The sequence below is a fragment of the Candidatus Enterococcus willemsii genome, assembly GCF_009933335.1.
Classification (GTDB): domain Bacteria; phylum Bacillota; class Bacilli; order Lactobacillales; family Enterococcaceae; genus Enterococcus_F; species Enterococcus_F willemsii.
This window is the reverse complement of record NZ_MAEL01000057.1, coordinates 57672-115342: the sequence shown is the minus strand read 5'-3', so window position 1 is coordinate 115342 and position 57671 is coordinate 57672. Positions and strand designations below refer to the sequence as shown.

At 37.8% G+C, this 57671-nt stretch carries 55 protein-coding genes and 1 other RNA gene (2 of these 56 cut by a window edge); 7 read left to right on the top strand and 49 right to left on the bottom strand.

Features of this window, described 5'->3' with window-relative positions:
- The 3 genes in view from BAU17_RS13285 to menB are tightly spaced (each overlapping or abutting the next) and all read right to left on the bottom strand, a layout consistent with a single transcriptional unit that may run on beyond the window.
- A protein-coding gene (locus BAU17_RS13285; RefSeq protein ID WP_237579126.1) for an isochorismate synthase crosses the window boundary here: on the bottom strand, positions 1-718 show its 5' portion. The gene continues 605 nt to the left of window position 1, outside the view; the window shows 718 of its 1323 coding nt (coding positions 1-718); the start codon lies at positions 716-718; its stop codon lies beyond the left edge, outside the window.
- Entirely contained in the window at positions 690-2117 is a 1428-nt protein-coding gene (gene menE, locus BAU17_RS13280; protein ID WP_161903309.1) for an o-succinylbenzoate--CoA ligase, read from the bottom strand. Before menE ends, BAU17_RS13285 begins: the two co-directional genes overlap by 29 nt.
- On the bottom strand, positions 2117-2932 hold the full coding sequence (gene menB / locus BAU17_RS13275) for a 1,4-dihydroxy-2-naphthoyl-CoA synthase (RefSeq protein ID WP_161903308.1): 816 nt from the start codon (positions 2930-2932) through the stop codon (positions 2117-2119). The genes menE and menB overlap by 1 nt, the downstream gene beginning before the upstream one ends.
- A 142-nt stretch (positions 2933-3074) precedes the next feature.
- Here menB and BAU17_RS13270 point away from each other — a divergent pair, with 142 nt between their 5' ends.
- The gene (locus tag BAU17_RS13270) at positions 3075-3452 is read left to right on the top strand and encodes a PaaI family thioesterase (RefSeq protein ID WP_161903321.1); all 378 of its coding nucleotides are present in this window, start codon (positions 3075-3077) and stop codon (positions 3450-3452) included.
- A gap of 23 nt (positions 3453-3475) precedes the next feature.
- On the opposite strand, the gene BAU17_RS13265 is transcribed toward BAU17_RS13270, so the two are convergent.
- The 15 genes from BAU17_RS13265 to BAU17_RS13195 all read right to left on the bottom strand — a co-directional run bounded on the left by BAU17_RS13265 (position 3476) and on the right by BAU17_RS13195 (position 18306).
- Positions 3476-4054 carry a histidine phosphatase family protein gene (locus tag BAU17_RS13265; RefSeq protein WP_161903307.1) on the bottom strand — a complete coding sequence of 193 codons (579 nt, stop codon included), beginning with the start codon at positions 4052-4054 and terminating at the stop codon, positions 3476-3478.
- Between the two features lie 62 nt (positions 4055-4116).
- The gene (locus tag BAU17_RS13260) at positions 4117-4965 is read right to left on the bottom strand and encodes a DegV family protein (RefSeq protein WP_161903306.1); all 849 of its coding nucleotides are present in this window, start codon (positions 4963-4965) and stop codon (positions 4117-4119) included.
- A gap of 81 nt (positions 4966-5046) precedes the next feature.
- Positions 5047-6198, bottom strand: coding sequence for an LCP family protein (locus BAU17_RS13255; RefSeq protein ID WP_161903305.1), 1152 nt, complete (start codon positions 6196-6198; stop codon positions 5047-5049).
- 136 nt (positions 6199-6334) lie between these two features.
- Positions 6335-7156, bottom strand: coding sequence for a prephenate dehydratase (pheA, locus tag BAU17_RS13250; protein WP_161903304.1), 822 nt, complete (start codon positions 7154-7156; stop codon positions 6335-6337).
- The gene (locus BAU17_RS13245; RefSeq protein ID WP_161903303.1) at positions 7157-7663 is read right to left on the bottom strand and encodes a shikimate kinase; all 507 of its coding nucleotides are present in this window, start codon (positions 7661-7663) and stop codon (positions 7157-7159) included.
- Positions 7660-8946 (bottom strand): 3-phosphoshikimate 1-carboxyvinyltransferase, encoded by a 1287-nt coding sequence (gene aroA, locus BAU17_RS13240; protein WP_161903302.1) that lies wholly within the window; start codon positions 8944-8946, stop codon positions 7660-7662. Before aroA ends, BAU17_RS13245 begins: the two co-directional genes overlap by 4 nt.
- Positions 8947-8955: 9 nt before the next feature.
- Positions 8956-10053, bottom strand: a complete 1098-nt coding sequence (locus tag BAU17_RS13235) for a prephenate dehydrogenase (protein ID WP_161903301.1) — start codon at positions 10051-10053, stop codon at positions 8956-8958.
- 24 nt (positions 10054-10077) lie between these two features.
- A complete protein-coding gene (gene aroC, locus BAU17_RS13230) occupies positions 10078-11244 on the bottom strand; it encodes a chorismate synthase (RefSeq protein WP_161903300.1) in 1167 nt (388 codons plus the stop codon).
- Between the two features lie 12 nt (positions 11245-11256).
- Positions 11257-12315 carry a 3-dehydroquinate synthase gene (gene aroB, locus BAU17_RS13225; protein WP_161903299.1) on the bottom strand — a complete coding sequence of 353 codons (1059 nt, stop codon included), beginning with the start codon at positions 12313-12315 and terminating at the stop codon, positions 11257-11259.
- Positions 12316-12334: 19 nt separating this feature from the next.
- Positions 12335-13360 carry a 3-deoxy-7-phosphoheptulonate synthase gene (gene aroF / locus BAU17_RS13220; protein WP_161903298.1) on the bottom strand — a complete coding sequence of 342 codons (1026 nt, stop codon included), beginning with the start codon at positions 13358-13360 and terminating at the stop codon, positions 12335-12337.
- A 31-nt stretch (positions 13361-13391) separates the two neighbouring features.
- Positions 13392-14255: a shikimate dehydrogenase gene (gene aroE, locus BAU17_RS13215; RefSeq protein ID WP_161903297.1), complete on the bottom strand. Its 864-nt coding sequence runs from the start codon at positions 14253-14255 to the stop codon at positions 13392-13394.
- Positions 14256-14704: 449 nt separating this feature from the next.
- Entirely contained in the window at positions 14705-15469 is a 765-nt protein-coding gene (locus BAU17_RS13210) for an ABC transporter ATP-binding protein (protein ID WP_161903296.1), read from the bottom strand.
- Positions 15469-16353 carry an ABC transporter permease gene (locus tag BAU17_RS13205; RefSeq protein WP_161903295.1) on the bottom strand — a complete coding sequence of 295 codons (885 nt, stop codon included), beginning with the start codon at positions 16351-16353 and terminating at the stop codon, positions 15469-15471. The genes BAU17_RS13210 and BAU17_RS13205 overlap by 1 nt, the downstream gene beginning before the upstream one ends.
- Entirely contained in the window at positions 16350-17372 is a 1023-nt protein-coding gene (gene trpX / locus BAU17_RS13200; protein ID WP_161903294.1) for a tryptophan ABC transporter substrate-binding protein, read from the bottom strand. Before trpX ends, BAU17_RS13205 begins: the two co-directional genes overlap by 4 nt.
- Before the next feature lie 352 nt (positions 17373-17724).
- Complete coding sequence (locus BAU17_RS13195; RefSeq protein WP_161903293.1) at positions 17725-18306, bottom strand: hypothetical protein; 582 nt, start codon at positions 18304-18306, stop codon at positions 17725-17727.
- Positions 18307-18523: 217 nt separating this feature from the next.
- Between BAU17_RS13195 and efbA the strand changes: the two genes are divergently transcribed.
- Positions 18524-20218, top strand: coding sequence for a fibronectin-binding protein EfbA (gene efbA, locus BAU17_RS13190; protein ID WP_161903292.1), 1695 nt, complete (start codon positions 18524-18526; stop codon positions 20216-20218).
- 45 nt (positions 20219-20263) lie between these two features.
- Here efbA and BAU17_RS13185 read toward each other — a convergent pair whose 3' ends face one another.
- The 18 genes from BAU17_RS13185 to BAU17_RS13100 all read right to left on the bottom strand — a co-directional run bounded on the left by BAU17_RS13185 (position 20264) and on the right by BAU17_RS13100 (position 39773).
- Positions 20264-20941, bottom strand: a complete 678-nt coding sequence (locus BAU17_RS13185; protein WP_202622336.1) for a carbonic anhydrase family protein — start codon at positions 20939-20941, stop codon at positions 20264-20266.
- Positions 20942-21034: 93 nt separating this feature from the next.
- Positions 21035-22573: a histidine kinase N-terminal 7TM domain-containing diguanylate cyclase gene (locus BAU17_RS13180; RefSeq protein WP_161903290.1), complete on the bottom strand. Its 1539-nt coding sequence runs from the start codon at positions 22571-22573 to the stop codon at positions 21035-21037.
- A 98-nt stretch (positions 22574-22671) separates the two neighbouring features.
- The gene (gene pyrE, locus BAU17_RS13175; protein WP_161903289.1) at positions 22672-23301 is read right to left on the bottom strand and encodes an orotate phosphoribosyltransferase; all 630 of its coding nucleotides are present in this window, start codon (positions 23299-23301) and stop codon (positions 22672-22674) included.
- Positions 23302-24018 carry an orotidine-5'-phosphate decarboxylase gene (gene pyrF / locus BAU17_RS13170; protein ID WP_161903288.1) on the bottom strand — a complete coding sequence of 239 codons (717 nt, stop codon included), beginning with the start codon at positions 24016-24018 and terminating at the stop codon, positions 23302-23304. It lies immediately after the preceding gene.
- Entirely contained in the window at positions 24015-24950 is a 936-nt protein-coding gene (locus tag BAU17_RS13165) for a dihydroorotate dehydrogenase (protein ID WP_161903287.1), read from the bottom strand. The genes pyrF and BAU17_RS13165 overlap by 4 nt, the downstream gene beginning before the upstream one ends.
- The gene (locus BAU17_RS13160; protein WP_337248047.1) at positions 24950-25738 is read right to left on the bottom strand and encodes a dihydroorotate dehydrogenase electron transfer subunit; all 789 of its coding nucleotides are present in this window, start codon (positions 25736-25738) and stop codon (positions 24950-24952) included. The genes BAU17_RS13165 and BAU17_RS13160 overlap by 1 nt, the downstream gene beginning before the upstream one ends.
- A gap of 9 nt (positions 25739-25747) precedes the next feature.
- Positions 25748-28930 carry a carbamoyl-phosphate synthase large subunit gene (gene carB / locus BAU17_RS13155; RefSeq protein WP_161903285.1) on the bottom strand — a complete coding sequence of 1061 codons (3183 nt, stop codon included), beginning with the start codon at positions 28928-28930 and terminating at the stop codon, positions 25748-25750.
- Position 28931: 1 nt separating this feature from the next.
- Positions 28932-30011: a carbamoyl phosphate synthase small subunit gene (locus BAU17_RS13150; RefSeq protein ID WP_161903284.1), complete on the bottom strand. Its 1080-nt coding sequence runs from the start codon at positions 30009-30011 to the stop codon at positions 28932-28934.
- Between the two features lies 1 nt (position 30012).
- Positions 30013-31296 carry a dihydroorotase gene (locus tag BAU17_RS13145; protein ID WP_161903283.1) on the bottom strand — a complete coding sequence of 428 codons (1284 nt, stop codon included), beginning with the start codon at positions 31294-31296 and terminating at the stop codon, positions 30013-30015.
- A 12-nt stretch (positions 31297-31308) separates the two neighbouring features.
- Complete coding sequence (locus BAU17_RS13140) at positions 31309-32235, bottom strand: aspartate carbamoyltransferase catalytic subunit (protein WP_161903282.1); 927 nt, start codon at positions 32233-32235, stop codon at positions 31309-31311.
- Positions 32236-32238: 3 nt separating this feature from the next.
- Positions 32239-33534 (bottom strand): solute carrier family 23 protein, encoded by a 1296-nt coding sequence (locus BAU17_RS13135; RefSeq protein ID WP_161903281.1) that lies wholly within the window; start codon positions 33532-33534, stop codon positions 32239-32241.
- A gap of 2 nt (positions 33535-33536) precedes the next feature.
- The gene (gene pyrR / locus BAU17_RS13130; RefSeq protein WP_161903280.1) at positions 33537-34076 is read right to left on the bottom strand and encodes a bifunctional pyr operon transcriptional regulator/uracil phosphoribosyltransferase PyrR; all 540 of its coding nucleotides are present in this window, start codon (positions 34074-34076) and stop codon (positions 33537-33539) included.
- Between the two features lie 242 nt (positions 34077-34318).
- Positions 34319-35224: an RluA family pseudouridine synthase gene (locus BAU17_RS13125; protein ID WP_161903279.1), complete on the bottom strand. Its 906-nt coding sequence runs from the start codon at positions 35222-35224 to the stop codon at positions 34319-34321.
- A 1-nt stretch (position 35225) separates the two neighbouring features.
- Positions 35226-35684: a signal peptidase II gene (gene lspA / locus BAU17_RS13120; protein ID WP_161903278.1), complete on the bottom strand. Its 459-nt coding sequence runs from the start codon at positions 35682-35684 to the stop codon at positions 35226-35228.
- Between the two features lie 18 nt (positions 35685-35702).
- Positions 35703-36392, bottom strand: a complete 690-nt coding sequence (locus tag BAU17_RS13115) for a CBS domain-containing protein (RefSeq protein WP_161903277.1) — start codon at positions 36390-36392, stop codon at positions 35703-35705.
- Entirely contained in the window at positions 36385-36771 is a 387-nt protein-coding gene (locus tag BAU17_RS13110; RefSeq protein ID WP_161903276.1) for a hypothetical protein, read from the bottom strand. The genes BAU17_RS13115 and BAU17_RS13110 overlap by 8 nt, the downstream gene beginning before the upstream one ends.
- Before the next feature lie 798 nt (positions 36772-37569).
- Entirely contained in the window at positions 37570-39234 is a 1665-nt protein-coding gene (locus tag BAU17_RS13105; RefSeq protein ID WP_161903275.1) for a formate--tetrahydrofolate ligase, read from the bottom strand.
- A gap of 131 nt (positions 39235-39365) precedes the next feature.
- Positions 39366-39773, bottom strand: coding sequence for an EbsA family protein (locus BAU17_RS13100; RefSeq protein WP_161903274.1), 408 nt, complete (start codon positions 39771-39773; stop codon positions 39366-39368).
- A gap of 78 nt (positions 39774-39851) precedes the next feature.
- On the opposite strand from BAU17_RS13100, the gene BAU17_RS13095 reads away from it, so the two are divergent.
- The gene (locus tag BAU17_RS13095) at positions 39852-40265 is read left to right on the top strand and encodes a ribonuclease HI family protein (protein WP_161903273.1); all 414 of its coding nucleotides are present in this window, start codon (positions 39852-39854) and stop codon (positions 40263-40265) included.
- On the opposite strand, the gene cls is transcribed toward BAU17_RS13095, so the two are convergent.
- From cls to BAU17_RS13075, 4 genes are all read right to left on the bottom strand, one after another.
- The gene (cls, locus tag BAU17_RS13090) at positions 40251-41717 is read right to left on the bottom strand and encodes a cardiolipin synthase (protein ID WP_161903272.1); all 1467 of its coding nucleotides are present in this window, start codon (positions 41715-41717) and stop codon (positions 40251-40253) included. The two genes, BAU17_RS13095 and cls, sit on opposite strands and share 15 nt — an antisense overlap.
- 10 nt (positions 41718-41727) lie before the next feature.
- A complete protein-coding gene (locus BAU17_RS13085) occupies positions 41728-42876 on the bottom strand; it encodes a cation diffusion facilitator family transporter (RefSeq protein WP_161903271.1) in 1149 nt (382 codons plus the stop codon).
- A gap of 133 nt (positions 42877-43009) precedes the next feature.
- Positions 43010-45652 carry an alanine--tRNA ligase gene (gene alaS / locus BAU17_RS13080; RefSeq protein WP_161903270.1) on the bottom strand — a complete coding sequence of 881 codons (2643 nt, stop codon included), beginning with the start codon at positions 45650-45652 and terminating at the stop codon, positions 43010-43012.
- Between the two features lie 302 nt (positions 45653-45954).
- Entirely contained in the window at positions 45955-46995 is a 1041-nt protein-coding gene (locus BAU17_RS13075; RefSeq protein ID WP_161903269.1) for a DUF7278 family profilin-like fold-containing protein, read from the bottom strand.
- 86 nt (positions 46996-47081) lie between these two features.
- Between BAU17_RS13075 and BAU17_RS14305 the strand changes: the two genes are divergently transcribed.
- The gene (locus BAU17_RS14305; RefSeq protein WP_337248046.1) at positions 47082-47996 is read left to right on the top strand and encodes a DNA-deoxyinosine glycosylase; all 915 of its coding nucleotides are present in this window, start codon (positions 47082-47084) and stop codon (positions 47994-47996) included.
- 37 nt (positions 47997-48033) lie between these two features.
- Here the strand turns inward: BAU17_RS14305 and BAU17_RS13065 are convergent, their stop codons facing one another.
- Together BAU17_RS13065 and BAU17_RS13060 are read right to left on the bottom strand one after the other, a co-directional pair.
- Entirely contained in the window at positions 48034-49380 is a 1347-nt protein-coding gene (locus BAU17_RS13065; RefSeq protein ID WP_161903268.1) for a DEAD/DEAH box helicase, read from the bottom strand.
- 59 nt (positions 49381-49439) lie between these two features.
- Complete coding sequence (locus BAU17_RS13060; RefSeq protein WP_161903267.1) at positions 49440-50588, bottom strand: VanZ family protein; 1149 nt, start codon at positions 50586-50588, stop codon at positions 49440-49442.
- Positions 50589-50666: 78 nt separating this feature from the next.
- Between BAU17_RS13060 and BAU17_RS13055 the strand changes: the two genes are divergently transcribed.
- The gene (locus tag BAU17_RS13055; protein WP_161903266.1) at positions 50667-50993 is read left to right on the top strand and encodes a hypothetical protein; all 327 of its coding nucleotides are present in this window, start codon (positions 50667-50669) and stop codon (positions 50991-50993) included.
- A gap of 53 nt (positions 50994-51046) precedes the next feature.
- Here the strand turns inward: BAU17_RS13055 and BAU17_RS13050 are convergent, their stop codons facing one another.
- From BAU17_RS13050 to BAU17_RS13020, 7 genes are all read right to left on the bottom strand, one after another.
- A complete protein-coding gene (locus BAU17_RS13050; RefSeq protein ID WP_161903265.1) occupies positions 51047-51406 on the bottom strand; it encodes a hypothetical protein in 360 nt (119 codons plus the stop codon).
- Positions 51407-51486: 80 nt separating this feature from the next.
- Positions 51487-52128, bottom strand: a complete 642-nt coding sequence (locus BAU17_RS13045) for an HD domain-containing protein (RefSeq protein ID WP_161903264.1) — start codon at positions 52126-52128, stop codon at positions 51487-51489.
- Positions 52129-52184: 56 nt separating this feature from the next.
- Positions 52185-53684, bottom strand: coding sequence for a carboxypeptidase M32 (locus tag BAU17_RS13040; protein ID WP_161903263.1), 1500 nt, complete (start codon positions 53682-53684; stop codon positions 52185-52187).
- Positions 53685-53697: 13 nt separating this feature from the next.
- Positions 53698-54861, bottom strand: a complete 1164-nt coding sequence (locus BAU17_RS13035; protein ID WP_161903262.1) for a THUMP domain-containing class I SAM-dependent RNA methyltransferase — start codon at positions 54859-54861, stop codon at positions 53698-53700.
- Positions 54862-54957: 96 nt separating this feature from the next.
- Positions 54958-55327: RNase P RNA component class B (gene rnpB / locus BAU17_RS13030), an RNA gene on the bottom strand.
- 18 nt (positions 55328-55345) lie between these two features.
- Positions 55346-55759, bottom strand: a complete 414-nt coding sequence (gpsB, locus tag BAU17_RS13025) for a cell division regulator GpsB (protein WP_161903261.1) — start codon at positions 55757-55759, stop codon at positions 55346-55348.
- Positions 55760-55833: 74 nt separating this feature from the next.
- Positions 55834-56388 (bottom strand): SLOG family protein, encoded by a 555-nt coding sequence (locus BAU17_RS13020; RefSeq protein ID WP_202622332.1) that lies wholly within the window; start codon positions 56386-56388, stop codon positions 55834-55836.
- A 61-nt stretch (positions 56389-56449) separates the two neighbouring features.
- Between BAU17_RS13020 and recU the strand changes: the two genes are divergently transcribed.
- Together recU and BAU17_RS13010 are read left to right on the top strand one after the other, a co-directional pair.
- Complete coding sequence (gene recU, locus BAU17_RS13015; RefSeq protein WP_161903260.1) at positions 56450-57091, top strand: Holliday junction resolvase RecU; 642 nt, start codon at positions 56450-56452, stop codon at positions 57089-57091.
- Positions 57072-57671, top strand: the start of a protein-coding gene (locus BAU17_RS13010; RefSeq protein WP_161903259.1) for a PBP1A family penicillin-binding protein. It continues 1713 nt past the right edge of the window; the window shows 600 of its 2313 coding nt (coding positions 1-600); it begins with the start codon at positions 57072-57074; the stop codon falls past the right edge of the window. The genes recU and BAU17_RS13010 overlap by 20 nt, the downstream gene beginning before the upstream one ends.

Below are 57671 nucleotides of genomic sequence, written 5' to 3'. Positions count from 1 at the left end.
CCGGTGTTGCGCCAATAAAGGTACGAGTAGGTCCTTCAAGCACAAATAAATAAGTATTAGGTTGTTGTTCCGATAAATTACATAAGATCGTCGAAGCAATAAATGCTTCTTCTGTCGTTAGTTTCATTTGCCGAGCAAGTACAACTTTTTTTAACTTTCCTTGTTGAATTTCGGCCACACTCTTTTCAACCAAGGTTCGCCAGTTAGCGACATCAATCTCAGTTTCTTCAATAACTGGGCAAACAATCGGTTGAACAGCAGCCGAAAGGATATTTGTGACGTCCTGTTGGATAGAACTGATTTGTTCTTGCTCTTTCTGCGGAACAGTAATCGTGACTACCATCTTGCTTGCTTGTTGACTAAATAACATTCTTGGTAATAGAAAATAACCTTGTTCCAATTCTTGCCAAAACGGTTCTTCATTTTGAGCGAATTGATCAAATGGAAAGCCTCCAAATAAAATTGGTTCTTGCTCGATTGTACTCGGAAGCAGTTTACAACGCGCCATAAAATGTTGTTGAAAGGATTGGATTTCTTCAAATGTTGCGCCTTGTATTTTTTCAACGATACCTAAGCCTAAAAAAGTTGTTTGTTTATCAGCAGATTGCCAAAAAAAGCGTTCACCTTGGTAAGAATTACTTTGACTAAAAACATCCACTAATGATACTGGATCGATTTCATAAGAATAGCTAACGTATGTCGTTAAGTTGGTACTCAATAAAATTCACTCTTTCTTCAGTTAAAAATTTGCGCTTTAAGGGTTTTCCACTCGCTGTTTTTGGAATAGTTTTGACCACAAAAAAAGCTTTCGGACGTTTGTATTTCGCTAATACTTGCAATGATTGTGTCACTTCTGACAATGTGAGCGATTGGTTGATTTTTAGGTAAGCGACTGGTACTTGTCCCCAAGTCACATCTTCTTGTCCGACCACAACAGCTTCTTGAATAGCTGGATGTTGGAGCAAGACTTTCTCTACTTCCGCCGGATAAATATTTTCTCCGCCAGAAATAATCAATTCACTCATCCGACTCAATACATACAAATAGCCGTCCTCATCTATTTTTCCTAAATCACCGGTGTGAAACCAGCCCTCATTGTCCCAAGCATTCTCTCCGCGATGATTCAAATAATTAGTGACAATACTCGGCCCTTTTAATAGAATTTCGCCTCTTTCAAGTTTTAACGAGACCTCTTTCAACGGAATACCAGTGGAGCCTAGTTTTTCTTGGGCTTTTTCTGGTGGCATCGCAATCACTTGTGAACAGGTTTCTGTCATGCCGAATGATTGAATCACTCGTAACCCTTTCGCCTCACATTGTTGCAAAATTGCTTCTGAAATCGGGCCGCCTCCAAGTAAGAAGTAACGAAAAGAAGCGGTAGCCTCGAGTAACGGCAAGCAATCCGTCAGCATTTTGCTGACAACAGAAGCAATGGTGCCTTGTCCTGATAAAATATCATGCACAAGTTGTTCTGGAACAAACTTTTCGTATAAATGCAGACTCATTCCTAAGCGCAACATCCGTAAGACAATTGACAGTCCACTAATATGATACAGAGCAGTTGGACATAACCAACAATCAGCTGATGTAATCTGCATGTTTTCTTGTGTGGCCTCTGCACTCGCTCGATGATTACCAAATGTCTGCGGGACGCCTTTAGGTTGTCCTGTCGTTCCTGAAGTATACATGATTGAAGCGATTTGATCCTCTTGATAGCCATCATCAACATAATCTGTAGGTGAAATTATCTGCAACTCACTTGTCAACGGAAAAGAAATAGTCGATACTTGTCCGACTTGTTTTTCACTAATAACAATGATTGTTTGAGCATCTGTTAGCTGAAAGAGGAGCTCTTCGGTTGTCAAACGCGTATTTAAAAATTGGATTTCGATACCTAACTCCCATAAAGCTAAAATAGAGAACAACATCCTATCTGTATTTTCACTAAAAAGAGCGACGCGTTGAATCGATTTAGGAAGTTTTTGTTGATAGTATGCTGCGTACGCTTGAACGTGCTGGTTCAAAGCGGAAAAAGACCAGCTTTTATCTTTCCAATAAAATGCTGGTCTTTCCGGTTGCAATTTCGCTTGATATTGCAACCAACTATTTGGCCACATTATGGGAACTTAGGAAATTGGTCAAAATCAGGGTCTCGTTTTTCTTTAAATGCGTCGCGCCCTTCTTTCGCTTCATCCATCGTATAGTATAACAAGGTAGCATCGCCGGCTAATTGTTGAATACCTGCTAATCCATCTGTATCAGCGTTCAATGAGGCTTTAATCATGCGCAATGCCAAAGGACTTTTCTTCAACATCGTTTCTGCCCATTCCATTGTTACATCTTCAACTTCTTCTAACGGTACAATTGTATTAATCCAATTCATCGCTAATGCTTCTTCAGCTGTGTATTGTTTGGTCATAAACCAGACTTCTTTGGCTTTTTTATGACCTACGACACGTGCTAAATAACCTGAACCGTAGCCGCCATCAAAGCTACCAACGTTTGGACCTGTTTGGCCAAATTTAGCGTTGTCTGCAGCAATTGTAATGTCACAAACTAATTGCAAGACATTCCCGCCGCCAATTGACCAACCTTTAACCATGGCAATAACTGGTTTAGGAATCACGCGAATCAAACGTTGTAAGTCCAATACATTCAAACGAGGAACATCGTCTTCGCCAACATAGCCACCATGTCCACGGACTTTTTGGTCGCCGCCTGAACAAAAGGCTAAGTCTCCAGCCCCTGTTAAAATAATAACACCGATATCTTGTTTATCTCGGCTAATATTAAATGCATCAATCATTTCAGAGACTGTTTTTGGGGTAAATGCGTTATGTCTCTCTGGACGATTAATTGTTATTTTAGCTACTTTTCCATGTTGCTCAAAAAGTATTTCTTCATAAGTTTTAATTGTTTGCCATTCTCTCATAGAATTGCCTCCTTTGTGTAATCACCTATCTATTATACAAAAAGAAGTAGAAAATAGGTAATGTTTGATTTATAAAATGAAGAAGAATTCGCGTTTTTTTATTGTATCCGCTATACTAATAATCAAAGGAAGTGACATGACGATGAATTTATTAACCTATTTAGGAATTCAGACGCAAGAAATAACACCAGAAAAAGTTTCTTTAACGTTGACTATTTCTGATACTCATCACCAACCTTTTGGCTATTTGCATGGAGGAATTAGTGGTGTTTTAATCGAAACAGCTTGTAGCATCGGTGCCAACCACCATGTAGATGATCAGTCATTTGCAGTTGGTGTGGATTTACACGTTAGTCATTTATCCGCGATTCAATATGGGGAATTACTTGTCGAAGCGACTCCTGAAAAAATCGGTGGACGAATGCACTTTTGGCAAGCAGTTATTTGGTGTGGTAAACAAAAAATCGCTACCGGTACATGCACGTTAATGATTAATAAAAAAACGCTCCGAAATAGCTAAGATTTCGGAGCGTTTTTAATTTTTTATAAACGTTGGAATGTGCCAAAGTGTGTCCCTTCTAAACAAATCGGTTGGCAATTAGGGATGTTTAACGTGAGTGTTTCTTCAGAATCTAAATTCATCAGATACATCATCATCGTACGAATGGATCCTTGATGGGCAAAAACGAGCAAATCTTGTTTTGGTTGTTCGTTAAAAAAAGCACTGGTCCGCTCAAGAACCTCTTGATAATTTTCTCCACCAGGTGCCTTTGCCGTGAAGCTATGGGCGAAATCTTTCGGAAGCGCAGCACAAATGTCGCCAATATCTGCCAAAGAATGTCCTTCTAACTCACCTAATGAGCGTTCAATTAAACGTGCATCAAGTGTGAGTTCCGCATGATTTGTTGCTAGTTTGGCAGTTTCCACGGCACGTGACAAAGGAGAAGAATAAATGGCTTCTATTTGCTTGATGTCTTGGACGTTCCGTAACAAGCGTGCTTGTTGCCGCCCTTTTTCTGTTAAAGGTGTATCAAAAGCACCAGTAAACAATCGCTTTTCAGGATTTTCACGGTTAAACTTATTATAGACAGACTCCCCATGTCTTACTAATACAATTTTCAATTTCTGCCTCCTCAATAATCAGCATACACAAAAACTCGCGAGTCACCCGCGAGTTTTTCTTGTTAAATAGCTGTAATAGCGAACCCAATTGCTTTTTCGCCTAAATGTGTGCCAATAACTGGTCCAAAATGACCGATTTCAATGGGAACATCTGGGTATTTTTCTTGTAATTTTTGTTTTTCTTCAAGTGCAACTTCTAAATTATTTGCATGAATGATATACATTTTTACTGGACGATTGTATTCTTGTTTACGTTGGCCAATAATTTCTTCTGCACGGTTGAAAGCTTTTTTACTAGAGCGTATCTTTTCAAAGAGAACAATTTTTCCATCTTCAAAGGTTAACACTGGTTTAATCTTCAATAAACCAGCAACTAAAGCGGCCCCATTTGTTAATCGTCCACCACGTACTAAGTTGTTCAAATCATCGACAATCATATACGCATTCGTATGATCACGAATCATATCAAGATGTGCCAAGATATCTTCTAAAGATTTTCCTTGATCAGCTAAATTCAACGCTGCTTCAACCATGTATCCCATTGGCATACTAGTAATTTTGGAATCATAAGGAATAATTGTCACTCCGTCAATCGCATCTGCAATTGTATGGAGATTACGAACAAATCCAGAAATTCCTAACGACAAATGGATACTAATGATTGTGTCATATCCTTGTGCTGCTAAAGATTGATACAACTCTAACGCCTCTCCCAAAGCTGGTTGAGAAGTTGTGGGGAATTCTTTACTGTTTTTCAGTAAATCATAATATTCATCGGCTTCAATATCAATACCTTCATTAAAAATCTTCCCGTCTAGAATTACTGGAATAGGAATAATCGATAAGTCAGGATGCTTGCGAGTACCTTCTGATAAAAATGCGGTACTATCTGTAACAATTGCTAATTTCATTTTCTATCCTCGTTTCAAACAATTTTCAAACGTTAGTACTAATATAGCATAAAATCAGCAACTTTTGAAAGTCCTGTACCTCTATTTTGCAAGAAAGTCTTTAATCGCTTGTCGGTTCATTTGATCATCGGCAATTAAAACGCTTCCGGCTTCATAGGTCTCGCCATAGTACCACGAATCATCTACCGGTACACTCAAACGGTCAACCCCGCCAGCACCTTTAGCTATTGATAACGTATTTTTTATTAGAAAGCCTGGTGATAAATCGGTTGAAGCATACCCCATCACTTTCCCAGTCGCATAAGGTAATTTTAATAAGGTCAACGGATTTTTCATTTGATGAAAAATAGCGTTCATTACTTGTTGCTGACGACGAATGCGTCCAAAATCACCCTCCTCATCCATTCGGAAGCGGGCATATTGTAATAATGTTAATCCATCCATTGATTGGGGTCCTTTTTTAATCGGAACTTCTAAGTTTTTGCTCATATCTTTTTCCGCATCAATTTTAACACCATTTGAAAATAGTGTATCAATGACTTTTTCAAATGTTTTGAAATCGACTGTTGTGTAGTATTGTGTATCAATACCAAAATTTTGTGACAATGTTGTTCGAACTAATTCAGCACCGCCATACGCATAAGCGGCATTTAATTTATTTTCGCCAACACCAGGAATTGTCACATAAGTGTCACGCATAAAGGAAATTAGTTTGGGCTTTTTCGATGGACCATCTAGTTGTAAGATCATAATCGTATCAGCACGTGCTGATTCACCATCACGACTATCATTTCCAATTAACAAAATATTGTGGCTTCCATCTGCACTAGCAAAACCATTAAATTCTTCTGTTTCAGCCTTGGTAGAACTATCCCATTTTGCCACTTGTTGTCCTGCAAAGAAAGAGATGCCTGAATACGCCAATAATAAAATAAGTAATTTCACTAAACAGCGCAAAAAACGATGCTTACGTCGCTTTTTCTTTGGTTTCTTTAACGGTGGCTCTTCATAGTAATTTTCAGGTTCATTTGATTGAAAGGGCCGTGAAAATCTGATTTTTTTCTTTGATTTTTTGGGAGGCTCATAATCACCTAGTATCGGCGCTTCGACAGGCTCTTCTTCTCGATATTTGTCTTCCCAATTCTCGGTGGGGTGTGCTTTTCGTGTTTTCCTCGCTAGTAATGATTGCTTCGATTCTTCATGTATATGTTTATATCGATCCATACGACTCATAACAATTGTTCCTCCAAATTATCTTTCTTATTATAGGATACATGACCTAGTAGAGAAAGCAAATAAAAATTGGAAATTTAATATTTTTGTAGAAAACTTAAAAATAGCCCTCCCTAATCATCAGGGAGAGCTATTTTTAGTGAATCGTGATCGGATAGGCACCGATTTGACGGACAGTGCCATTGAGTAGACTTATTTCTTCAATAGCATTTTGAATCAATATTTGGTTATCAGTAAGTGTCACATCAATGATAAAGAAGTACTCTCCCAAACTGGTTTTTAATGGCCGAGATTCAATTTTACTCAAATCAATATTGCGCCATGCAAAAGCGGCTAGTACTTTATACAAAGCCCCCGGTGTATTCGTTGGCAAAGTCACGAACAATGTTACTTTTTGCGGTGGCTCTAATGAAAGCGGCTCACTCTGCGTTTTACCAATTAGCCAAAAACGAGTTTGATTTAATTGATTGTCTTGAATATCAGGTGCAATGATTTGTAAGCCGTACTCTTTTGCAGCGGCTTGGGATGCAATAGCTGCCACATTTCCCGAATGATTTGCGACGTATTCTGCTGCAAAGGTAGTCGACGCAACTGCTTCTAATGGGACATTTGGATAATTTGTTTCTAAGAAATGCTGTGATTGCGCCAATGCTTGTGGATGAGAAAGAATTTTTTCTGGCAGAGCATCTTCTTTCATTAAAAATTGCTGGCGAATCGGTAAGATGATTTCTTGATAGACTTGTAAATCAGTTTGATTAAACAGACGATCAATACTAGCGTGTACCGAACCTTCCAATGAATTTTCAATCGGAACCACCACGTAATCAATTTGATTATTCTCTAATGCTTGTAAACTTAATGGAATACTTGCAAAAGCGACTAATTGCTCTTCTTCTACAATACTATTTGCTGCTTGAAAGGTAAAAGAATTTTTGGGTCCTAGATAACCAACTTTCATTTACTCACCTACTTGGTTTAAAATTTCTTGTACAATTTCTTCTGGGCTTTTCCCTGTGGTATCAATAATATGGGAAGCACTCTCTTCATATAAAGGAACTCTTGGTAAATAGACTTCTTTTACTTCATCCGCTGTTTTGGAATCAGCTAGCGGACGGACGTTATATTCATCTTGTTTCACGCGACGTATGAGTTCCTCTAAGTCCGCTTTTAAATATACGACATAAGGTTGTTCTTGTAACAGTTGGCGATTTTCTTCTTTAAGAATAATGCCACCGCCAGTGGAAATAATTCCTTGCCAGTCATGACTTTCTTGTAGTACTTGTGTTTCAACATTGCGAAAAGCTTCACTGCCATATTTATCAAAATAGTCTGCAATAGACATTCCAATTTTTTCAACAATCACTTGATCTAAATCATATTGTTGCCAATTCAATTTAGTTGCCAATAACTGACCAATCGTTGTTTTCCCTGCCCCCATAAAGCCAATTAGGACAATGTTTTTCATAAGGTTGCCCCATTTACTAAGGTTTCCACATCTTCAAAGAACGTTGGATAGGAAATGGCGATGGCTTCTGGATTTTCTAATTCGACTGCTTCATCGGTTAATAATGCAGCAATTTGCAACATCATGCCGATACGATGATCCCCACGACTTGAAACAGAACCACCATGTAGTTTTGTCGGTCCATTAATAATTAATCCATCTTCAGTCGGTGTGATATCTGCGCCTAATTTTTGTAATTCTTCCGCTGTGGCATCGATACGATTAGTTTCTTTGACTTTTAATTCTTCGGCATCTTTAATAATTGTCGTGCCATGGGCTTGTGTTGCCAATAAGGCAATGATTGGCAATTCATCGATTAAATACGGAATGATTTCACCTTCAATGACACAAGAAGTCAATGCGGATGTTTGCACGGTTAAGGTTGCTGATTGGTTTGCCTCGTCAATCTCCGTTTGCTCAATCGTTGCACCCATTTGTTCCAACACCGTTAAAATTCCTGTTCTTGTCGGGTTAATTCCGACATTTTTTAACGTGATGTGACTATTAGGAAGAATCGCTCCAGCAACTAAGAAAAAGGCAGCAGAAGAAATATCACCTGGTACCACTACTTCTTGTCCTGTTAATTCTTGTGGTCCATGAATGGTGATTTCCTTGCCAGTGACGGTGATTTCACCGCCAAATTGGCGAATCATATCTTCAGTATGGTTTCTTGATAATTCTTTTTCGATAATGGTTGAGGTACCTTTTGTTTGTAATGCTGCAAAAATCAAAGCTGATTTAACTTGGGCACTAGCTACTGGCATCTGGTAATGAATGGGCGTTAAAGTTTGTCCGCCTTTGATTTTAATTGGTGGAAATTCAGTATCATTGGCGCCAATTAATTGTGCATTCATTTCTCGTAATGGCATCATTACACGATTCATAGGACGTTTATTTAACGAAGCATCACCGAATAACTCCGTATCAAAAGCTGCACCTGACAAAATGCCCATGATTAAACGAATTGTCGTTCCTGAATTCCCAATATCAAGTGCTTGCGCAGGTGCTTGTAAACCATCAAATCCAACACCTTCAATGGTAATGACTTCCCCATCATCTTGAATCGGTACGCCTAATGCTTTAAACGCATGCAACGTACTTAAACAATCTTCCCCTCGTAGAAAATTACGAACGTGTGTCGTTCCTTTCGCAATAGCACCGAACATAATACTTCGATGAGAAATAGACTTATCTGCTGGAACATGGATTGTTCCTTGCAACGAATTTCCTTGAATTAATTTCATTGTGTCCTCCTATTTTAGTCGACATGGATAATTCGTTCTTTTTTCGATCCATGATTGACCTTCTTGTAAATCTTGTTGTGTTTTAAACGTAATTTGCAATACACCGACAATATCTTCACGCGTTTCTAAGATCTTCACATTAATGACAGAAATGGCAGCCTCTGCTAAAATACTCATAATTTCAGCAATCGCTCCTGGTTTGTCAGGTACATCAACGAATAAATCATAGAACGCTGGGATTGCTCCATTGCTGTGAATAGGTAATTTATCGCGCGTATCCTTAGCATTTTCAAAAAATTGAAAAATTCGTTCGCGATTGCTTTCTGATAACCATTCAGAAACTTCTGACATTTGTTGTTGCCATGTTGCAATCAACGCAATTAACGATTCCCGATTGCTTAATAAAATATCTGTCCACATTTGTGGGTCTGATGAAGCAATCCGCGTGATGTCTCGGAAGCCCCCAGCTGCAAGTTGCTTGGCTCGCGGATGGATTTGATTGAAAACATCTGCTTGGTTCACCAGACCAGAAGCGATAATATGTGGAAAATGGCTCAGCATCCCAGTGATTTGATCATGTTCTACTGAAGACAACAGCACATATTTTGAACGTGTCCCCTTGAAAAGAGTCTGCAATTCAGTCACACGCTTGGCAACTACCTCATCCTCTGGAATAGTAAAAATAAAATACGCATTTTCAAACAGATCACCGTTAGCTGCCAATACACCTGATTTATGCGAGCCAGCCATCGGATGACCACCAATAAAATCAAAAGGCAAGGTTTCTGCAAGAGCCATAATTTCCTGTTTCGTACTTCCTGCATCAGTCACCAACACCCCTTGTTTTAAAGGTAAATCAGCTAATTGGCGCAGATAGTTTAGCGATGTTTTAATCGGTACAGCAAGCAAAATCACATCTGCTTGCTGTGCGCCATTTTCAAAGCTTTCAGGAATCTCATCGACAATGTGTTTTTCCTGGGCAATTTTTCGTGTTTCTTCAGAAAAATCCCAGCCGGTCAGATGGATAGCTGGATGTTCTTTTTTGATTGCAATAGCTAAGGATGCACCAATTAATCCTAAGCCGATGATATATACGTTTTGTTTCATAGCTACCTCCATCTGAACGATTTACTAGTAATTTTTTAAGTATTCACGGTATTCTTTGACTGCATGGACCAATTCATCGAATGAATCACTAGAGAATTTCTCTAAAATTTCATTTGCGACAACGGTTGCGACAACACTTTCTGCGACCACGCTCGCTGCTGGTACAGCTGTACTATCTGAACGTTCAACACTTGCTTTATATGGTTGTTTTGTATCCATATCTACACTTTGTAATGGTTTGTATAAGGTTGGGATTGGCTTCATTACGCCACGAACGACAATCGGCTCGCCGTTGGTCATGCCACCTTCAAATCCACCTAAATTATTACTACGACGTGTGTAGCCTTCTTCTTCACTCCATAGAATTTCATCCATAACTTTTGAACCAGGTAAGACACCCATTTCAAAACCAGCACCGAATTCAACACCTTTAAATGCGTTAATGCTTACGACTGCTTGGGCAATTTTTGCATCTAATTTTTTATCCCATTGGACGTAGCTACCTAAACCTGCAGGGACGCCACCGACAAGAACTTCGACTACACCACCAATTGTGTCGCCATTACGTTTTGTTTGGTCAATCAATTGACGAATTTCTGCTTCCACTTTTGGATCGACAACGCGTACATCTGATGCATTAGAAATCTCACGAACTTCACTAACTGTAATCCCTTCAGGAATCGTTGCTTTAATGCCACCTAGTATGGTCACATGTCCTGCGACTTCAATATTTAATTCAGAAAGAAGTTTTTTCGCTACGGCACCGATTGCTACACGCATCGTGGTTTCACGAGCAGAGGAACGTTCTAAAACATTTCGTAAATCGGCATGGCGATACTTCATACCGCCAACTAAATCTGCATGTCCTGGACGAGGACGTGCCACTCGACGTAGTTTCTTTTGTTTTTCTTCCACGTCTTCAATGCTCATCACTTTAGTCCAGTTTTTCCAGTCTTTATTTTCAACGACTAATGTAACTGGCGAGCCCAATGTTCTCCCGTGACGGATACCAGATGTGATACGGACTTGGTCAGTTTCAATAATCATGCGTCCACCACGACCATAGCCTGTTTGACGACGCTTTAATTCATAGTTAATATCTTCTGCTGTTAAAGGCATCCCCGCAGGTAACCCTTCAATAATTGTTGTTAGTTCTGGTCCATGTGATTCTCCAGCTGTAATATAGCGCATAAGTAATTCCTCCTATTGAATATAATCCTTAATGGTTTCAATTGGTATCGACACGATTTTCGCTTGTCCAATTGCCGTTAGTAAAATAATTTTTAATTGTGTTCCACGTGCTTTTTTATCATGGGTGATTGCTTGATAAATAGCTTCTTTATTTAATTCTTTTTGTGTAGTAGGTAGATGGAATTTTTCCAACATCGTCATTAATTGCTCGGTCGTACCTGCAGGCGTTTGCCCTAATTGCTCTGCATGACGAGAAATCATCACCATTCCAACGGCTACACCTTCGCCATGACTAACCACACCGTAACCAGCGGTGTTTTCAATCGCATGGCCGATGGTATGACCAAAATTTAATGTTAAACGACTGCCGTTATCAAATTCATCTTCTTCAACAACTTTTCGTTTCACTTTTAACGAAGGAAGAATCACTTCTTCGGCACGATCCCGTAATTCAAACTCATCCTTCAGTGTTCCTAATAACGTCCATAGTTGTGGATCTGCAATCGCAGCTGATTTAATAATTTCTGCAATTCCTTCACGTAATCGACGATCATCTAACGTATACAATACTTCCGGATCAATCAGCACACCATCTGGTTGAGAAAAGGTGCCGACTAAGTTTTTGGCATTTTTAGTATTGACGGCAGTTTTGCCGCCAATACTAGAATCAACTTGTGCCAAAAGTGTTGTTGGAATTTGTAGGAAATGAAGACCTCGCATATAAGTCGATGCAACAAAACCAGCTAAATCACCAATCACGCCGCCACCCAAAGCGATTAATCCATCGCTACGAGTGAAGCCATGCTCTGCTAATTGATCATAAAGATAAGTTGCTTGTTCAAGTGACTTGCTTGCTTCTCCAGCTGGGACGACAAATGTATTTACTTGAAAGCCAGCTGATTTCAGAGAAGTTGTTACTTGTTCTGCATATAATTTAGCGACATTACTATCTGTGATAATAGCCACACGTTGCGGTTGCCAAATGGACGCGACCCATTCACCACATTTATTTAATAAATGGCGTTCTATTTGAATATCATAGTGATGATTGGTTAAATTCACGGTCAACATATCCGAACACTCCCTTTGCTTATTTTTCTAGATTACGAATTTCTTGCATAGCATTGTAGATAACATCTACTTCGCGCATCATTTTTAAGTAATTTTTTTCGTTTAATGATTGAGGACCATCTGACCAAGCGTTTGCTGGGTCTGGATGAATTTCAACAATCATACCATCTGCTCCAGCTGCAACGCCCGCACGAGCCATTGGAGGAACTAAATCCCAAACGCCAGTTCCATGACTTGGATCCACAATTACTGGGAAGTGGCTTAATTTTTTCATAATTGGGACAGCACTTAAATCAAATGTATTACGTGTCGCTGTTTCGTACGTACGAATACCACGTTCAATAAAAATAACTGGGCTTTTTTCTGAAATGGCAATGTATTCAGCGGCATTTAACCACTCATCAATTGTACCAGAAATACCACGTTTTAAGCCAATCGGTTTGCCAGTTTGACCAACAGCAGCTAATAATTTAAAGTTTTGCATGTTACGTGCACCAATTTGGATGATGTCACTGTATTTCGCAACAACATCAATGTGAGCTTCATCCATTACTTCTGTAATAACTTTCATATCGTATTCATCTGCTGCTTGACGAATGTATTTTAAGCCTTCTTCTTCTAAGCCTTGGAAAGCGTATGGTGAGGTACGGGGTTTGTATGCTCCACCACGTAAAATTTTCGCGCCACCAGCTTTTGCCATTCGAGCTGTTTCACGAATTTGGTCCAAGCCTTCGATTGAACAAGGACCAGCCATGGTTACAAAACTACCATCACCAATTTTGACACCATCAACATCCACGACAGTATCTTGTGGGTGGAATTCACGAGAAGTTAATTTGTAGGTATTGCTGATACGAACCGTTTTGTCCACACCTTCGTAACTGCGGAAAGCAACGTCTTGAATCGAACGAGTGTCTCCAATTAAACCTAAAACAACTTGTTCACTTCCTTGATTAATTTGGACATCTAAGCCACTATCTTTAATCCGATTAATCACTACATCCACTTGTTCTTGAGTAGCACCTGGTTTCATAATTACGATCATTTTCTATTCCTTCTTTCAACGGTAGTTTAGTTTAACTTTTTTCAATTATAGATTTTACTTTGTCTACGGGCATTTGTTGACCTGTCCATAACTCAAATGCCGCAGCGCCTTGATACAATAGCATGCCTAAGCCATTAATTGTTTGTGCGCCTTTGTGTTTTGCTTGTTGCAATAAAAGTGTTTCCCTCGGCTCATAAATGGCATCGTACACAGTTAAGTTTTCGTGTAAATAAACTGCATCAATGGGAGATTCTTTTGCTTTCATACCAACACTTGTTGCGTTGGCTAACAAATCCGAGTTGGCAATTGCTTGCGCTAATTTTTCTTGCTCATCTAATTCAGATAAGGTAATAACGCAAGCCGTTTGTGACATAATTTCTTGTATTTTTTGTGCCATACGATTATATCGAGGACCTGGACGGCTAAAAATATGAATAGTTTCCATGCCATCTAGTGCTGCTTGACAAATCATTGCTGTTGCCGCACCGCCTGCCCCGATTAAGGTCATCGTTGCGCCAGTTATTTGAACATTTGCCGCTCTTAAACTATCGCAAAAACCGATTCCGTCAGTGTTGTGCCCAATTAAGCGATTATTTTGATAAACAATTGTATTAATCGCACCAATTAATGCCGCAGCTTCGGACAATTCATCCATGTAATCAATCGCCAATATTTTATTGGGCATCGATACATTTGCGCCAAGCATTCGAAAAGTTCGAATCGATTGAATCGCTTGACTGAATGCTTCTGCAGGAATATCGAACGCTAGATAAACTGCGTCAATTCCTAATTCTTGAAAGGCAAAATTATGCATTTTAGGGGAAATGCTGTGTTCAGCTGGACTTGCTAAAAATCCAACTAGGCGGGTATGCCCACTAATTGACGTCTTTTCCATTGGATTCCTCCTTTTTTAGTGATAAAAAAAGATGCTCACTATAGTTTGAAAACACTACAGTGAACATCTCAATACTTTAAAAAGTATAAAAATATATCTTAAGCCACCATAGATATTCTCTGATCTACGTGGCCTCTAAAATCAATACGAATTGCTTTAGCCATCATAGATACAAACAGGTCTGTTTGCATCCATGGAGTTCATGAATACAAACCTATCTAAAATAGCTAAAGTAGTAATTATTCAGTTGTGGTTGATGTGTGTTCTTCATAAAGAATCGCTCCAAACTGATGTAAGATGAATTTAGTATATGTTTTCTATGAGAATATGTCAACAAAAAAATTAATTTTTTTTATTATTCTGATAATTCTACTGATTTTACTTGCAACTACCGCCAAGATTCCAACAGTTGTACTAAAAAAATTGACGGTAATTTTACAATAAAAAAATCAAATCATTTCTTCAAAAAATTGTAATAAATCAGGCATTGTGAGTTGAGCTTTTTCTTTCGCATTTAAATCTTGCACGATTTGCCCTTTTTGCAACACAATCATTCGATTTCCGTAATTTAACGCATCTTCCATCCGATGGGTAATCATCAAACAAGTCAGATTTTTTTCTGCTACACGACTGGCAGTAATTTCCATTAATTGTTTCGATGTTTTCGGGTCTAAGGCTGCAGTATGCTCATCTAATAAAAGTAATTCTGGTGTTTGAATTGTTGCCATCAGCAGACTCAATGCTTGTCGTTGGCCCCCAGATAAGTCGCCGGCAGGTGTATCTAAATGATTTTCTAAACCATTACCGACTTCTGCACAAAGCTGATAAAACAACTCACGATTTTGTTGCAGTTTTCGTAATTTAAAGCCTCGCTTTTGTCCACGACCTTGTGCCAATAATAAGTTCTCAGCAACGGTCATCCGTGGTGCTGTTCCCATTTTAGGATCTTGAAACACACGAGATATATCTTGCGCGCGTTTTTCTTCGGAATAATTGGTGACCTCTTTGTCATGAATGAAGATTTTACCACTAGTCAACGGCATTGTACCGGAAATCGTATTGAAGAGTGTGCTTTTCCCTGCACCATTGCCTCCAAGCACTGTAACAAACTCGCCTTGTTCGATGGAAAGATTAATGCCATTTAATAAGATTTTTTTCTCACTCGGACCATTGCTAATGACTTTGGTCGCTTGTTTCATTTCAAGAATTGCCATTATTCTCCCTCTCTTTCAAATCCAGTTTTTAAGTGTAATGCTTGTTTGACTTGTGGTATCAATAGACACATTGTCAAGACGATTGCGGAGAAGATTTTTAAATAGGTTGTATCAAATCCTAAACGGATCACTAATAAGATTAGCAATTGATAAATAATACTTCCAACGACAATCGCAATTAATCGTTCAAAAAACGTTAATTCTCCATATAATACTTCGCCAATAATGATTGAAGCTAAACCGATAACAATGACCCCAGTACCTTTACTAACATCCGCATAGCCATCATTTTGCGCAATCAGTGCGCCCGATAAGGCAATCACTCCATTGGATAAAACAAGCCCCACAATTTTCATTCGATCCGTTCGAATTCCCATCGAACGAGCCATGTGTTCATTGTCCCCTGTAGCGATATATGCTTGCCCAAAATTCGTATTGAAAAAGAAGAGCAAGACGCTAATCAATAAAACGATGACGATTAATCCAACGAGAACTGTATCATAATGATTAGGTAATTGTAACTTTGTAAAAAAGTCCAAAATACGTGGTTGATTCAATAAAGAGAGATTCGGTGATTGCATCACAAACAGCATCACGGAATTCAATGCAGACATAACCAGAATACCTGATAAAATAACAGGAATTTTCCCTTTTGTATAAAGTAATCCCGTCACAAGTCCCGCACACATTCCGGCTAAAACACCTAATAATGTTGCCAATACTGGTGAAACACCTTGCACAATCGCTGCCACACAGACTGCGCCTCCTAGAGGAAAGGAACCTTCCGTTGTCATATCTGGAAAATTCAAAATACGATATGTCATAAAAATGCCTAGTCCTAAGACAGCCCATAAAAGTCCTTGTCCGATTGATGAGATAATCATTCTGCGTCGCCTCCAACAATTTTCGCTTGTTTCAACATTTCTTCAGGAATATCAATTCCTAAAAAGTCTGCTTGTTTTTTATTTAAAATAATTTCGCCTTCTTTGAACGTGTAAATTGGGGTAGCCGCAGGATTGGCACCATTTAAAATATCAGCCACCATTTTGCCAGTTTCTTTCCCAATCGTATATTGATCAATCCCAATCGTTCCAAGACCGCCTTGTTCAACCATCGTATCAACAGAAGTAATGATTGGCACTTTCTTTTTATTTGCTTCCCCGACTACAGTTGGCATAGCATTTGCGATCGTGTTGTCTAAAGGAATATAAATAAAGTCCACTAAATCACTCATCACTTGCACGGTTTGGGTAATTTCATTTGTCGAAGGGATTGGATAAGTTTTCACTTCTAATCCAAGTTTTTCTGCTGCTTTTGTTGCTTCTTCTACTTGGTATTTTGAATTATCTTCAGTTGAAGAATATAAAATGCCGACAGTTTTCGCATCAGGTAATAATTCTGTTCCTAACTTAATTTGTTCATCCGCAGGTGCTTTGTCAGAAACACCGGTAATATTCCCACCTGGTTCGTTGACGTCTGCAACTAAATTTGCCCCCACTGGATCGGTCACTGCACCAAGTACAATTGGAAGTTCTTTTGTAGTGTTCGCTAACGCTTGAGCAGCCGGTGTAGCAATCCCAACCAAAATATCAGAATCTTTATTGACAAGTTGTTCACTCATGGTCGCTAACTTGCTTTGATCGGCTTGTCCATTTTGAAATTCAATTTTCAAATTTTTGCCTTCCTCATAGCCAGCTTCTTTTAAAGCATCTTCAATTCCTTCACGAATCGCATCTAAGGCTGGATGACTCACAAATTGTAAAATTCCAACCGTTTTAACCTCTTCAACTACTTTCTTGTCTGATTGTGTTTGATTGCTGGATTTTCCAGCTTGATAAGCGAATACACCAATTAACACGATAAAAATAAGTGCCACAGTTGCCATTAATCCTTTGTTTTTCATCTTATTCTCCCCTTTTTCTTTTCAATTATCATTACTGGAACATTCGCTTTCTGTACAAAAAAACAATTGCGTATGACGGCAATTGTTTCCAACAAAAAACCGCACAGATGTAACCATCTATGCGGTAATATGAGTTATTTTCCGACATAGATACATACTTTAGAATGTTCTCTAAAAAGTTGTATCTATGGATTGAGGTCCACCAATACAACTATCTACGCCAGTTTTGCCATGATTGTACAAATGTATATGCGTTAAATAGTTTCATGATTTTCCCTCCTTCTTAATATTGCATTTAGAATACCGTACTCTCGGTCATCCGTCAACTATAAAATGAAATTTTCTGACTATTTCATTCTTCTTCTGAATCAGAGCCGCCGATATTCCACATTGGCAACCGATTTAATTCTGGAATAAAATTAATGTCTGCATCTTCTAATGAATCAAACACAAACCGATTTTTTTCTACACCCTTTTCAAAAAAAACAAATGTTACTTCATCTGGATTGAGTTTATACGTATTGCCAATCTCAGTAGCATCATAAACAATTGGGTAATAATAAAATTTGCGATTTAACTCTTGGGATTTCTCTTCCAGTTGGGCCATTATTTCGTGATAAGCTTTTCCTTGAGGACGGGTAAACATTACAGAAATCGCTTGTTTATCTTCAATTGTCTTATCTTCTTTACCATATGTAATCGGAATAATTTTATCCACTGGTAAATGGTCAACTACAAGCGTCGAAATTTGGGTTTGACGAATACGAGCATTCGCTGCAATCATCGCAATCGTTAAAAGACTGACCGTCACTAGTCCGCCAATGGCATATAAAATGGCTTTCTTGGGATTTCGATAGACAGCATCTTCAAAATTATACCACGCATCTTGAAGAGAGCTTCCAATTTTTTGACTTGTTGTTTTCATCCATTCCAATGAACGCACCTACTTTAATTGTTTTCTATTCACATACTAGCAATTAAAGTAGGTAAACGTCAAGAATCTTCCAGTTAAAAAAGTCATTTTATCAAAATAAATGATACAAAATCCAAAAATAACGGTTAAAGCTAAAAATTCAAGACGAAGTTAGTTTTTCTTTTAGATGCACTTTGTTATAATGGAACCAGACTAAAAAAGAAATGAGGGATAAACAATGTCTTTTGATGGAGTGTTTACCCATTTAATTACAAAAGAACTAAACCATACCTTGATTCACGGAAGAATCAGTAAAATCCAACAACCTTATGAAAACGAGATTGTCTTGATTATTCGTTCTCAAGGAAAAAATCATAAGCTTCTACTTTCTGCGCATCCCAGTTATGCCCGCGTACAACTGACTTCAATGAATTATTTAAACCCAAGTACACCACCGAACTTTGTGATGATGCTACGTAAATATTTAGATGGCGCTATTTTAGAAGCGATTGAACAAATCGAAAACGACCGCGTACTCCACTTTACTTTTAGACGCCGAGATGAATTAGGTGATTTGCAACAAATTATCTTAGTCGTCGAATTAATGGGTCGTCATAGTACCGTACTGCTATTAAATAAGGATACAGGCAAAATTTTGGACGTCATTAAGCATATCGGCCATTCTCAAAACACGTATCGTTCACTTTTACCAGGAGCAGACTACATTGCACCACCAAAACAAACAAGTTTAAATCCATTTACAGCTACGGATACGCAAATTTTTGAAAAGTTATCAACTATCGAAGAATGTACTGGCAAAGCGCTACAGCAGCAATTCCAAGGATTAGGACGCGATACAGCGGATGAACTTGCCTACCGATTGATGCAACGACCTAATGAAAAAATGGCTGTTTGGCATTCTTTTTTTGCAGCGATTGCTACACCTGAACCAACATTTGTTGAAACAGAAAACAAAGAATTCTTTACACCTATTCCTTATCAAACACTTATTTCAAAAGGAACAGCGACTGCCTATCCAACACTTAGTTCCTTACTAGACGCTTTTTATCACGACAAAGCAGAGCGTGATCGCGTAAAACAACAAGCTGGTGAACTACTAAAAAAAGTCGAAAATGAATACAAGCGTAATCAACTAAAACTACAAAAACGTGAACAAACCCTAGCTGATTCAGAAAATGCCGAAGAATTTCGTCAAAAAGGCGAGTTATTAACGACCTTTATGACTCAAGTCCCACGTGGTGCTAGTTCAGTGACTTTGGATAATTACTATGAAGAAAATCGACCAGTTGAGATTACACTCTCCCCTGCGTTAACACCTAATCAAAATGCCCAAAAGTATTTTCAACGTTATCAAAAATTACGAAATGCTGTTAAATTAGTCGGACAACAAATTGAAGAAACCAAAGCTGAGTTAAATTATTTAGAAACGGTTCTTTCCCAACTTGAATTGGCTGGACCGATGGATATCCCTCTCATTCGAGAAGAATTGACCGAACAAGGCTATCTAAAAGACCGAACAAGTAAGAAAAAGAAACACGAAAAAAAATCCCAACCAGAAGTCTTCCACGCATCTGACGGAACTGAAATACTTGTAGGTAAAAACAATTTACAAAATGACCAACTAACACTACGAACAGCTCGTAAAACGGATTATTGGTTGCACGCTAAAAATATTCCGGGCTCACATGTGATTATCCGTGACAACGATCCATCAGAGACGACAATTCTAGAAGCGGCAGAATTAGCAGCCTATTATTCTAAATACCGTCATTCAGCACAGGTTCCTGTTGATTTTGTACAAGTCAAACATATTCGTAAACCAAATGGGGCCAAACCTGGTTATGTTATCTACGAAAATCAAACCACCTATTATGTCACACCAGAAGAAGAAAATATTGAAAAACTAAGATAAACCAAAAGCAAGTGAAGTCATGAAGACTCCACTTGCTTTTTAATTTTATTTATAATAATAAATGGCGCGGTCTTTTCTATCTTGTATCGGGCGGTTATTGTTTTCTAAGACTTCTTCACGGAATTCTTCGATAAACAAACGACTCATCTCGCCAACTGTATCAAAGACAAACCAATTAACAGGGCCTTTAGTTGGCGGTGTTGTTAGTGAACCTACATAATGAAAATGGCTTTGTTTTTCTGGTAAGAAAATCGATGGATCAAACCATTGAATATGGTTATCAAAATCCCAAATACTATTGTCTTGGTCGTTACAAATCCAATTTAACTTATCTGTTAAATTGAATAAAATACCTACCACTAAATTTTCTTGATTCACATTTGTATGAACAAGATGGAATTCTAATTCAGTTTGATTGTCATCAATAATGTGTTCACTTGGCATATGGAAATGAATGTCTGTTAAATGATACTCGACACCTTTAAATACGACATAACTTTCAGTATTAAAGGGAACGAAATGAATCGTATTTTTAAATTCTTTCTCAGTAAACTGTTCTTTTTTGTAATGAAAAGTGAGATCTTCATCACCATCTGTCGCTTCACCGTGAATCAAATGAATGGGTGATTGATAAGGATATTTCGCCCCTTCTGCGTACCAATCGCAAAGTGTATGCCAATGCTCCGGACCATTTGAACCAGAATAACTCCATTCAACGTCCATATTTCTTTTCTTTTTCAATGAATTTCCCCCTTTTAGCAATCCTTTTTTTGATAGTTGCTACATTATGCTAGCAAATTTTTACTCAATTGAGAATCAATTTGCACTGGAAAATCCTTCTAAATTTTGTTCATTTTTATACAAAATGACACAATTTTTACCATTGTTTTTTGCTTGATACAAGGCAACATCTGCTTTCAAAAATAGCTCTTCTAATAAGAATGATTCGGTCTTCATCCCAGAACTAATGCCAATGCTAATTGTAAAAGGAATCAGCTGTCCTTGCCATTCAACAGCTAAATTAGCAATACGTTCACGAAAATTTTCTGCGAAAGTTAACACTTGTTCAACCGTTAACGTATCGAATAAAAAAGAAAATTCTTCGCCCCCATATCGACCGAAAATACTCGTTGGAAAAGGCACCATACTATTCCTAATTTCACCACATAGAGTTTTTAAGACATAGTCGCCACAAGAATGTCCATAATGGTCATTAATTGCTTTAAAATTATCTACATCAAGTAATAAAGCAATGAAAATTGCACCTGATTGAGCAGATGTAATGATTTGTTCTGCACGTTCAAAAAAGGCACCACGATTATAGATATTTGTCAAATAGTCATATTTTGCTTTATTGTGCAATTGTTGTAACAAACGCTCCTTCTCTGTGGCATCATGGATTGTCACATACATGCCACCATTTTTTAGTTTTTCAATTTGACGAACTTTAGAAATTTCATAGATTCGTTCTTCTCCATCAATATTTCTTGTAAAAAAAGTTTGTTTTACATAAGTTTCGATGCCTTCAATCTTATCGCCAGGTTGTAAATCATTTAATGAATGAAAGATCTTTTTAGCCGCATTATTTGCATAAATAAAATGGGTCTCCTCATCAAAAATAATAAAACCATCTTCCATCGAGTCTATCAGTTGGCGTTTGGCCAAGGGCACAACTTGTAATAAATTCTGATAGTTTGCTGAATAAATCAGCATTAAAATCGTTAACGCTGTCGCCAAGGGTGTAAAATCATATTGGACAGGGGCTAGTCGTAACAAATAACAAACACTAGCGATTACTGGTGCTGAAAAACCAATCAACAAAGGAATACTTTGTTTTTTTACTAGTGTATTATGGCTAAAATAAGCTTCGAAGATTAATCCGAAACTTAGTGTAGTAATGATATAACTATAAACCGTATGAAGATGATAAATTGGACCAGGTGTAATTAATGCATTTGCAAAATGCCCATTCGAAACATATTCCACATGCTGATAAAATAAATTTGTGATGGGATAAGATTGCATTGCTGTGATTGTTACCATTGGAATAATAAACAACAAGATTGCTTGCCATGTAGAAATATTTTTCTTTCCAAAAATATCTCTTAAAAATAAATAGCTATTCGGTAAAATAAAGGGAAACCCCAGATATTGAACACGTGTAGCATACAACGCTTCAGATAAATCATGAGACGTAATTTCTAGTAGATATCCCACAATATACAGAAAGACTTGGAATGAAAGTAAAATAAAAAACAAAGATTTTTCAGCTGTACGAAATTTTAATGAAAACAAAACCATTCCGACGGCTAGAAATACTGATGAAAAGCTTATTAATACAGCTAATTCACTCATTTTAATCAGATTCCTTCCTACTTATTTTCTATCAATACAAATGACAGAAAAAGAGTAAAAATCGCTCCTAATAGATAAGAGCGATTTAATCGAACATTTTAGTTTGCCCAGTTTTCAGGGTCTTTTTTCCAAGATTGGAGTAATTCAACATCAGCTTCTTTGATGTAGTTTGAAGCTAAAGCAGCATCAATTAAAGTAGAGTAGTTTGTTAAAGTCGTTAAAGGAATTCCTGCATTGTCAAAATTTGCTAGTCCTTTTGGTAATTCGTAAGTAAAGATTGCTGATACACCTACAACATCTGCACCTTCACGTTTAGCAGCTTCACAGGCTTCTAACACACTACCGCCAGTTGAAATTAAATCTTCAATGACGACCATTTTTTGACCTTCTGAAATACGTCCTTCAATTTGATTCCCTTTACCATGATCTTTTGCTTTGCTGCGAATATAAACCATTGGTAAACCTAAAATATCAGCTACCCACGCTGCATGAGGAATCCCTGCCGTAGCCGTTCCTGCAATCACTTCAACATCTGGATATGTTGCTTTAATTTTGTCGGCTAAGCCTTGAGCAATCGCTTTACGTACTTCTGGATAACTCATCGTAATACGGTTGTCACAATAAATTGGACTTTTAATACCACTTGCCCATGTAAAAGGCTCGTTCGGGCTCAAAAATACCGCTTTAATCTCTAATAAATCTTTTGCAATAGCTGTTTCAACTGTCATTTAGTTTTCTCCATTCCATTCGTTTTTAATTGCTTGGTAAGCAGCCACTGGATCTTCTGCTTGCGTAATTGGACGTCCCACCACAATCACACTTGAACCAATTTCTTTGGCCAAGGCTGGGGTAACCACGCGTTTTTGGTCCCCTACTGCTGCGCCACTTGGACGAATTCCTGGTGTTAAGCACATAAATTCGTCGGATGTTACTTCATGAATTTTCGCCGCTTCCAATGCTGAACAAACCACACCATCTAAGCCAGCTTTTTGTGCACATGTTGCATAATGTAGGACACTTTCTTCAAGTGTTGCTGGAATTAGCTGCTCCTCTTGCATTTGTGCTTCTCCTGTAGAAGTTAACTGAGTAACTGCGATTAATTGTGGGATACTTTCTCCGTCTGTGGTTCCCGCTGCTAAGCCACGTTTGGCTGCAGCCATCATTTCGATACCGCCAGCTGCATGGACATTTGTAATTGCTACACCTAACTTAGCAATCCCCGCCATTGCACGTTCTACCGTATTAGGAATATCATGCAATTTCAAATCTAGGAAAATATCATGACCTAGTTCTTTTAACCAGCGAACAATCTCTGGTCCTTCTTGATAAAAAATTTCCATACCAACTTTAACAAATAATTTTTCGTCTGCTGGAAATTTAGCTAAAAATTCCTCGATTTCTTTTTTCGATGGAAAATCTAATGCAATAATCGGTCTTTCAATCATGCGTTTCTTCCCTCTCTAACTTCTTTAATAAGTGATTCTAATGACTCAATTCCTAGCTCTGCCATACGTGCAGGCAAAGCATCAATTAATTTTGGACAAATATATGGATCAGTGAAATTAGCAGTACCGACTGCTACAGCACTGGCACCAGCCATGTACATTTCTAATACGTCATCGACGGTCATGACGCCTCCCATCCCAATAATCGGCAGTGTAGATACGTTGGCAACTTGATTAATCAAGCGAATAGCGACTGGTTTAATTGCTGGTCCCGATAAACCACCCGTTTGGTTAGCTAAGATTGGTTTTCTTGTTTTTAAATCAATACGCATACCTAGTAAGGTATTAATCATAGTAAACCCATCAGCACCGCCTTCTTCAATCGCCTTTGCAATAGGAATAATATCGGTCACATTGGGTGATAATTTAACATAAATCGGCACACTAGAAACCGCTTTGACCGCTTGTGTTAATTCAAATGCCACTTTCGCATCAGTTCCAAAGGTAATACCTCCATGTTTGACGTTTGGACAAGAAACATTTAATTCAATAGCAGTCACATTAGGAGCTTGGCTAATTTCTCGACAAACATCTACATAATCCTTTTGACTAGAACCAGCGACATTCGCAATAATTGGCAAATCAGGATGTTTTTGTTGTAAGTCGGGTAAAATCTCCGTCATGACTGTTTCTAAACCGGGATTTTGTAAACCAATCGCATTCAACATGCCACTCGGTGTTTCAGCGACACGCGGTGTTGGATTACCAAAACGCATTTCAGGTGTCGTTGCTTTAATCATCACCGAACCTAATTGATCAATATTGTAATACGTATCATATTCTTTACCAAAACCAAAACATCCACTCGCTGGAATAATTGGATTTTTTAATTCTAAGCCAGGTAAACGGACTGCTAAAGGATTTGCTTCCATTATAATACCACCTTTCCAGCTGGAAAAATAGGACCTTCGTCACAAACTTTGACACTTTTCTGTCCTGTTTTATCTTCTTGAAGATGGCACACGCAAGCATAACATGCCCCCATCCCACATGCCATACGTGCTTCAAGTGAGAGCTGTACATTCTCAACAATTGAAAGGTATTTTTGCTCAACAGCTTTTAACATGCCATTCGCACCACACGAAAAGACTGCAGCAGGTGTCTCGTCTGCTTCTGCTAGTAAATACCCTACATGACCATGAACACCATATGTTCCATCATCTGTGGCTATATGCGTTTCGCCTAAGGCACGAAATTCTTCTTCATAGTACATAACTTCTTTAGAAGCATAACCTAAAAAATGAACAGGTTTTGCGCCTAAAGCAATTAATTGTTTAGATAACTCGTATAGCGGAGGAATGCCAATTCCTCCACCAACGATGTATACAGTATCTCCAGCATGAATATCAGAGAGTTGGAAACCATTGCCTAAAGGTCCCATCACATCAATTTTATCGCCTGCTTGCATTTCAGAGAAGACACGTGTGCCGTCACCTTCTACACGATAAATAATCCGACAAGTTCCTTTTTCATGATTAATATCATTCACACTAATAGGTCGTCTTAATAATAAATCATTTTGAGGAACGCGCAAGTGTAAAAATTGACCTGGAACACTCATTTCCTTCACTAACTGTCCTTTAAGCGTCATTTCATAAATTCGAGGCGCTAATAAACGTTGTGACGCGATTTCCATCATCTCTTGTTTCATGCTCTTGATTTCCTTTCTTTAAATCGCTTTTGTTGAAAACGCACGTGACTCCATGACTTTCAAGATTGCATCAGCGGTATCTAATGAAGTAAACAAAGGTACGCCATGTTCAACTGCTTCTCGTCGAATCATAAAACCATCTTTGGATGCATTCTGGCGATTTTTATCCATAGTATTAATCACAGCTTGTGTACTTCCATTACGAATAATATCGATAACAGTTTCCCCATCTGCTTCTTTAATTTTTGCGACTTTTTTGACATTCAAGCCATGTGCAGCTAAATAATCAGCCGTGCCGTTCGTTGCTGTTAAACTAAATCCGATATCGGCAAATCGTTTGGCAAGTGTCAAAGCTTCTTCTTTTGTTTCATCTGCAATCGTGAATAAGACGGAACCGAATTCTGGAATATGCAAGCCTGCTGCTTCAAAGGCTTTGTATAACGCCTTCTCTAAGTTTACATCAGAACCCATCACTTCGCCAGTCGATTTCATCTCTGGCCCTAAATACGTGTCTACTTTTAGTAATTTCGTAAATGAAAAGACTGGTGCTTTCACATGAACTTGCTCAGAAACAGGGTAAAGACCTTCTTGGTAACCTAAATTAACTAATCGTTCACCTAAAATAGCTTTGGTTGCAATTTGGGCCATCGGAATACTGGTTACTTTACTTAAAAATGGTACCGTACGACTTGCACGTGGATTTACTTCAATCACATACACCGAATCATCATGAATGACAAATTGAATGTTCATCATTCCTACACAATTCAAGCCCAATGCTAAACGTTTTGTGTAGTCTTCAATTGTTGCAATCAATTCATCAGATAAACTTTGTGGTGGGTAAACCGCCATAGAGTCTCCTGAGTGAACACCTGCACGTTCAATATGTTCCATTATACCTGGAATTAGGACGGTTTGACCATCGCAAATTGCGTCTACTTCACATTCTCTACCAATTAAATAACGATCGACTAAGACAGGATGTTCCGGTGAAGCTTTTACGGCATGTTGCATGTAATCTTCTAAATCTTGTTGGTTTTCAACAATTTCCATGGCACGTCCACCTAAAACATAACTTGGACGTACTAAGACTGGATAGCCGATTCTCGCAGCAATCGCTACAGCTTCTTGCGTATTGGTTGCTGTATCACCTGGTGGTTGCGGAATTTCTAATTCTTTTAACGCTTGTTCAAATAAATCACGGTTCTCTGCCCGATCTAAATCTTCAATACTTGTTCCTAAAATTTTGACGCCAGCATTGACTAATGGTTCAGCTAAATTAATAGCCGTCTGACCACCAAATTGAACAATAACGCCCACAGGTTGCTCCAAATCAATAACATTTAATACATCTTCTAAAGTCAACGGTTCAAAATATAATTTATCAGAAATAGAGAAGTCGGTTGAGACAGTTTCTGGATTACTATTCATAATCACGGCTTCATAACCAGCTGCTTGAATCGCTTTTACAGAATGAACCGTCGCATAGTCAAATTCGACCCCTTGCCCAATCCGAATTGGGCCTGAACCAAGAACAAGCACAGATGGTTTCTCACTACGAATACTTTCATTTTCAAATTCATAGGTGCTATAGAAATAAGGTGTCGCCGATTCAAATTCAGCTGCACAAGTATCCACCATTTTATAAACGGGTGTTAGTTTACGCTCATTTCGCAAGTCACGAATTTCTGTCTCCGTTTTACGCCACAGTTCTGCAATTTTACGGTCAGTGAAACCATTTTGTTTGGCTTTTTTCAATAGTTCGACATCACCAACTGATTGTGCTAACGCTTGTTCCAATTCAATAATGTGTAACAATTTGTCCAAGAAGAACAAATCAATTTTAGTTAGTTCAGCTAATTCTTGAATCGAATATCCTCGACGAATCGCTTCTGCTAAATAGAACAATCGATCATCTTGTGCTTTGACAATTTTCTCAGTCAATTGTTCGTCCGTTACTTCTTGCAATTCATTGATTTCAATATGATGTGTCCCAATCTCTAATGAACGAACAGCTTTCAGTAACGCTTCTTCGATGTTTCGACCAATCGACATCACTTCGCCAGTCGCTTTCATCTGTGTACCTAGCACACGTTCGCCAGTTTCAAATTTATCGAATGGCCAACGAGGAATTTTAGCCACAACATAGTCTAATGCCGGTTCAAATTCAGCAAACGTTGTCTCAGTAACCGGATTTTTCATTTCATCCAAGGTTAGACCTACAGCAATTTTAGCTGCTAATTTAGCAATCGGATAACCAGTTGCTTTACTAGCTAACGCCGATGAACGAGAAACACGAGGGTTTACTTCAATGACATAATAATTAAAACTATGTGGATCAAGCGCTAATTGGACATTACATCCTCCTTCAATTTTCAACGCACGGATAATTGATAAGGAGGCATCACGTAACATTTGATATTCATGATCAGATAATGTTTGACTTGGTGCAAAAACAATGGAATCTCCGGTATGAATACCAACTGGATCAAAGTTTTCCATGTTACATACGACAATCGCATTGTCAGCAGAATCACGCATTACTTCATATTCAATTTCTTTAAAGCCAGCGATACTACGCTCAATCAAACATTGGGTAACTGGCGATAATTTCAACCCATTTTCAGCAATGATACGTAACTCTTCTTCGTTTTCGCACATACCACCACCAGTACCACCTAGCGTAAATGCAGGGCGTACAATAATTGGATAGCCGATTGTGTTCGCAAAATCGATTGCTTCTTCCACAGTCGTTACAATATCTGACTCTGGAATCGGTTGATCCAATTCTTCCATTAACTGTTTAAATAAATCGCGATCTTCTGCTTGGTCAATTGCAGATAGCTTCGTTCCTAAGAGTTCAATGTTTAATTCATCAAGAATGCCTGATTTTGCTAATTCCATCGCCATGTTAAGTCCTGTTTGTCCACCAAGCGTTGGTAAGATAGCATCTGGTGTTTCTTTGCGTAAAATTCTTGAAACAAATTCAAATGTAATTGGTTCAATATATACACGATCAGCAATCTCTTTATCTGTCATAATTGTCGCAGGGTTTGAGTTAACTAATACAACTTCATAACCTTCTTCTTTCAAAGCAAGACAGGCTTGTGTTCCTGCATAATCAAATTCTGCGGCTTGTCCAATAACGATTGGGCCAGAACCGATAACCATAATTTTTTTAATATCTGTGCGTTTTGGCAATTTAGTTCTGCTCCTTCCATGCATCCATCATCTCTAAAAATTCATCAAATAAGTGTACTGCATCATGTGGTCCAGGTGCTGCATCTGGGTGATATTGCACACTGAACGCTGGGTAATGACGATGACGTACCCCTTCGACTGTTCCATCATTCACTTCAATATGTGTTACCATTAATTTATCTGGATCGATTGAATCACCATCTACCACATAACCATGATTTTGAGAGGTAAAATCAATTCGCCCCGTCGCAATTTCTCGTACTGGATGATTCAATCCACGATGTCCGAATTTCATTTTCTTTGTATCTGCTCCATTAGCTAATGAAAATAGTTGGTGTCCCAAGCAAATACCAAAAATTGGAATTTTACCTTGAATCCCACGAATCATCTCCAAAACTTCTGGCAGACTTTTCGGATCTCCTGGGCCATTTGTTAACATCACGCCATCCGGTGACAATTCTAAAATTTCTTCTGCTGTCGCATGGTATGGCAACACAGTTAGATTACAATTACGCTTTGAAAGTTCACGCATAATACTGTGTTTTAAGCCAAAATCAACCACCACTACATTGTGCCCTGTACCGGGACTTGGGTAAGGCTTCGCTGTTGACACTTGTTCCACCTGATTTGTCGGTAAGACAACCGCTTTTAGTTGATCGTAAGCATGGTGGAATTCATCGCCACTATCAACAATACTTGCTTTCATTGTCCCGTGTTGACGAATTTTGCGCGTCAATGCGCGTGTATCAATTCCTGCAATTCCTGGAATCCCTTTTCGCTTCAGAAAATCATCTAGCGTCATTTGATTGCGCCAATTACTTGCAAGTCGCGCATGTTCTTTTACAACGACGCCCTTACAAGTTGGTTCGATTGATTCATAATCGTCTCGGTTGATACCGTAGTTCCCTACCATTGGGTAAGTAAATGTAATAATTTGACCATTAAAACTTTGGTCAGTGATTGTTTCTTGGTAGCCGGTCATACTTGTTGTAAAAACAATCTCACCAAAGACATTGTTTTCAGCACCAAAACCCTCACCTTCAAAATAAGTTCCATCTTCTAATATCAACCAACGCTTCATACTATTTACCGTCCTTTTGCCATACAAGTTTTCCGTCTACGAAGGTATACATTGTATCTCCGTATAATTTCCATCCTACAAATGGTGTGTTTACCGCTTTTGATAAAAATTGTTTATCATCTACTACATACTCTGTCTCTAAATCATAGACTGCTAAATCAGCTGGTCCGCCAATCGTTAAACGACCTACTTCTAAGCCGAAAATTTCTGCAGGTTTGACTGCCATCCAATCCACTACTTGTTCTAACGTGAAAATGCCTGTTTTAACAAAATGTGTGTAAACCATTTGGAAAGCATATTCAGAACCAACAATACCGAATGGTGATTTTAAGAAAGATTGGCATTTTTCATCTGTACCGTGAGGCGCATGGTCAGTTGAAATGCAATCAATCGTGCCGTCTAGTAAACCTTCAATTAATGCTTGTTGGTCTTCGTCCGCACGCAATGGTGGGTTCATTTTCCAATAACCATGATCTTCTGGAATATCTGTATCCACTAAGATTAAGTGATGCGGACAAACTTCAGCTGTCACATGCACACCAGCTTTTTTCGCTTCACGAATTACACGTACACTTTCTTTCGTTGAGACGTGGCAGACATGATAATGCACGCCTGTTTCTTCGGCTAATAATAAATCACGTGCAATTTGTGAAGACTCAGTCGCACTGATAATCCCTGGTAATCCCAATTCTTCTGAACGTTTCCCAGCATGCATCACACCACCGAATAATAGTGATTCATCTTCCGTATGAGCAACAATTGCCATATTATGTTTAGCGGCTTCTTTCATTGCCAGATACATCGTTCCTGCAGTTTGGACGCCAACGCCATCGTTCGTAAACGCAAAGGCACCGGCTTTTTTCAAGCCTTCTTGATCGACTAAAGTTTCACTGCGTAATTCTTCAGTAATTGGCGCATATTGTAATACTTTCACTACAGCATCACGGTCGATAATTTCTTGTACTTGATTGAATTTTTCAACGGTATCAGGTACAGGATCTAAGTTAGGCATCGCACAAACCGTCGTGAAACCACCACGTGCAGCGGCTAAACTTCCAGTTGCAATTGTTTCTTTATACGTAAATCCTGGTTCTCTAAAATGCACATGAACATCGACTAACCCTGGTGTAATTAATTGTCCTTTAGCGTCTACGACAGTCTCGAAATCAGCTGCATTGAAGTCTTCACCAATCGCATGGATTTTCCCGTCTTTAATCCAAACATCCACTGTGGTTAATTCATTCTTATGAGAAACGATTTTCCCATTTTTAATTAATGTACTCATATCTATTTCCTCCTATGATTTCCCTTCTAAAATTGCTTCTAAAATCGCCATGCGGACAAACACACCATTTGACATTTGTGTCACAATTCGTGATTTATAACTTTCAACTAATTCATCCGCTATTTCTACATCACGGTTCACAGGTGCTGGGTGCATAATAATTGCGGAGTCTTTCATTTTTGTAGCACGCTCCATTGTTAAGCCGTGTTTTGCATGATACTCTTCTTTTGAAAAACTTTCATGCTCGTCATGACGTTCGTGTTGTACACGAAGCAACATAATAACGTCCATTTCTTCAATCAACTCATCAATTGGCATATAGTGACCATAGACTTCGAATGATTGGTCGTACCAAGTTTCTGGGCCAGAGAAGAAAACTTTCGCGCCTAAACGTTTCAACATTTGCATGTTTGATTTGGCTACGCGTGAATGCGTAATATCGCCAATAATCGCTACTTTTAAATTTTCAAATGAACCAAACTCTTCATAGATTGTTAACAAATCAAGTAAGCATTGTGTTGGATGCTGACCACTTCCATCGCCACCGTTGATAATACTGCATTGAATCGTTCGGCTTTGAGTCAATTGATCATAGTAGTTTTCATCGCCATGACGAATTACTGCTACGTCTACTCCGATAGCTGACATTGTTAAAACCGTGTCATACAAGGTCTCGCCTTTTTGAACAGAACTTTTATCTGGGTCAAATTCAATCACGTCGATGCCCAATTTTTTTTCAGCAATTTCAAAACTTTTGTGGGTACGGGTACTATTTTCAAAAAATAAGTTTGTCGCAAAGTATTTGTCTTTGCCTGGTGTCCATTTCGCACCACGCTTAAATTCTTGCCCGCGACGAATTAATCCCATCACTTCTTGGTCTGATAATGCTTCAACTGTCAATAAATGTTTAATGCTTACTCGTTCTGATTTGATAATCATCTATTAAGCCTCCTGATCTTTTTCGTTACGTGCTGTTTCTGGTAATACTAAATTCAATACGATTCCTAAGACGGTTGCTAAGGCCATTGCTGATAATACGAAGGTTCCAGCTTCAACCATCAAGCCACCAATTCCTGTTACTAAGATGACCGATGCAATTAATAAATTCTTCTTACGGTCAAAGTCAATTTTATTTTCAATTAAGATTTTAAGTCCGCTAGCCGCAATCACACCGAATAGCACAAAGCTAATCCCTGAAATAACAGGTCCCGGAATACTTAAAATCAAGGCACTTATTTTACCTACAAAACCTAAGATAATAGCGAAGACTGCTGCACCACCGATAACGAAGACGCTGTGAACTTTTGTGATAGCTAGTACGCCGATATTTTCACCATAACTAGTTACCGGAGGTCCACCAATTAACCCAGCCACAATTTGTGCTGCACCATCGCCTGCTAAAGTCGTATGCAAACCTGGATTATCAAAGTAATTACGTTTTGTTAATTTGTTTAACACCATCAAATGTCCGATATGTTCGGTCATTGTGACAAATGCAATTGGTGCCATCGTAATAATCGCAGCAAGTTCTAATTTGGGTGTATATTGGACAAAAGGAATTTCAAAGTTTGGTAAAGCAAACCAAGAAGCATCCGCAATAATTGATGTGTCGACAATTCCAAAAGCCAAGGCAATCAGATAGCCGCTAACAATCCCTAGCAAAATCGGAATCAAGCCAAGAAATCCTTTAAACCACATGTTGTAAAAAATAGTTAAACCTAATGTTAAAAGTGCAACCAAAACATATTTAAAATCATAGGCACTAGACATATCGTTATACATCGCACTATTCGCAGCATTACTTGCTAGCCCTAATCCGATAACCATCACAACTGGTCCAACAACAATTGGTGGTAAAATTTTATCTAACCAATCTGTTCCGCTACGTTTTACGATGAATGACACGATGAAGTAGACCAACCCTGTTGTGATCGCCCCTTGTGCAATCGCACCATAACCGCTTGTTGAAAGCAACATCTTCATTGCCATAATAAAAGCAAAGCTACTTCCTAAATAAGCTGGAATTTTCCCTTTGGTCATCAGTAAGTAGACCAACGTCCCAATCCCAGAACTAACTAATGCAATCCCTGGATCTAAACCAACCAGCTTTGGTACAAGAACAGTCGCACCAAACATTGTAAATAAATGCTGTAAACTTAGTCCCATCCAAGGCAATGCGCGTGGTTTATCTTGCACATCGAGTACTGCTTCAGGGTTACGAAATTCATTCTCCACCAATCTTAATCCTCCTCACGGTCAATCAAGATTCGGTCTTGTCCATCCGTCTCTTCGACTTCTACAATAATTTCTTCAGTTAGAGAAGTTGGAATATTTTTCCCAACGAAATCTGCGCGAATTGGTAACTCGCGATGACCGCGGTCTACTAACACAGCCAGAGAAATGCGTTTTGGACGACCATATGTCATCACTGCATCAAGAGCGGCGCGGATTGTACGTCCTGTATACAACACGTCATCTACTAAAATTACTTCTTTCCCTTCTAATGAGACCGGAATATCTGACGAATGGAGCTCAGCTTCGCCCTTATACATTTCCTTGTCATCACGATATAAGGTAATGTCTAATTCGCCAACTGGAATTTCTACGTTTTCTAATTGTTTCAAACGTTCCGCAATTCGTTTAGCAATATAAATGCCACGTGTTTTAATCCCTACCAGCACTAAATGCTCAATGCCTCGATTTCTTTCAATAATTTCATACGTAATTCGTGTCAACGCACGTTTCATTGTGACTGCATCGATAACTTCTTTTTTTGACATAATCAATTCCTCCTTAAATGTGAACATAAAAAAACTCTTGCCCATAAACACAGGCAAGAGTGAAAGTTTGTCGTCTATCATCGTTCTCTTAAAAAGAGTACAATCCATCCATTCAAGTAAACAGAACTATCCGCAGACAGTCGAATCACTTGACATACTTCCTTCTTAGCCTCACGGGACTAACTTAAAGGATCAGTTATATTTTTTTGTTAAAATAACTATACAGTTCTTCCAAGAAAAAATCAATCTATTTCACGTAATTTTTCTAAAGTTTTTTCGAAAATTTCTGGTAGCGGTGCTTCAAACACCATTTGTTCTTGGGTTCTTGGGTGCGTAAACCCTAATAATTTCGCATGCAAGAACTGTCCATTCCCCTTCAGTGTCTTACGTGGCCCGTACACAGGGTCTCCTGCTAAAGGAAAACCAATATATTGCATGTGCACACGAATTTGGTGCGTACGTCCAGTTTCTAATTGCAATTCAACTAAAGTAAATTCGCCAAAACGTTCCAACACCGTAAAGTGTGTCACTGCAGGGCGACCGTCTTCAATTACAGCTTGCATTTTACGATTGACTTTTGATCGACCAATTGGTGCATTGATGGTTCCTTTTTCATGCGAAATATTTCCATGAACCAACGCGACGTATTTGCGTAAAGATGTCTTATCTTTTAACTGTTTTGCCAATGATTCATGTGCGGCATCATTTTTAGCAACCATTAATAGTCCTGATGTATCTTTATCAATTCGATGAACAATCCCTGGACGAACAACGTCATTAATTGTCGATAAATCCTGTAAGTGATATAACAAAGCATTCACTAAGGTACCATTCGGATGCCCTGCAGAAGGATGCACAACCATTCCTTGGGGTTTATTAATAACCGCCACGTCTTCATCTTGATACACAATATCTAAAGGAATATTTTCGGCAATTAATTCTAACGAAACTGGTTCAGGAATCGTAATAATAATTTCATTGCCTGCTTTGACTTTATAATTCGCTTTTAAAGGTTCCCCATTCAAAGCAACGGCCCCTTCTTTCAGCCATTGTTGAATTTGCGAGCGACTATACTCTGGTAAACGTTCAGATAAAACCTTGTCTAACCGACCTTTTTCTTCATTAATTGTTACTGATAATTTTTCCATGCTATTTTCCCTTCATCTTTTCATCAAAAATCGTATATATAAAAACAAGCACAACGCCAATACATAACGACGCATCTGCTACATTAAAAATTGGAAAATTCATAAAGTCGGTTTGGAACATATCCACAACATAGTGCAAACGAACCCGATCAATAAAATTACCAATAGCTCCAGCTAAAATCAATGACAAACCAAACGTTAGAAACTTATTGTCCTTACGATAACGGAACAACAAATACGTCACTACTGCTACTGCGACAATCGTCATCATAATAAAGAAACCACGTTGTCCTTCCAGAATACTCCAAGCAGCACCGGTATTTTTAATAAACGTCAAAGATAAAATATTTGGAATAAATTCTTTTGTCTCACCTAGGGCAATATTAGAAACAACCCAATACTTCACCCACTGATCGATACCAACGACAAGGGCACTACATAAAAAATAAATAGCTAACACAGCTTTCAACTCTCTTCATTATAATTTAAAAATATCTCGTGGACGGATAATCCCTAACAAATTGCCGTTCGGATTCCCATCTTTAGTAATTAAAATCGCTTCTAATGTTGTATTATCATGAAACAAATGATCAATCTCTACAACAGAAGTATTCCGTGACACAAATGCATAATTTGTTGACTTGCCGTCTTCTAAAATAAGCTCTTTCGCCGTACGACCTTCCAACTTAATTTCACCTTTTAAACTCTCTTTGGCTAGCCAATAACCTAATGCTCGTAAGGTGATTAACGCCTTGAACTGTCCTTTTTCATATAAAGGAAATTGAGAATAACGTTTTTCAGCCACCGTTTTCAATAGTTCTTTAATAGGAAGATTTTCTTCAAAGCCCGTGACATGCTTTTCAAAGCGAGGCAACACCAATTCAGGCTTCAACAATTCCGCCTCTATCTTCCGAATACGATTCACCAACCATGTATTCGGTTCTGCAATGACAAAATTCTCTCCAATCTTTTCATGAACAATCGCATTTCGCAATTGCGAAAATTGCAATAAATCATTCTCGTATTTTTTGATTGGCAAATCTTGCCGCGTCGAGAGTCTACGAACCATTTGACTAAACCCCATATTTTTAGGATTCCCGAGCTGGTCTCGCAACCATTTTTCAATTCGATTAAAACTACTCAAAAAAATATCTGCCGCTTCACCCATAAGTATCCTCCTTAATCACATAAACTTTTTTCATAACATATGGCAATAAACATGCATACGCCACTAGACATATAAGCAAACCGACCACTTGGTTCAGTACAAAACCAAATAAACTAGTCAATAGAAAAAAGCAAATATATGCTTGTAAAATAAACGGATTCATGGTAACTACAAATCGCTGACCTGCATTTGCCTCGGTAAGTTCAATTTGATTGCTTTTCAACCAAAAAAACGAAACCTGCAGTATAGCACGTTTAGGTACAATTAATTGTTTTTCCTGATTATTACTTATCATGGTCTGTTTTTCGCCATTTATACTTACCGTCAATGGACTTGCCATGCCGAAAAAACCAGTCGCACGTTTTAAATAAATTTGCATAAATACCTCAACTTTCATAGTATAGCGTAGAAATGCATCAATGAAAACAAATTCTTCCGTTTACAGTATATCATTTCCAAGTCAAATCTATCAAAATTTCTTTGCTTTCTTTGAAATAAAATAAATTACGTGTTTTTTTCGATTTTTTTATAATAAAACATGTTTTTTTAGACAATCCTTTGAGCGCTAAAGGAGTATGAGAAGTAATACCTTGAACTAACCTGATTACATGTCATTATCACCCAATAACCTCCTACTACCATGGGTTAGTTTCCATCTTTTTTTCATTTCCAAATAAACTATTTAGTAAATTATATAAAAATATAATAAGTCCCACTTCCCTATAGATTCTTTCTATTCCTCCGAATTAGTCCCATACTAACCCTCTACGGACTAATCTAATTCTTTACAATATGATTTAGGATCTTTCAACAAAGCAAGTGGCATTTTGATCCCTTAGATTATTTTTTTCAAGTAGATTATATATACGTATTAACTTTCTCAACACATGCTCTCTTCGTCTAAGTTAATCAATTAATAGATGTAATGATAGTGATAGCCATTTCGATGACGTTTGCGTGACTCGAACAGCTCACGAGAGTTGTTTTATAAGTACTCACGATGATTTTTTCGATTATATAGCACCTCACGATATTCTTTTTTTGCATTACTCGAAAGAAATAGAGGCGTGACTGTTCATAATTCATCTAGCTTAGACCAAATTTGACAGCTATTACTTAGAATTTGGCTGTTTTAGGCAAAAAAAGATGCTAATCCACGATTAACATCTCATTTCTTTTAGAATAAGCCGATTGCTTGGCCATTTTCATCTACATCCATATTTAAAGCTGCCGGTGATTTAGGTAAGCCGGGCATCGTCATGACATCACCGGTGAGAGCGACAATAAAGCCGGCACCTAATTTAGGGACAAATTCACGAATTGTGACAATAAAATCAGTAGGCGCCCCTAATAAACTTGGGTTGTCAGAAAATGAATATTGGGTTTTCGCCATACAAATCGGCAAGTTATTCCATCCTTCTTGGGCAAAAGTTTTTAATTGCGTTTGGGCTTTCGGACCAAACGCAATATCTTTCGCGCCATAAATCTTCGTCACAATTGTACGAGCTTTCTCTTCAATTGACAGCGAATCATCGTAAAGACGATGATAGTCGCTTGGTGTTTCATCAATGGTATCAACAACCGCTTGCGCAAGATCTTTCCCACCGATTCCACCATTTGCCCAGACAGAAGCACGCTCGATTTTTACACCAACTTCTTGACATAAATTTTCTAGCATTTGGAACTCTGCTTCAGTATCTGTGACAAATTCATTAATAGCAACAACTGCTGGTATCCCGTAACGTTGAATATTTTGGACATGGCGTTGCAAGTTGGCAAAACCAGCTTGGACGGCAGCGACATTTTCACTAGCCAGTTGATCTTTAGCGACACCGCCATGCATTTTTAATGCACGAATTGTTGCGACAATCACAACTGCATCGGGGGCTTTTTCAAGGTTTGGTACTTTGATGTCTAAGAATTTTTCTGCGCCTAAATCAGCCCCAAATCCTGCTTCAGTTACTACATAATCGCCTAATTGAAGTGCAGTTTGCGTTGCTAACACACTATTACAACCATGCGCAATGTTGGCAAACGGTCCGCCATGAACAATAGCTGGCGTTCCTTCGATGGTTTGAACTAAATTAGGTTTGATTGCATCTTTGAGCAACAAAGTCAGTGCACCTTCAATTTTTAAGTCACCGACTGTAATTGGCTCTCTTTGATAAGTATAGCCAATTAAAATACGGCTCAAACGTTTTTTCAAATCATGAATATCTGTAGCTAAACAAAGAATTGCCATAATTTCACTAGCAACCGTAATATCAAATCCATCTTCTCGAGGAACACCTTGAACCGGACCACCTAAACCAATGACTACTTGACGTAAAGCACGATCATTTAAGTCTACTACACGCTTCCAAATAATTCGCCTTGGATCAATGCCTAACTCATTTCCTTGATGAATATGATTGTCAATCAACGCTGATAAAGCGTTATTGGCTGCGGTAATCGCATGCATGTCTCCAGTGAAGTGGAGATTAATATCTTCCATCGGTAATACTTGGGCATAGCCTCCACCGGCAGCACCACCTTTAATACCCATAACTGGGCCTAAAGATGGCTCACGTAAAGCAATAACTGCACGTTTATTTAACTGATTAAGACCATCTGCTAAACCAATTGAAACAGTCGATTTTCCTTCCCCAGCAGGTGTAGGATTAATCGCTGTGACTAAAATTAACTTACCCAATTTTTTTGTATTCTTTAATGTGGAGAGATCGATTTTTGCTTTATACTTCCCATATAATTCCAAATTGTCTTCTGAAAGTTGAATTTTTTCTGCAATTTGTTGAATCGGTTTTAACTTAATTGATTGTGCAATTTCAATATCAGACTTCATGACAAACCTCTTTTCCCGAACTATTTCATTTTGTATTTCATCTTTGTTAAGAATAATTTTATTATAACGAATTTTTCATGAAAAAGCACTGCAAAAAAATAAAAAGGCAAGCGAGCCTGCCTTTTTTATTTCTAAAGAGTGTGGATAATAATTTTTACAGATGATTCTTCCTTCTTAATGTTTTTTAAGAATCTTTCTTTTTCTTTTTTAGAAAGACGAAAATGATACTCTGCCAACGCGGATTGGATGTGTACATTATTATCTGATAAATCTATCTCGGTTATTTTTTGATATGGCAAAAACTTATTTTTCCACCAACGCGCATAGTGTATAACTAAACCATCTCGTTGAAAAATAATAAACCGTTGACGTGAAAAATAAATTAATGAAAAGAAAATCAAGAGAAACATGACACTTTTCCAGTGTACTTCTGCTTTTTCCAAAATAAAAATTGCGCCTAGAAAAAAACTAATTAATGCAATTGACCAATAAATAATCGCTAATGAATTTTCAAGTTGCCAATGAATCTTATCTTTCATTCTGTACCCCTTTCTACAAGATCAGGTGAATTTCTAGTATAATAGTATCATATTCAGTAAACACAAAGGAGTAATGAAATGATTAAAGCTTACGTTGATGCAGCTTCAAAAGGAAAACCTAGTATAAATGGCGGTGGCTTCATGCTCATCGGTGACAATTTATACGTGCAAGAGTGTTTTCCTTTAGCTCCCATGTTATCCAATCATCAAGCAGAGTTTGCAAGTTTCTGTACTTTGCTTGACTATTTAATAGCTAATGATTATCAAACACAAACACTGATGGTTTATACGGATAGTAAGATTTTAGCACAAACCGTGGATAAAAATTACACACATAACTCAGATTTCCAACATTATTTATACGAAATTCAAGAAAAACTCACACAATTCTCTTTACTTATCTTACAATGGATTCCCGAGAGCAAGAATAAAGGTGCAGATAATCTTGCTCGTCAAGGTTTGCAAAAGGCATTGAAACTACAAAATCGGTGATAAAAGCCTTGAAAAATTCTGCTTAAATCGCAACCAATATGATTGTTGATTGATCATTTCATTCGTGAGCAAAGCAGAGGATTTCATATCCTTCTCAAATATTTGCGCTAATTGGTTAGTTAATTCTTCGTTATATGCAAAGGCACTTACCTCGAAATTGAGAGCATAGCTACGAATATCTTGATTGGTTGTGCCAAACGAACAAATATTATCGTCCATGACAATCGTCTTGGCATGAATGAAACCACCTTGATAATTAAAAATCTTCACACCTCTGCGTTGGAAATAATTGGCATAATATTGAGTTGCACGATAAATAAATGGGTGGTCAGGCATACAAGGAATCATAATTCGCACATCCACCCCTGAACGAACAGCCACCAAAATGGCATTAATCATCGCATCATCTGGAATTAGGTACGGTGTTTGAATCCAAATACGTTTCTCAGCAGCCAATAGCATTTTTGTAAAGCCACCTTTTAAAATTTGCTCCTCAGATTCTGGTCCATCAGCTACAATTTGTAGACTCACATTTCCTGCTTCTGCTCGATTTGGAACCACAAAGTAGCGGTCCTCATATTCTAAAGCATCTTCAGGATTCATTATTGAAGCATTCCAATCACGAATAAACACTTCTTGCAAAGTGAACGTTGCCGTTCCGACAATTCGGGCATGCGTATCACGCCAATAACCAAATTTTTTCGTCACTTCTAAATATTGATCTCCGACGTTGAAGCCGCCGGTCCAACCAATCTTTCCATCGATGACAACAATTTTCCGATGCAAATGATAATTGAGTCGTGTCTTACGAATCAAATTACGTGAAGTGATGAAAGCAACGACTTTCCCACCCGCTTCAATGAGTGGTCGGAAGAATTTTTCATTTGTTTTTCCCCCCCACGGATCAAATACCACTCGTACTTCGACACCTTCTTTGGCTTTTTCAACTAATATATCCAAAAAAGCATTGCCAATTTTATCATCAAAAAAGGCATAGTACTCCACGTGTACATTGTCCGTCGCTTGTCGGATATCTTCAAATAATCCTTTGAATTTTTCTTTTCCATCCGTGTAGAACGTCACATCATTCCCTTTAGTCACCGGGGATTCTTCCATATTTCTAAAATAACGTTTTAGTAATTCAGATTCTGGAGTTTTGACTGTTTGATGAAAATGTTCGTTATTTTGTTCAATAATATCATTAATTTCTGCAATGCGATTTTGATGATCTTCACTAAAACGGTAAACAATCTCACCGTCAATCCCTCTTCCGCAAAATGCGTATAAAATAAATCCAATCCCTGGAAGAAAAACAAGCGTCATCATCCACGCTAATACACTTGCGATTGAACGAGGTTTTCTAAACACTGTAATAAAAGCCCCAATTGTATTTAGAATAATTAACCCCCAGATTACTTGATAAGCAATCGCTAAATCCATTGTCATTTCCATTTACTTCTCCTTATAATAAATAATTATGGTCAAACGTAATATCCAATTGATAGTTACCAATTGTTTTCAAGACAGCTTCTTGAATTTCTTGTTGTAATTGATTATCGGTTAGCTTCACATAATCAGGTACAACTAAATCGAATTGAAGTGTTTGTTCATTTTTCACTCGAAAATCATGAATCCTTAAGTCAGGTTCGATATGAAAGACGATAGTTGTCATTGTATTCGCAATGGTCAAATAGCGAATATCGCGTATTGCTACCGGATCAAGATGGCAGACAAGATCCACACCTAAATTTTCTTTAAAATCTTTTTCTATTGCATCAATAACTTGGTGTGCTTGTGTCAGATTCCACGTTGCATCAACTTCAATATGCACAGAAGCGAAGCGTTTTTTCGGCCCATACGTATGCACGAGTAAGTCATGAAATCCTAAAATGGAAGCATAGGAATTTAGCTTTTTCTCCATAGCGGCTATCTCATCATCATCTGGTCGACTCCCCAATAATTCTCCGATAAAATCGCGCACCATCATAAATCCACTATACAAGATATATAACGCTAATAAGAAACCGACATATCCGTCAATTCGCCAATTTGTAAACCATTCTAATAATGCTGATAGTAAGACAGCTACCGTTGTATATACGTCATTAAAACTATCTTTACTCGTCGCCCGTAAAGTTTGCGAGTTAATTTTTTGTGCTAAGGTAACGTACATTCTACCTTGCCAAACTTTAATTGCTATTGAAAGAAGTAAAACAATCAGAACATAAAAAGAAACATTGATTGGCTCTGGGTGAAGAATTTTCGCAAATGACGTCTGTAAAAATTGAAACCCAACGAACATAATAATAACTGAAATGGCTAATCCGCTAATATATTCAAAACGTTCGTGACCATAAGGATGCTCACTATCTGCTGGTTTCGCAGCCACACGAAAACCAATTAACGTCAAAACCGATGAAATCGTATCTGATAAGCTATTCATCGCATCTGCCATAATTGAAACTGAACCGGCAGCCAATCCAATAAATAGTTTTCCTAGGAATAATAGCATATTAGATAATAACCCTAAGATTCCAGCTAATTCGCCTACTTTTGTTCTTTGTGTCTCTTTCGTTCCTTTTGTTACTTTATCCAAAAAAAATTTAATCATATCGAAAGAACCCCTTTGATTTTTGACACATATGTTGATATTCTACCCCGAAACCTAGCTTTTCGACAAATATAATATCAAAATCGATGAAAAAACTTGCATCTTTCTCAGAAAAAGATGCAAGTTATTGACATTATTTTGACTCTAACCAGTTTGTCACTTCTGCTAAAGCAGCTGGGATTCCTTCTGGATTCTTTCCGCCAGCTTGTGCCATATCTGGACGGCCACCACCACCGCCACCAACTTTAGGTGCAATAGCTTTGATTAAATCACCAGCTTTAAGCTCTTTTTCTAAACCTTCTGGACTAACAGCTGCAAGTAAGTTTACTTTTTCATTCGCAACTGTCGCTAAAACTAGGACTTGTGACGTCTTTTTTTGTTTCCATTGGTCAGCTAATTGACGCAATTGGTTCATATCTTTGACATTTACTTGAGCGGCAATATAGCTAATACCATTGCTTTCTTTCACGTCCTTAAAGACATCACCAGCTTGTTGACTTGCCATCTTGCTTGCCAAAGCTTCATTTTCTTTTTGTGCATCACGTAATTGTTGTTGCAATTGTTCTACACGAGCAACAGTTTCTTTCAATTGTGGTGCTTTAACAATTTGTGCAACTTCACGTAAACGTGTCTCTTCTTCATGCAATAGCTCATAAGCCTCTTTACTTGTAACAGCCTCGATACGACGAACGCCTGCGCCAATACCTGATTCTGACACAATTTTGAAGATACCAATTGCTTCGGTATTTGTAACATGGTTCCCACCACAAAGTTCAATTGACCAGTCAGAAATATTGACTACACGTACATCATGACCATATTTTTCACCAAACAAGGCCATTGCACCCATTTCTTTGGCAGTATCGATATCTGTTTCGACAGTCACAACCGGTAAAGCTTCCCAGATTTTTTCATTAACAATTTGTTCCATTTGTTGTAACTCTTCGGCAGTTACTTGACCAAAATGGGTGAAGTCAAAACGTAAATGTCCTGGTGTCACCAATGAACCTGCTTGATTTGCATGAGTGCCTAACACTTCTTTTAAGGCTTTATGCAACATGTGTGTTGCTGTATGGTTTTTGATGATGCGATTGTGACGAGCAACGTCCACTACTAATGAGTAGCTAGTTCCTTCTTTGATTTCTCCTTGAAGTGTCACATGGTGTAAAAACTGGCCATTCGGTGCTTTTTTAACATTGTCAACTGTCGCAACTAAATGTCCTTGTGCATCTAAAATAGAACCTGTATCGGCAATTTGTCCACCCATTTCAGCATAAAAAGGTGTTTGCGCAAAAATTAATTGGGCTTGTCCTTCTGAAGTGCTTGAAACAATGGCTTCGTCTTGCACAATCACCAATAAATCACTTTCTGCTTGTAATTGTTCATATCCAATATAGTTACTTTCAACTTTGATGTCTGTCAATAATGCAGACTGCTCACCCATAGATAGCTCGGTGCTACGAGCAGCACGTGCACGTTCTCTTTGCGCAGCCATTTCTGTTTCAAAACCTGCATGGTCTACTTTTAGTCCAGCTTCTTCAGCAATTTCTTCAGTTAATTCTACTGGGAAACCATACGTATCATATAATTTGAAGATATCTTTCCCATTTAAAGTATCACTGTTTGCTTCTTTAACTTTAGCAATAACTTCTTCTAAAATTGCCAATCCTTCATTGATTGTTTCGTGGAAACGTTCTTCTTCATTACGAATCACTTTCTCAATAAAGTCGCGTTTTTCTAACACTTCTGGATAATAACTTTCCATAATTTCGCCGACAACTGGTACAAGTTTATACAAGAAAGAGGTTGTGATTTGTAGTTTTTGTCCATGCATGACTGCACGACGCAACAAGCGACGTAAAACATAACCACGTCCTTCATTTGATGGTAATGCACCATCGCCAATTGCAAAAGCTAATGCGCGAATATGGTCAGCAATTACTTTGAAGGAAACGTTGGTTACTGGGCTTTCCCCATATTTTACTTTGCCGCTGATTTCTTCAATCGCATGAATAATCGGCATAAATAAATCTGTTTCAAAGTTGGTTGGTGCATTTTGGATAATAGAGACCATTCGTTCTAGTCCCATCCCCGTATCAATGTTTTTATGCGGTAATGGTTCATAGGTATCATCTGGTTTGTGGTTAAATTCAGAGAAAACTAAGTTCCAAATTTCTAAGTAACGCTCATTCTCGCCACCAGGATAATTTTCGGGATCATCTTCTGCTAAATCATTAAATTCTTCTCCACGATCATAGAAAATTTCACTATCAGGTCCACTTGGTCCAGCACCAATATCCCAGAAATTATCTTCTACTTCGACAACATGGTCTTCAGGTAAGCCAACAACCTCTAACCAAATACGTTTTGCTTCAGTATCTTTTGGATAGACAGTGACATACAATTTATCAGGGTCAAAGCCAATCCATTCAGGTGATGTCAAAAATTCCCAAGCCCATGGAATCACTTCTTCTTTGAAATAATCGCCAATTGAAAAGTTGCCTAGCATTTCAAACATAGTGTGGTGACGCGCTGTACGACCTACGTTCTCAATATCATTCGTACGAATTGATTTTTGTGCATTGGTAATACGTGGATTTTCAGGCACAACTGAGCCATCAAAATATTTTTTTAAGGTTGCTACACCTGAGTTAATCCATAATAAAGTTGGATCATCTACTGGAACAAGTGAAGCACTTGGTTCAACAGAGTGTCCTTTTTCTTTAAAGAAGTCCAAAAACATTTGGCGGACTTCAGCACTAGTTAATTGTTTCATCAGTTTCTCTCCTTTGGTTGTTTTCTTTGTGTTTATTACACAAAAAGACATCATTGCAAGACAAGGACGTTTACACGCGGTACCACCTTGTTTGCAATGATGTCGTATCATTACCTCTTAAACTCTATAACGCAGAGTTGCGTTGATATTTCTATCAAATTTTCTAAAGGGAGCAATCAAACGGCTTCTTACTTTTCTCTCAGCTATGAAAAGTTTTCTGTAAAGAAGAGATACGTATGACCATGACCTTTTCTACTCCACAAAGTATATGCAACTTTCATTGAATTGTCAACGATTTTTCTTTACTCTGAGCGAATCACAATGGCTTTACGATAAAGAAAATCACTTGGAAGTAATTTATCTTCTTCTGAAAGAATTTTCCTTGAACGATAATATGAAGATAACGGCAAATTATCAAACAATGGCAAACCTGTGGGTTCCATTTTTTCTAATTTCAATCGATTAGAATCTGTTACTTCCCAACGAGTTCGCGAAATATCAAAGAGTAAACCAAACATATTTTCTTGCAGCATTTTATGATGGGATTGATTTTCAGAGAGACTATCTGATTCATTCCCCCAGCGAAAAAGCTTACGTGTCCCTCCACCATTGATGTATTCCCATTGATCTTCAGTCAATAAGTCGAAGACGTCTGCTTGGGTCTGCTTGCGAAGTTCTTGGAGATTGCATGTCTGCTGACGATATAAACGATAGGCTTCGGTTGCAGGATCAAGGATAGCGTAAAAAGCATCCTCTACAAAAATTTCCGGTGCCAAACGCCAAGTCAGACTTTCTTCGAAACTAGTCGGTTGTTTAAAAGAAGCGCGAAACGTCTGTTCAATTGGTGAAAATTGCGCTACATTGCCTACAAACTCACCTGTAATTGTATTAAATTCACCAATATAAGTCGTTCCAGTTGGTAATGCTTCTTTTTGAACAAGCATCGGAGGAATGGCAACTTTGCGCAAACTACTTGTAGACTCGTTGATAAAAATATCCCAATCTTCAAGGGTTTGTAGTTGGTAACTCATTTGAAGTTGTTCAAAGTAAGGTGTCCGCTTGATTTTTTCAACTTCATAAGGAGTAGTTACGCCATGCATCCCTAAATCCCAACCTAGAATAGCTTCTTTATTTCCAGGTACTAACACAAATCGTTCCCCATCAACCGAGCATTCAAAAGTTTGGCATTTCACTCCGGATAATTCAAACTCACAATATTCGACATCCGATACTTGCTTTAAGGGACTAACGAAATACATCAAGACTTGGCTAATTACTTGCACTTTGATTTCCATCGCTAGGTTCTTCCACTGACTCCATTCTAACGCTTCAAATAAATTCACATGATTTACCCCCAATATTTTCTCTGCTACAATCAAGTATACCATTGAAAACTTTAGATTAAAATTGATTCTTGAGGTGATTTAATATGCAAACAGGACTTGCTCCCATTTATAACCAAGCAACGGAAGTCTTAATTTTAGGTAGCGCACCTAGCCAAATTTCTTTACAAAAACAAGAATATTACGCCAACAAAGGTAACCAATTTTGGAAAACTATTTTTCAAGCACTTGGTGTAACAGATCCGCTCGATTATCAAGAACGTGTCCGAATCTTGCTTGCGCACAAAATCGGTTTATGGGATGTGTATGATACCTTTGAACGAAAAGGAAGCATGGACCACCATTTTCAACAAACGACCATCAATGACTTCTCCAAACTTTTGTCACAAGCACCTATAAAAAAGGTCATCGCTAATGGCAAAAAAGCAGCGATTGAAATTCAAGAAAATCATTTATTTACTGAATTAGAAGTCATTAACTGCTTGTCAACTAGTGGTGCCAACAACGGTCGAGCAAAAGAACGTTTAAAAGACTGGTCAAATGCACTACAAATGTCACAAGAAGCCATCTATTTTGGCAGAGATGCTTGGCTACAAGCTGCTGCTTATCACCTACGTTATGAAGTTTTTGTTTTAGAACAACGTATTCCAGCATGTTGGGAATTTGATGCACTTGATTTAACTGCTAATTATTTTGTCTTGTTTCAGCAAAACATTCCTGTTGCAACGATTCGCTACCAAGCTATTTCTCCTGATATTATCCAACCCGATCGCTTTTGTGTAGCACATTCTTATCGAAAGCAAGGATTCGGAACAAGACTTTTAAAAGTTTTTGAAGAAAAAGCCTTCCAAGAAGGGTATCGTTATGCACAGTTATCAGCTGAAATAGATGCTGTTGCCTTCTATCAAAAAGTGGGATACCAAATTTGCTCTGACTCTTTTGAAGAAGATGGCATTTTGTGTATCCAGATGAAAAAGACATTGGTAATGACTTCTTTCTAAAAGTTTTTTAAAAGGAGACATACCAATGTCTTTTCATCTAGCTATTTGAATTCTTTTTATGCTTACGTGCCGTACGAGTTTGTTGACGACGTTCAATTTTACGTTTTGCTTTATTGCTCTTATCAATTTCCCATTGGATTTTTTTCTTGTATCCTGGTTTGATTTTTTTCTTTTTCTTCTTCACTAAACCAATCATTGTTGGATCTAGTTCGTCACGACTTTTTTCACGTTTTTTACGACGGTTACGGTCATAAGTGTCAACAATTTCATTGTTTTTGATTTCTTTCGGTTTGAAAGTCACACCTAAATCTTCAATAGCATTGATTGCTTGTTCATCGCTTGGTTCGTACAAGGTAATGGCCGTTCCTGGCAGTTGATTACGCCCTGTTCGTCCCACACGATGAATAAAGAAATCCAAGTCTTCAGGGATTTCAGCATTAATGACGTGTGATACGCCTTCAATATCAATTCCACGTGCAGCTAAATCAGTCGCGACAACGTATTGATATTCAAGGTTTTGGACTTGTCTCATCACGCGTTTGCGTTCGCGCGGCTGGATGTCACCATGAATCTTAGCGACTTTCAACCCTTGTTCACGTAGATAATCCGTAATTTCATCAACACGTGTTTTCGTATTTGCAAAAACAATGGCTAAATAAGGATGACCCACCGTTAACAAATCATAGATTAACGCATTCGTATTCTTTCCTTTAGTTGAAACTAGCCAATTGTCAATCGATTCAGAAATAACTGCTTTTGCTTTAATTTCTTCGATTAGCGGATTCTCCATATATTTTTTTAGAAATGGTCGTAATTTTTCCGGAATCGTTGCAGAGAAGACTAGCATTTGTAATTTTTCTGGCAAACGTCCTGCAATCTGATCGACTTCCGCTAAAAATCCCATATCTAAAGTCATATCTGCCTCATCAACAACAAAAGCAAAGGCAGTATGAACAGCTAATGCTCGTTCATTCATCATATCTAAAATACGTCCAGGTGTTCCAATAACAATATGAGGTTGTTGGTAGCTCAAGCGGTCTAATTGACGTTGCTTGTCAGTTCCTCCAACAAAGTTTGTCACACGGATTTCTGGTGATGAAAATTGGGCAATTTGTTTTGCAGCTTGATAAATTTGAGTTGCTAATTCACGACTTGGTGCCGTAATCACAATTTGAACTTCATCTTTTTCTGGATTAATTTTATCCATTAATGGTAGTAAAAAGGTATGCGTTTTTCCGCTGCCGGTTTGCGATTGCCCAACAACACTTCTTCCTTTTTTAATGACAGGAATTAATTTTTCCTGTACCTCTCTTGGCTCTGTAAAATTTTTTTCTGCTAGAGCTTCATAAATAAATGGCTGAAATGCAAATCGTTTGAATGACATTTTAGCACCTGCTTTCTTTTTAGAATCTTTCAAAGTATAGCACACTGTTTCGAATAATCCTATGATGATTTTTCGATTGTGCTGATTGTCTGAGTATGACTACGTTTTTCGTAGAACAATTGACGTTTTTTACGGATAACTGACCAAGCAATATTCAATACAAATATAGCTTGTAGCAGCCAAATTAATAGACTAATCATCAGCATGACGACTAGTTGGAAATAATTTTCTTCTAGCCCACTTGGTGCCAACCAAAGTCCAATCCGCCCCAAAGTAACATATACAAGATACAATAAACCATAACGTTTGGCTAATGCACGAAAACGAATTCTTGATTGCCCCTCTTCAATTAATCGAATTCGCACGGCTTTTTTGCCCAGTGTTTGCCCGTTCGTTAAGGTTGGTAAGAACATGAAATACAAAATAATTTCAACGAAATAAAAGACAAGATTATTTGAAAAATCTATGGCATAGTCTTGGCTCACTAATCGAGCAATAATAGTGACACCAGTTGAAAGAAATGTCAAAAATGCCCAATCAATTAACCAAGCGACCGCACGACGAACATAAGTAACTTGTTTCCCTGCTTCAAAGGAACGTTCATCCATCTCTTCTCTTGTTGGCAACAAGAAGGTAAAGAGTGGTGTAATCGCATATCCAACAAGCCCGCCTAGCGTATTATGAAGTAAATCATTGACATCAAATAAACGATACGAACGCGGATAAATGAAATATAATCCACTTAATTGAGTTAGTTCGAAAAATAACGTCAAACAAAAAGTTAATGCGATAGTTGTTCGTAATGATTTCTTGAAATAATAGCGAAGATACATTCCGAATGGTACTGTGATTAAGATATTAAACATCGGTTCCAAAAAAACAGATTGTTTCATTGCTGGCAAATACGTAGCTGGCTGACGAACGTCCAGCACTGTTTCAGCCATAAAATGTTGCCACGATGCGCCTAAATGTAACTCCATTTGTGGTCCCGTATACGTAGCAACTTCAGAAATTGGTGGTAAAGGCAAAATAACTAACAAATACGCACACAGTAAATAAAAAATAAATGAATACAAGATCAATGCGCGATAAAAAATGAATCGACCGTAACGACGGTATTGGATAATAAAGAAAATTGATGAAATAGCAAGTGCTAAAAAAGGGAAAATAAGCATTGCTGTTTTAATGGGTTCAATATATGCTGACATGCAGGTTTTCTAACCACCTTTTTTAAATATTTTTCAAATACAATTTTTTGCAGTATCATAAATAAAGGAGGTGTTCGTATGTTAAATAGTTTTTTTGCTTTCGGTGTTCCGACATTTCTTGTGATACTCTATATTGGTTTTGCTATTTTTAGAAAGAAATCACAAATTCCCTATCTCGGATTTGCTTTATTTATTATTGCTGGTTTCTTAAGTGCTTTTAGTTTTCAAGTTATCCAAGAAGCATTGACTGAATTGCAACATACCACGCAACAAGTTCTCGAACAAACATATGGTTATCCATTCTATCTGCTAGCTATTCCTTTTGCTTGTGGCATTTTATTATTAGTCTTAAATGCTTATCGCGGTTACAAAAGAATTAAAACGATTCGTTACCAAGCAAAATAAACCTCAATTCAAAAGCAGGATAACGTTTGTCAACAAGCGTACCCTGCTTTTTATCACATATCGATAAATTCATAATATTTTACATTAACAAGTCCGACATGTTTCATTTGAGATAAAATCGTCAAATCCAAACAAACATAATCTTCTTTTACTACGAAATAAAGATTTTCTTCCAAGGCTGCTTCAATATAAGGAAGCACTTGTTCCTCGTCACCTTGCACTTCATCGCCTATCCCACGAATTTGTTCAAAAATACGTGTATCATCTAAAACAAAATATTCCTCATTGTATTTATAGACGGCAACATCATACGAACGATTCGATAATTGAGCAGAAATAACAAATAAGCATTCTTCGACATTTTTAATGACCTCGGTTAATTGCTGTGGTTTCAAAATATGCTGAAAAAACATTCAATGCCCGACTCCTTTCCCTTTCATTATAAGAAAAAATATTCAAAATGGAAAATATACGCTTTCTAGATTAAAAAATTCTAAATTCGCCACTCGTAATAAAATTCTTCTAGAAATTGAGTCATCCACTCTTTTCGACGAATAGCTTCTTTTTTTCCAGCATGTGTGTTCATTCTATCAGGTAAAAGAAATAGTTTCTCATAAAAATGATTAATCACCGTCGAGCCTTTACGGTAGTCTGATTTCGATTTATATTCTTGTGGCGCCAGTGTTTCATCATGAATTGGATGTCCATGCCCACCACCGTAATAAGCTGTTCGTAAAATCCCAATTGCACCTAAGGCTTCAATGCGATCGGCATCTTGTACGATTTGACCTTCTAATGGTAAAGCTTGTTTGCCAGCTTCCATTTCTTTTGAGAAGGATAAATTTTGAATAATCATTAAAATACATGCAATCGCTTCTTTTTCAAAGCCACTATTACTTAAAAAAACTTGTAATTCTTGGATAGCACGCGCCACATCCGGCACAACCTTATCATCAATGACATCATGTAAATAAGCTGCACTGAGCATAATTTCTTGATTGACCACTAAATCGTCGGCTTCTACAATCTTCTCTGCCAAATGCGCTACACGCTGTACATGTAAAAAATCATGACCGGTCTGTTCTGCAAGTAGTTTTTCTTTTGCATAAGCAATCACTTGATTTATTCGCTCCATATTCTGCCCCTTTGCTTAAAAAGTCTTCTACAAAAACTTGCAGAAGACTTTATTTATTATTGTGATACTTGATAAACATCAAAATAGATCGTTCGTAAATAGTCCAATAAATATGTTGGATTTAATGCCTCACCTGTCGCATCCAAAATAAGTTCATTTGGTTTCTTTGAAGCACCAAACACATGAATATGGCTAGTTAACCATTGTTGAATTGGTGTGTAGTCATCGGAAGCTAAAATCGCATCCACATCTAACTCTCTTTGCATGGCGTGGAATAATTGGGCAGCATACATATATCCTAATGCATAAGATGGGAAGTAGCCAAAGCTTGCCCCTGACCAGTGAACATCTTGCAAAATACCTTCTAAGTCATTTTCTGGGCGAATACCTAAGTACTCTTCATACTTGTCTTGCCAAAGCTGTGGCAACTCATCAATAGAGACTTCGCCATTGAAAATCATTTTCTCCAATTCATACCGGATAATAATATGCAAAACATACGTTAAACTATCCGCTTCAATCCGAATCAGACTCGCTTGCGTATATTTCAACGCTCGGTAAAATTCGTCGAACGAAATGTCATCAAATGTTCCTTCCGCACATTCTTGGAAATAAGGATATTGTTTTTCCCAGAAATGACGATTGCTACCAATAATAATTTCATTGAATAATGATTGTGACTCATGAATCCCCATAGAGGCTCCTTCGTGGGCAGGTGTATATTCAAATTTTTCATCAATGTTTTGTTCATACATGCCATGTCCTGCTTCGTGAATGACACCGAAAACACCCATTGAAAAATCATTTTCATTCCAACGAGTCGTAATACGGACATCTCGATGATTAATTCCAGTGGCAAATGGATGGACAGTATTATCTAAGCGTCCTTTTGTCATATCATAACCCAAATCAGCAATGACTTTAACGATAAACTTACGTTGTTGGGCTTCAGTCATCGTTCGTTTAAGGAAATCCGTGCGAGGAACTGTTCCTTTTTCAGAAAGAGTTTGACGAATGGCAAGGATACCATCACGTACTTCCCCAAAAACTTGGTCTAAAATAGCGGTTGTCATATTTGGTTCATATTGATTTAATAAGACGTCATAATCGGTTGCCTCATCTTTTCTCCAATAAGGAATCAGTTCTTTAGTTAAGCGAATATTTTCAGCAAGTGCGTCACGAAAAATCGAAAAATCATTTTTTTCACGGGCGTTTTGCCAAGCACTATGCGCTTTAGAGGTTGCTTTTGAATAGGCTGTCATCAGCTCATTTGGTACAGCATGATTTAATTCATATTCTTCTTTTACAAGACGGAAAGCAGCTGTCCCAACTTCGGATAATTCTTCGGGATGCACATCAAAATACGTAATCGCCTCGGAAATCACTGGACCTACTTTCTTCTCAAAATACTTGCCATACAAATAACTTGTCACTTCACTACGATAATCACTGGCTTGATCGGGCATGCCTGTTTGCGAATCCCATTCTAAAATAGCTAGCGATTGTTGCAGTAGATCAATTTCTTTTAATTCTTGTAAAAAAGTTTGTTCCTTCATCTCTCAGGACTCCTTATTCTGTTCTTGGTTTTCTTGGTGGACGCGTGCCCCAATATTGGAATAAGTCGGTACGTAGTGCACCATTATATAATTTACGTTTTTTCGTTGCTTTTTCCCCATAAAATTCTTCAAATAACAAGTCGCTAGTTAAAATATACTTGCTCCATGTTTTTAACGGACGGAAAGTTTCTCCCATCTCTTTATATAATCGACGAACACTTTCTTCTTCGCCTAACCGTTCGCCATACGGTGGGTTTGCTAAGATAACGCCATACTCTTTGTCAGTTTTAAAATCTTTTAGGGCTTGTTGTTTAAACGTAATTGAGTCACCTAAGCCAATTTCTTCTGCATTGGCACGTGCTATATCAATCATTTTTCCATTGATATCTGTACCCGTAATATCTAATTCAACGTCGTAATCTGCTGCTTTGTCAGCTTCTGCACGAACTTTTTCAAACACATCGTCCGAGAACCAATCCCAAGATTCACAAGCGAATTCACGATTAAAACCTGGTGCAATATTATGACCAATTAATGCTGCTTCAATACAAAGTGTTCCTGAACCACATACCGGGTCTACTAATGGACGGTCTGGACGCCAGTTGGTTAATTGAACTAAGGCAGCAGCCATATTTTCTTTTAATGGTGCGCCACCTTTTTCTAAACGATAGCCACGTTTAAATAAGCTTGGCCCAGTAGTATCTAACGTCACCATGACATGGTCTTTTAACAAAGCCACTTCTAGTTTAAAAAGAGCACCTGTTTCAGCCAATGGCACACTGGCTGGACGATGATAATACTCACGTAAGCGATTGACAATCGCTTTTTTCGTAATCGCTTGGCAGTCTGGTGTACTATACAATTTAGATTTGATTGATTTTCCAGCTACTGGAAATTCAGCATCTAACGGTAAAAAGTCTTCCCAAGGTAAGGCTTTGACTTTTTCAAATAATTCATCAAAACTATACGCATCAAATTCTCCAACAACAATTTTGATACGGTCTGCTGTACGTAACCATAAATTCGCTTTTGCGATAGTTTCCATCGTTCCTTTAAAACGAGCACGACCATTTTCAACTTGGCATTCAATACCTAAATTCCGCAACTCTTTGCCAACTAGTGCTTCTAACCCACTTGCGGCAGTTGCTACTAGTTCGAATGTTTGGTTTTCTTTCATCTTCTACTCCTTATATCTGCTATTTTCATTGTGTTTTCATAAATAATGATAAAAAAAACCTCCCATAACGGAAGGATTCCCTGATTAACTGTGATTTTCTATAAGCCATGTTTTGTCCAATTATTTTACAGGGAGCAAAATAATATGGATAATCATCTATCTGCAATTCAAAATTGCCTCATTGTCCCGTTCATTTCCGTTACAATAAGCGCCCCGACCATTGTTTGGGTTGCTCGCTCGAGGGGTTTACCGCGTTCCACCAATAAAGTTTCCCTTATTGCTTCGTCACTGTGGCACTTTCAAGGATACTTGGACATAGTTTACACCTTAGCCGGTTTTCCTGCCGTTACTTTATAAAGTACCCTAGCTTATGGTTTCGCTAGGCACGAACACTACAAGCATCTCAGCTTGTGCGAGCATGGACTTTCCTCAGCTTGATCTAGTCAAACCGCGATTATCCGAAAATCACAAAGTTGTCAATTAATTAAAATTGACGTGTTTTTTCTAAATCATCGTCATCATTAGCTTGTGTATAATTATCGCTAACTGGTTTTGAAGTACGTGTTTCTACAGTATACTCTTGATCTAATTTTTTACCAAATACTTCCTTTTCAAGATTTGATAAACGTTTTAAGATATCAAAGTTTGTTACTGTTTGGCTTTTTGGTGCTTCTGTTTGAATACGTGAACTAATTGCTTGGGTTTTACTTAATTGCGCAATTTTAGCATTCAAACGATCGTTTTCTTCTTGCAACATCAAAATTTCTTTGTTATATGCTTCGTAATCTTTAATAATACCATCTAAAAATTCATCCACTTCAATTGGATCATACCCACGCATCTTTGTTTTGAATTCTTGTTGTAAAATATCTTTTGGACTATACATTAAATTTGCCATATTTACACCTCATTAGTTTTGATTCTGCTAATCCTAGCTCTTCTTACCTATTCTATCCAAAAATTCTTAATAAATCAAACACTATCGTCATCAAAAAAAGTATTTTGTAAATCATCCATTGAAATTTGGTGAATAACAAAGGAATTATTCTCTGCAAATTCCTTGGATTCCTCGAGGAAAAAGCGCGTTTTTCCTGGGAATTCTTCATCGTAAATAAGAATTGCTCCCCCAGAATGACTTAATAAAAACTTAGAATGATTTTTTAATTGACTTGGATTTGTATATACCGAATGACTGACTGCGTCGACAAAATTTGCCTGTGTTTTTAAATCTTCTAATAATTGCTTATTTTTTTCATTCCATTGTTCACCAAACTCGGCATAAGGAAAAAGAATCCCTAATTTTAATTCCGGATATTCTTTTTGTAATTCAAGGACAACTTGTCCTGCCCAAATCTCTACTCCAAGGTTTCCCCCAATTAAAATCCACTCTAATCCTTCCTCAACATACTGCTGTATCGACATTTTTATAACTTTCTTAATAACTTTAATTTTGGGGTCTTTCTCTTGAAATACACCTAATTCAAAACTTCGATACCCTGTCACGACCATTGTTTGAATTGTTTCCATACTCTTCCCTTTTCTTTCTAATTAGCTTTTTGGTATACTATACCGTAGGAGTGTGAATAACATGGTTTTCCGATACCCCAACGGTCATCCTATCTCTTATGATGGAATGAAGAAACAAAAAATGCAAGTAAAAGAAAAAAAAAACAACTTTGCTAATCGTGGCATGCGCTTTGAAGAAGCAATCAATGAAAGTAATACGTATTATTTAAGTCGCGGGACAGCGGTTATTCATAAAAAACCCACCCCAATTCAAATTGTACATGTAGATTACCCCCAACGTAGCGCTGCCGTCATTAAGGAAGCCTACTTCAGGGAAGCTTCTACAACCGATTATAACGGTGTCTATCAAGGAAAATACATTGACTTCGAAGCAAAAGAAACAAAAAATAAAACATCTTTTCCTTTTAAAAATTTTCATGCACACCAAATTGTGCATATGAAAAAATGTTTGGAGCAAGAAGGAATTTGTTTTGTTTTATTATGGTTTTCTACGTTGCAGCGTTGCTTTTTTCTCGATAGCACTTATTTGATTCATCATTGGGATCAACAGCACACTGGGAAAAAATCTCTGCCACTCTCGCTTATTGAAGAAATTGGTATTGAAATCAAACCCAAAATCGCTCCAAGAATCCCTTATTTAGATGCAGTGAATCAATATTTACATGAAAAGGAGACAAAAAACAATGGCAAATCAACCCAATAATGAAACACGCCGAAGAAGTAAGAAAGGACATTCGACCCCACCAAAGAAGAAAAGTCGCGTTGGCTCTATTCTCTTGAAAGTTTTTATTGGTCTTTTCTTCGTTGGCTGTGTTGCCTTCCTTTCAGGAATCGGTCTGTTTTGGTACTATGCCAAAGACGCACCTGCGTTAGATGATTCTAAATTAGAATCTGCCAATTCGATTCAATTTTTTGCAGCAAATGGTGAACTGTTCCAAGATTATGGATCTGAAAAACGTGAAGTGATTTCACCAACTGAGATTCCTAAACAATTAGAAGATGCTATTGTCTCTGTTGAAGACAAACGCTTCTACAAACATATCGGTGTTGATCCCATTCGGATTGTTGGTTCAGCCGTATCCAATCTTTTAAATGGTGGTAAACAAGGCGGTAGTACCTTGACACAGCAATTAATTAAACTTTCGTTCTTCTCTACTAGCTCTGAGGACCAAAATTTAAAACGAAAAGCACAGGAAGCTGTTTTAGCTGTTGAATTGGAACAAGAGAAATCAAAACAAGAAATTTTAACTTACTATATCAATAAAGTATATATGTCAAATGGT

Bases quoted from the DNA above. Each gene is read 5' to 3' on its own strand.
- menE (WP_161903309.1), bottom strand. From the start codon at position 2,117: ATGTGGCCAAATAGTTGGTTGCAATATCAAGCGAAATTGCAACCGGAA.
- menB (WP_161903308.1), bottom strand. From the start codon at position 2,932: ATGAGAGAATGGCAAACAATTAAAACTTATGAAGAAATACTTTTTGAG.
- BAU17_RS13270 (WP_161903321.1), top strand. From the start codon at position 3,075: ATGAATTTATTAACCTATTTAGGAATTCAGACGCAAGAAATAACACCA.
- BAU17_RS13260 (WP_161903306.1), bottom strand. From the start codon at position 4,965: ATGAAATTAGCAATTGTTACAGATAGTACCGCATTTTTATCAGAAGGT.
- BAU17_RS13255 (WP_161903305.1), bottom strand. From the start codon at position 6,198: ATGAGTCGTATGGATCGATATAAACATATACATGAAGAATCGAAGCAA.
- pheA (WP_161903304.1), bottom strand. From the start codon at position 7,156: ATGAAAGTTGGTTATCTAGGACCCAAAAATTCTTTTACCTTTCAAGCA.
- BAU17_RS13245 (WP_161903303.1), bottom strand. From the start codon at position 7,663: ATGAAAAACATTGTCCTAATTGGCTTTATGGGGGCAGGGAAAACAACG.
- aroA (WP_161903302.1), bottom strand. From the start codon at position 8,946: ATGAAATTAATTCAAGGAAATTCGTTGCAAGGAACAATCCATGTTCCA.
- BAU17_RS13235 (WP_161903301.1), bottom strand. From the start codon at position 10,053: ATGAAACAAAACGTATATATCATCGGCTTAGGATTAATTGGTGCATCC.
- aroC (WP_161903300.1), bottom strand. From the start codon at position 11,244: ATGCGCTATATTACAGCTGGAGAATCACATGGACCAGAACTAACAACA.
- aroB (WP_161903299.1), bottom strand. From the start codon at position 12,315: ATGTTGACCGTGAATTTAACCAATCATCACTATGATATTCAAATAGAA.
- aroF (WP_161903298.1), bottom strand. From the start codon at position 13,360: ATGATCGTAATTATGAAACCAGGTGCTACTCAAGAACAAGTGGATGTA.
- aroE (WP_161903297.1), bottom strand. From the start codon at position 14,255: ATGGAAAAGACGTCAATTAGTGGGCATACCCGCCTAGTTGGATTTTTA.
- BAU17_RS13210 (WP_161903296.1), bottom strand. From the start codon at position 15,469: ATGGCAATTCTTGAAATGAAACAAGCGACCAAAGTCATTAGCAATGGT.
- BAU17_RS13205 (WP_161903295.1), bottom strand. From the start codon at position 16,353: ATGATTATCTCATCAATCGGACAAGGACTTTTATGGGCTGTCTTAGGA.
- trpX (WP_161903294.1), bottom strand. From the start codon at position 17,372: ATGAAAAACAAAGGATTAATGGCAACTGTGGCACTTATTTTTATCGTG.
- efbA (WP_161903292.1), top strand. From the start codon at position 18,524: ATGTCTTTTGATGGAGTGTTTACCCATTTAATTACAAAAGAACTAAAC.
- BAU17_RS13185 (WP_202622336.1), bottom strand. From the start codon at position 20,941: ATGGACGTTGAATGGAGTTATTCTGGTTCAAATGGTCCGGAGCATTGG.
- BAU17_RS13180 (WP_161903290.1), bottom strand. From the start codon at position 22,573: ATGAGTGAATTAGCTGTATTAATAAGCTTTTCATCAGTATTTCTAGCC.
- pyrE (WP_161903289.1), bottom strand. From the start codon at position 23,301: ATGACAGTTGAAACAGCTATTGCAAAAGATTTATTAGAGATTAAAGCG.
- pyrF (WP_161903288.1), bottom strand. From the start codon at position 24,018: ATGATTGAAAGACCGATTATTGCATTAGATTTTCCATCGAAAAAAGAA.
- BAU17_RS13165 (WP_161903287.1), bottom strand. From the start codon at position 24,950: ATGGAAGCAAATCCTTTAGCAGTCCGTTTACCTGGCTTAGAATTAAAA.
- BAU17_RS13150 (WP_161903284.1), bottom strand. From the start codon at position 30,011: ATGAAGCGTTGGTTGATATTAGAAGATGGAACTTATTTTGAAGGTGAG.
- BAU17_RS13145 (WP_161903283.1), bottom strand. From the start codon at position 31,296: ATGAGTACATTAATTAAAAATGGGAAAATCGTTTCTCATAAGAATGAA.
- BAU17_RS13140 (WP_161903282.1), bottom strand. From the start codon at position 32,235: ATGATTATCAAATCAGAACGAGTAAGCATTAAACATTTATTGACAGTT.
- pyrR (WP_161903280.1), bottom strand. From the start codon at position 34,076: ATGTCAAAAAAAGAAGTTATCGATGCAGTCACAATGAAACGTGCGTTG.
- BAU17_RS13125 (WP_161903279.1), bottom strand. From the start codon at position 35,224: ATGGAAAAATTATCAGTAACAATTAATGAAGAAAAAGGTCGGTTAGAC.
- BAU17_RS13115 (WP_161903277.1), bottom strand. From the start codon at position 36,392: ATGGGTGAAGCGGCAGATATTTTTTTGAGTAGTTTTAATCGAATTGAA.
- BAU17_RS13110 (WP_161903276.1), bottom strand. From the start codon at position 36,771: ATGCAAATTTATTTAAAACGTGCGACTGGTTTTTTCGGCATGGCAAGT.
- BAU17_RS13105 (WP_161903275.1), bottom strand. From the start codon at position 39,234: ATGAAGTCTGATATTGAAATTGCACAATCAATTAAGTTAAAACCGATT.
- BAU17_RS13100 (WP_161903274.1), bottom strand. From the start codon at position 39,773: ATGAAAGATAAGATTCATTGGCAACTTGAAAATTCATTAGCGATTATT.
- BAU17_RS13095 (WP_161903273.1), top strand. From the start codon at position 39,852: ATGATTAAAGCTTACGTTGATGCAGCTTCAAAAGGAAAACCTAGTATA.
- cls (WP_161903272.1), bottom strand. From the start codon at position 41,717: ATGGAAATGACAATGGATTTAGCGATTGCTTATCAAGTAATCTGGGGG.
- BAU17_RS13085 (WP_161903271.1), bottom strand. From the start codon at position 42,876: ATGATTAAATTTTTTTTGGATAAAGTAACAAAAGGAACGAAAGAGACA.
- alaS (WP_161903270.1), bottom strand. From the start codon at position 45,652: ATGAAACAATTAACTAGTGCTGAAGTCCGCCAAATGTTTTTGGACTTC.
- BAU17_RS14305 (WP_337248046.1), top strand. From the start codon at position 47,082: ATGCAAACAGGACTTGCTCCCATTTATAACCAAGCAACGGAAGTCTTA.
- BAU17_RS13065 (WP_161903268.1), bottom strand. From the start codon at position 49,380: ATGTCATTCAAACGATTTGCATTTCAGCCATTTATTTATGAAGCTCTA.
- BAU17_RS13060 (WP_161903267.1), bottom strand. From the start codon at position 50,588: ATGTCAGCATATATTGAACCCATTAAAACAGCAATGCTTATTTTCCCT.
- BAU17_RS13055 (WP_161903266.1), top strand. From the start codon at position 50,667: ATGTTAAATAGTTTTTTTGCTTTCGGTGTTCCGACATTTCTTGTGATA.
- BAU17_RS13050 (WP_161903265.1), bottom strand. From the start codon at position 51,406: ATGTTTTTTCAGCATATTTTGAAACCACAGCAATTAACCGAGGTCATT.
- BAU17_RS13045 (WP_161903264.1), bottom strand. From the start codon at position 52,128: ATGGAGCGAATAAATCAAGTGATTGCTTATGCAAAAGAAAAACTACTT.
- BAU17_RS13040 (WP_161903263.1), bottom strand. From the start codon at position 53,684: ATGAAGGAACAAACTTTTTTACAAGAATTAAAAGAAATTGATCTACTG.
- BAU17_RS13035 (WP_161903262.1), bottom strand. From the start codon at position 54,861: ATGAAAGAAAACCAAACATTCGAACTAGTAGCAACTGCCGCAAGTGGG.
- gpsB (WP_161903261.1), bottom strand. From the start codon at position 55,759: ATGGCAAATTTAATGTATAGTCCAAAAGATATTTTACAACAAGAATTC.
- BAU17_RS13020 (WP_202622332.1), bottom strand. From the start codon at position 56,388: ATGGAAACAATTCAAACAATGGTCGTGACAGGGTATCGAAGTTTTGAA.
- recU (WP_161903260.1), top strand. From the start codon at position 56,450: ATGGTTTTCCGATACCCCAACGGTCATCCTATCTCTTATGATGGAATG.